The organism is Pseudonocardia sp. (genome assembly GCF_029263155.1).
Classification (GTDB): Bacteria; Actinomycetota; Actinomycetes; order Mycobacteriales; family Pseudonocardiaceae; genus Pseudonocardia.
In genome coordinates, this window is the sequence record NZ_JAJCYB010000012.1 from 1 (window position 1) to 51,067 (window position 51,067).

Consider the following 51,067-nt stretch of genomic DNA (forward strand, 5'->3'; position numbering starts at 1 on the left):
GCCCCCCACCGGGGCCCGACCGGAGAACCAGCAGTGGAAGAGCCGGACAGACCGGCAGCTCAACCACGACCTTCTCCCACCAACCCACCCAGAAGATCAACCAGCGCGTAACGCGAACTGCGGCGGTGGATCCAGGCTCAGCGCTCCGGCAGCCGCATGTTCTCCAGCCGCCGGATCCGCTCCTCCATCGGCGGGTGGGTGGCGAACAACCGCGCCATCTGCTCCCCCGCCCGGAACGGGTTGGCGATCATCAGGTGCGACTGCGCCGTGAGCTGCGGGTCCGGGGGCAGCGGGGCGAGCTGGGTGCCGGCGGCCAGCTTGCGCAGAGCCGACGCCAGTGCCAGCGGGTCGCCGGTCATCGCGGCACCCGAGGCGTCGGCCTGGAACTCCCGCGAGCGGCTCACCGCCATCTGCACGAGCCCGGCCGCGACCGGTCCGAGCAGCGCGATGAGGATCAGCGCGATCGGGTTGGGGCGCTCGTCGTCGCCCCCGCCGAACAGCCCGGCGAACATGGCCATGTTCGCCAGGAAGCTCACCATCGTGGCCAGCGCGCCGGCGACGGAGGAGATGAGGATGTCGCGGTTGTAGACGTGCGACAACTCGTGGCCGAGCACCGCCCGCAGCTCGCGCTCGTCGAGCAGTTCGAGCAGGCCGGTGGTGGCACAGACGGCGGCGTGCCGGGGGCTGCGACCGGTGGCGAACGCGTTCGGCGCGGCGGTGGGCGAGATGTAGAGGCGCGGCATCGGCTGGCGGGCGGCGCGGGAGAGCTCGCGCACGATCCGGTACATGGCCGGGTGCTCGGGCTCGGTGACAGGGCGCGCGTGCATGGCGCGCAGAGCGACCTTGTCGGAGTTGAAGTACGCGTAACCGTTGATCGCCAGCGCCGCGACGACCGCGACCACCAGGCCGATACGGCCGAAGAACGACCCGACGAGCAGCACGAGTCCGCTCATCCCACCGAGCAGCAGCGCGGTCTTGAGGCCGTTCATGCCGAGGTCCGTTCCTTCCCACTTCCCTTGCGACTTCAACGAGCCACGAGGGGGTGGTGTTCCGGAACCCCGTTGACGTTGACGCGGCGTCAACCCGCAGGCTCGCCTGCGTGATCACCCTGGACACGGACGGCTACCTGCTGCTGCCCGACCTCCTCGATGCCGCCGCCCTCGCCGGGGTCCGCGCGGCGATGCAGGACGTCCTGGACCGGGACGGGCCCCGCGGACCGGGCGGCACCCTGCACGTCGACGACCTGAGCGGCCCCGCCGTGGAGGCGGTGTGGACGGCGCCGGACCTGGTGGCGGCCGTCGAGCACGTCCTCGGGCCCGGCCCGGGACGGGGGGCGCTGCACGTCCGCGCCCCGCACCCGGGCTTCGGCGCGCAGGCGCTGCACGCCGACTTCGCCGGCCCGCCCCCGCCCGAACCGCAGGTGGCCGTGGCGATCGTGGCGCTCGTCGACGTGGCGGAGGACGGCGGCGCGACGCGCGTCGTCCCGGGCACCCACGTCTGGAACCGCTCCGCACCGGGCGACACCGTCGACCGCACCTGGCCGGGCGAGCGGCGCATCGCGTTGCGCGCGGGATCGGCGGTGGTCCTCAACGGGCACCTGTGGCACTCCGGTACGCGCAACCGGTCGACCGTGCGCCGCGACGCCCTGCAGGTCACCTGGCGGCGCGTGACCGCGCTTGCGAGGTCACCATCCAGCACAGCACCGCCGGACACGGCGGCGACGAGCGCGAGCGAGGAGATGGCGTGACCGAGCAGGAGGCCTTCGAGCTGCTGCTCGCGCGCGAGTTCGAGGACCCGGGGTACTTCGCCGTGCACCACCTCACGGTGGCCGCCTACCGGCTGGAACATCCCGGGGACAGCAGCGACCACGCACTGGCCGTGCTGCTCAGCGTGGTGCGCGCCGCGATCGACGGGGGGCTGGACGGGCCGGCGCTGCGCAAGCACAACACGTGGGCCTCCGGGCGGCTGCGCGAGCATCCTCCCGGTCGGATCCCGCGCCCCGTGGGCCGAGCGGCGACGCGCGTGACCGACGTGGCCCGGGCCCGGGACGCCGCCGAGCACTGCGCGCTGGTGCGGCGCTGGGCCGCGGAGGTGTGGGAGGTGTGGTGGCCCGTCGCCGACGCCGTGCTGCCGGGCTGACCCGGTCTCGCGCGCGCAATCGGGTCTCGCGCGCCCCCGGGGCCGCGCGAGACCCCGGAACGCGCGCGAACCGCCTCACCAGCCGCGCAGGTCGACCGACCAGGTGTCGAGCACGTGCTCGCCGCGGACGACGTGCATGCGCTCGTGCATCGCCACGGTCGGGTCGACGTGTGCGGGCAGCACCCGGATCCGGTCGCCGACGACCAACGGTTCCCCGGGCGCGAACGTGAGGTGCTCGTCGGAGCAGAACCAGACCTGCGCGCCCGGCACGGTGGGGTTGCCGTGGTCCATGCCCAGCGCCTTGAGGCCCACGTCGGCGACGGCCCAGCCGGGCATCTCGCCGGACGGCGCCGTCACCGACACGACGGTCGCCAGCACGCTCAGCGCCTGCCGGAACGGCAGCCCCGCGGCGGTGTAGGCGGTGTCCATGAGCGCGTACGAGCCCGCCTGGACCTCGGTGACCCAGGTGTTGAGCGCGTAGGTGCCGGTGCCGCCGCCGGACACGATGTCCCCGCCGACGTCGGCGTGCGCCGCGAGCAGCCGCGCCATGCACTCCTCGGTGAGCCGGGCGCGCTCGGCGACGTCGTCGAGCATCATCAGGTGGCCCTCGTAGCCCATGACGCCGCGGACGGTCAGCCCGGCGGCGCGGGCCCGGTCGGCGAGCGCTCCGGCGACGGAGGGGGCGATCCCGCAGCGCGGGAGCCCGACGTTGACGTCGACCAGCACCTCCCGCACCCCGCCGGCGACGGCGGCCGCGAGGGTCTGCGGCGAGTCGATCGCCACGGTGACGCGGGCGTCGAGGGCGCCGAGCCGGCGCGCGTCGAGCACCTCGTTGGCCAGCAGCAGGTCCTCGCCCAGCCCGGCCGCGGCCATCCCCTCGACCTCCCGGATCGTGGCGCAGGTGAACCCGGGGTGACTGGCCGCGGCCTGGCGGGCCGCGAGCGCGGTGCTCTTGTGCGCCTTGACATGCGGGCGCAGCCGTGGGCCGGGCAGGGCCGCGGCCATGTCGGCGATGTTGGCCTCCAGCGCGTCGGCGTCGACGAGCAGTGCGGGCGTGGTCAGATCGGTGGTGTTCATGTGGTCATCCGAGCACCCGGTCGAGGTAGGGGTTGGTGAAGCGGCGGTCGGGGTCGAGCCGGTCGCGCAGGGCCACGAACGCGTCGAAGCCCGGGTAGAGCGGGCGCAGGTCGGCCGCGGTGCGCGTGTGCAGCTTGCCCCAGTGCGGCCGACCGTCCAGCGCGGTCATGACGTCCTCGACGGCCCCGAAGTACGCCTCGTGCGGGTGCCCGCGCTGGACGTGCACGGCGAGGTAGGCACTGTCGCGGCCGGACGCGGTGGACAGCGGGATGTCGTCGGCGGCGGCGACACGCACCTCCACCGGGAAGGTGACGGCGCGGGCGTGCCGGGTGGCCGCGGCGCGCAGGCCGGCGAACGCCTCATGGACGGCCTCCCGCGGCACGGCGTACTCCATCTCCAGGAACCGCACGCGGCGCGGACTGGTGAAGACCCGGTAGGAGCGCGCGACGTGCTCGGGTGCCGCGAACTGTTCGGCCGCCAGCCGGTTGATCCGCGGGACGAGCCGGGGCAGCGCGGTCCCGAGCCGGCAGACGGCGCCGAACGCGGCGTTGCCGACGACCTCGTCGCCCACCCACCCCGCGACCCGTCCGCGCACCGGCCCCGCCGCCGCGGTGCGGTTGTTGCACTTGGTGATGGCCAGGTCGGTGTGCGGGAACCAGTAGAACTCGAAGTGGTCGTTGCCGGACGCGTACGCGTCGAGGTCGGCCAGCACCCGGTCCACCGGCGCCGTCGCCTCGACCGCGTGCAGCCGGAACGCGGGCACCGTCGCGAGCGTGACGTCCACCAGCACGCCGAGCGCGCCCAACCCGATCCGGGCGGCGGCGAACACCTCGGCGTGCTCGGCGGGCGAGCAGCGCCGCAGCGACCCGTCGGCGGTGACCAGGTCCAGCGCCCGCACCTGTGCGGCGATCCCGCGGTGCGCGGAGCCCGTGCCGTGGGTGCCGGTGGAGATCGCGCCCGCGACCGTCTGCGCGTCGATGTCACCGAGGTTGGGCAGGGCCCGGCCGCGGTCCCACAGCCACGCGTTGAGCGCGCGCAGCGACAGCCCGGCCGGCACCGTGACCATGTCGCCGTGCAGGCGCATCCGGTCCGGGTCGGCCGGTGCCACGAGCGCGACGTCGCGGGCCGCCGCGATCGCGGTGAACGAGTGTCCCGAGCCGACCGCGGTGACCCGCAGGCCGTCGCGCGCGGCGGCCCGCACGGCGTCGACGACGTCACCCGCGTCCCGGGCCCGCACCGTCCGCACCGGGTCGGCATGCTGGTTACCCGCCCAGTTCCGCCAGGTCACGGGCTCGATCCGCCCAGGAGGCCGCGGCGTGATCGGGACCGGCGGCCCGCACCCCGCGAGGTCACGAACCGCCGGCGAAGGGGCGGGGCGCGACGCCTGCCGCCTGCGCCGCGGCCACGTCCTCCGGCCGGCCGTGTCGCACGAAGTGGTCGGCGGGCACCACGACGAGCAGCCCCGACGCGGTGCCGGCCACCGGCCCGTCCACCGCGCCGAGATGCGCCGTGCCGCTCACCCGGACCTTGCGCCCGGCCCGGGAGTCGATGCGCGAGCGCACGAACAGCGCGGTGCCGATGGGCACCGGCGCCCGGAACTCGGTGGTCAGGCTGGCGGTGACGGCCGGTTCCTGCAGGAACGCCTGCAGCGCGCCGAGCGCCTCGTCGAACACCGCAGCCACGATCCCGCCGTGGGCGATCCCGGGGGCGCCCTGGTGCTCGGCGGCGAGCGTCACGACCGACTCCAGAGTGAGCGCGTCGACCACCCGGAACCGCATCCGCAGCCCGCCCGGCAGGCGACCGCACGCGAAACAGCCCGCGTAGTGCTCGGGCAACTCGGCGCCCAGGGGCGGGGCGTCGGGTGCGGGACGAGATCGGTGGACGGAGCGGCCATCCCCGGACGGTAGCCCGCGGACCCGGGGTGACGGACGTGACGGCGCGCACCCGGCCCCGGACCGGCAGGATGCGCGCCATGGCCGACATCGAAGTCCGCAGAGCGACCACCGACGGCGTCGCCGTGCTGACCCTGTCCTACCCCGCCCGCCGCAACGCGATGAACCTGGAGCTCTCGGGGCTGCTGAGCGCCGCCGTCGAGGCGGCCGTCGCCGACCCGTCCGTCGGCGCCGTCGTCGTGACCGGGGAGGATCCCGGCTTCTGCGCGGGCGGGGACCTCGGCGAGCTCGCCACGGCCGACCCGGCCACGCTCAAGGCCGTCTACGCCGGGTTCCTCGCCATCGCCGCCTGCCCGCTGCCGACGATCGCCGCCGTCAACGGGGCGGCCGTCGGCGCCGGGCTGAACCTGGCGCTGGCCGCCGACGTGCGCCTGGCCGGGCCGAGGGCGAGGTTCGACGCCCGCTTCCTGCCGCTGGGCATCCACCCGGGCGGCGGCTACACGTGGATGGCGCAGCGGGTACTCGGCCCGCAGGCCGCGGCGGCGCTGACGCTGTTCGGCGAGGTCGTCGACGCGCAGGAGGCGCAGCGCATCGGCCTGGTGCACCGGACCGTCGACGACGTGGTCGCCGCCGCGGTCGAGATGGGCGCCCGGGCCGCGGCCGTGCCGCGCGGGCTCACCGTGACCACCAAGGCGACGCTGCGCCTGACCTCGGCCATGGCCTCGCACGCCGACGCCGTGGAGGTGGAGGTGCGGGCCCAGGCCGAGTCGGCGCGCTCGGAGGACTTCCGCACCCGGCTGGCCGAACTGCAGCGGAAGATCAGCAGTTCCGCCTGAACGAACGGACAGGTGTGACATCGGCCGGGGTACGAGGACACTGACGTGAACAGGGAGTTAACCTCGACCGAGTCCACCCCCGCGCCCCCGGCCATGAGGACGAGCCCGCACCATGACTGTCAAGATCGATGACGGAGCCGTAGCCGGACCCGATGTGATCGAGCGGGACCGGGTCGTCATCCGGTTCGCGGGCGACTCGGGCGACGGCATGCAGCTCACCGGGGACCGGTTCACCTCCGAGACCGCCGCCTTCGGCAACGACCTGTCCACGCTGCCGAACTTCCCGGCCGAGATCCGGGCACCCGCAGGCACGCTGCCCGGGGTGTCGTCGTTCCAGCTGCACTTCGCGAACTACGACATCCTCACGCCGGGTGACCGCCCCGACGTGCTGGTCACGATGAACCCGGCCGCGCTCAAGGCCAACATCGCCGACCTGCCCGCGGGTGGCGTGCTCATCGTCAACACCGACGAGTTCACCAAGCGCAACCTGACCAAGGTCGGGTACGACGCGAACCCGCTCGAGGACGGCTCGCTGGAGCAGTACGCGGTGCACCCGGTCGCGATGGCCACCCTGACCAAGGGTGCGCTGGAGGAGACCGGGCTGAGCAAGAAGGACGCCGAGCGCGCGAAGAACATGTTCGCGCTCGGGCTGCTGTCGTGGATGTACCACCGGCCGCACGAGGGCACGGAGCGGTTCCTGCGGGAGAAGTTCGCGCGCCGCCCCGACCTGGCCGAGGCCAACATCCTGGCGTTCCGGGCCGGGCACGCCTACGGCGAGACCACCGAGGCGTTCGCCGTCACCTACGAGGTGAAGCCCGCGCCCCTGCCGCCCGGCACCTACCGGCAGATCACCGGCAACACCGCGCTCGCCTACGGGCTGGTCGCGGCCGGGCACACCACCGGGCTGCCGGTCTTCCTCGGCTCCTACCCGATCACCCCGGCGTCGGACATCCTGCACGAGCTGTCCAAGCACAAGTCGTTCGACGTGACCACGTTCCAGGCCGAGGACGAGATCTCGGGGGTCGGCGCGGCACTGGGTGCGTCGTTCGGCGGAGCGCTGGGGGTGACCACCACCAGCGGGCCCGGGGTGTCGCTGAAGTCGGAGACGGTGGGTCTCGCGGTGGCGCTGGAGCTGCCGCTGATCGTCGTCGACGTGCAGCGCGGCGGCCCATCCACCGGCCTGCCGACCAAGACCGAGCAGGCCGACCTGCTGCAGGCCATGTACGGCCGCAACGGTGAGTCACCGCTCCCGGTGATCGCCCCGCAGTCCCCCGGCGACTGCTTCCGGGCCGCGCTGGAGGCCGCGGAGATCGCGGTGCGCTACCGCACCCCGGTGATGCTGCTGTCCGACGGGTCGCTGGCCAACGGCTCCGAGCCGTGGCGGGTGCCGTCGGTCGAGGACCTCACGCCGGTCGACCCCCGGTTCGCCACCGCTCCGAACGCGCCGGACGGCACGGGAGAGTTCTGGCCCTACCTGCGCGACGACGAGACCCTGGCCCGCCCGTGGGCCATCCCGGGCACGCCCGGCCTGGAGCACCGCATCGGCGGGCTGGAGAAGGCCGACGGCCGCGGCTCGATCTCCTACGACCCCGCCAACCACGACCGCATGGTGCGGCTGCGCGCGGCGAAGGTCGAGGGCATCACGGTGCCCGACGTCGAGGTCGACGACCCGAACGGTGACGCCGAACTGCTCGTGCTGGGCTGGGGTTCGACCTACGGCCCGATCGGCGCGGGCTGCCGGCGCGTCCGCGCGATGGGCCACTCGGTGGCCCAGGCCCACCTGCGCAACCTCAACCCGATGCCGGCCAATCTCGGCGAGGTACTGGGCAACTACCGCACGGTGCTGATCCCCGAGATGAACCTCGGCCAGCTGGTGCTGCTGCTGCGCGCCCGCTACCTCGTCGACGCGAAGAGCTACACGAACGTCACCGGCCTGCCGTTCAAGGCCGAGGAACTGCAGGACCTGTTCCTGGACTACCTCAATGGGGTGCTCGCATGACCGCCGACGTACTTCTTCCCGCGGAGGCGAAGAGATGACCGCGCTCGATCTCGGACTGCCCTCGATCGGCGGCCTCGACGGCGTCCCGACCACCGAGGACAAGCAGACCGCCAAGGACTTCACCTCCGACCAGGAGGTGCGCTGGTGCCCGGGCTGCGGCGACTACGCCGTGCTGGCCGCGGTCCGCCAGTTCCTGCCCACGCTGGGGATCCGGCGCGAGAACACGGTGTTCGTGTCCGGGATCGGCTGCTCGTCGCGGTTCCCGTACTACCTCAACACCTACGGCCTGCACTCGATCCACGGCCGCGCCCCGACCATCGCCACCGGGCTCACGGTCACCCGTCCCGACCTGTCGGTGTGGGTCGTCACCGGCGACGGCGACGCGCTGTCGATCGGCGGCAACCACCTGATCCACGCGTTGCGCCGCAACGTCAACCTCAAGATCCTGCTGTTCAACAACCGGATCTACGGCCTGACGAAGGGCCAGTACTCGCCCACATCCGAGGTCGGGAAGGTCACCAAGTCCACCCCGATGGGCTCGGTCGACCACCCCTTCAACCCGATCTCGCTGGCGCTGGGCGCGGAGGCCACGTTCGTCGGCCGCGCCCTGGACTCCGACCGCAAGGGCCTCACCGCCGTGCTCGGGGCGGCCGCGGCCCACCGCGGCAGCGCGCTCGTCGAGATCTTCCAGGACTGCCCGATCTTCAACGACGGGGCCTTCGACATCCTGCGCAAGGGCGACGAGGCCGCCGAACGCCTGATCCCGGTCACCGACGGCGAGCCGATCCGCTTCGGGCCGGTCGGCGACGACGGTCTCGGCAGCTACGCGGTGGTGCAGCAGGGCTTCGGGCTGCGCGTGGCCAAGGCCGACGAGGTCGACGCGGAGCAGATCGTCACCCACGACGCCGGAGACCACGCCCTCGCGTTCGCGCTGTCGCGGCTGTCGGACCAGGACCTCATGCACACCGTCACCGGCATCTTCCGCAACGTCGACCGCACCACCTACGACGACGCCACCCGCGCCCAGGTCGACGCCGCCCGGCAGGGCGCCGCGACCGCGGGCGGACCCGACCTGCAGGCGCTGCTCAACGGGCGCGACACCTGGACCGTCGTCGGCTGACACCGCTGCCCGGGCCGGGGCCACTGATCGTCACCGTGGCCAAACCCCGCCTCCGGTACTACCGTGACGCCCGGCTCGGGGATCGGTCGCACGGTGGGGGTGCAGGCGTGGTTCGCGGACGATCGGGTGCCCGATGACCCGGACGATCACCCCCGGCACCCGGATCGGCGACTTCGTCGTCGACGCGCTCATCGGCACCGGCGGCATGGGACAGGTCTACCGCGCGCACCAGGCGGGCATCGACCGACCCGTCGCGCTCAAGGTGCTCACCCCCGCGCTGGCCGCCGACCCCGACTTCGTGGCCCGGTTCCGGCGCGAGGCCACGCTGATGCGCGACCTCGAGCACCCGTCGGTCCTCACCGTGTACGCGGCCGGTCAGGACGCGGGTGTCGTCTACCTCGCCACCCGGCTGGTCGTCGGCCCGACACTGCAGCAGGCCCTCGCCGCAGGACCGATGGCGACGGGCCCGGCGCTGCACATCCTGCGCGCGGTCGCCGACGCGCTCGACCACGCCCACAGCCACGGAGTGCTCCACCGCGACATCAAGCCGGCCAACATCCTGCTGGACCGCGACGGCCGTCCGTTCGTCGCCGACTTCGGCATCTCCAAGGAGATCGGCGACACCGGCGCGACCGTCACCGGCCAGTACCTCGGCACCCCGCGGTACATGGCGCCCGAGCAGGCCGGAGGGACCGGCGCCATCGGGCACCGGGCCGACCTGTACTCCCTGGCCTGCGTGGCGTTCGAGATGCTCACCGGCAGCGCGCCCTTCACCGAGGCCGACACCGTGCCGCTGCTCGTCGCGCACGCCACCCGTCCGGCCCCCCGCGCCACCGACGTCGCCCCGTCGCTGCCCGTCGCGGTCGACGCGGTGTTCGCCCGCGGGCTGGCCAAGTCGCCCACCGAGCGATATCCCTCGGCCACGATGTTCGTCGATGCGCTCGCCCAGGCGCTGGCGGGCCCGGCGCCCGCGGGTCCGGGCGTCGCGGCGCCACCGGCCCGGTCCGCGGGGCGGCGCGCGGCGCTCGTCGGGGCTGCGGTCGCCACGCTGATCGTCCTGGTCCTGGTGGTCGCGTTGCTGGTCCGACCGTCCCCCGCCGACGACGCGGCCGCCGCGGACGACGCGGCCGCGCCCACGTCGACCGTGACGTTCGCCCCGGCGCCGACGTTCACCCCGCCCACCTTCGGCCCGGCACCCGCCGCCCTGTCCGGCGTGGCGCGCGGGGAGGTCGTCTACGAGGCGGCGATGGACGGCACGCCGGGCGGGTTCACCGTCAAGCCCTCGACCGAGCCGGACTCGTCCCGCGAGGACATCCGGTACGTCCCCGGGGCGCTGGAGCTGGAGTCCCTCGCCCCCGGGGCCGACACCTACACCGAGCTCGACGTGGACGGCGTCACCGTCTATCTCGGGGAGATGGACCTGGCGGTCCGTCCGGGTTCGGCGGTCGAGCTGTGCTGGAGCCTGCGCTGGGCCGTCCCGGGCGAGCTGTCGAACTTCTGGTGCCTGGACACCGCCACCGAGTCGGCGGTGTTCAGCGTGTTCCGGCGGGGCGAGGGCAAGGAGCCGATCGGCGAGCCGGTCCGCATCGACGGGGTGCAGTCCGGGCGGGTCGTCCGCCTCGCCGTCCTCGTGCGGGAGGAGCAGCTGTCCATGTACATCGACGACCGGCTGGTCGCCGATGTCGTCAACGACGAGGTGCCGGTGTCGGGCACCATCCCCGGAATCGAGCTGGAGGCGCCCGACGGCGCCGGGCTGGTCCGCATCCAGGCGTTGCGGATCACCGCGCTGCGCTGAGTTCGGGCCGGTCGGGGGACGCCTGGTCGAACCGTCCGAGAGGCCGTGCGGCGGGGCGGTGACACCGACCGACCTCCGTCACGATCGACGAGCGCACCCCGCCGGCCCGACGGCCGTGCCGTGCAGTCACGCGCGGTCGTCGGGGCCGGGCTGGCGCGGGATGTCCGGCGGCTCGCGGCGGGCGACCCCCAGCAGGTCCAGCGCACCGCTGGCCCGCGTGCCCACCCGGGGTACCGGCGGCATCCCGAGGGTGGTGCCGTCCAGCGCGGACAGGGCCGGGTCGACCGCGGGCCCGGACGGCATCTCGGGCTGCGGCCGCCGCTGCGGGAGGTCCGGTCCGGGTCCGGGCTCGTGCGGTGGGACCGAACGTCCGGGGTACCCGGCCATCGGCCGTTGCCGGGGCCGCACGAACAGCAGCCACGTGACGCCTGCGCCGAGCAGGAACGCCACCGCGCACAGCACCCACACCTGGGCCAGCAACCAGGCCACGGAGTCCTCCTAGCGGATCTCGATGTCCACGCGGCGGCTCGCCGCGCGGGTGTCCAGTGGCTCCGCCGCGCCGCGGCCGACGGCGGTGATGCGCCCGCGTGGCACGCCCGCGGCCACCAGCGCGTCGGCGACGACGGCCGCCCGCCGCTCGGAGAGCTCCTGTGCCGCCTCGGGCCGCCCCGGCGTGTCGGCGACGTGCCCCTCGACGGTGACCGGGTCGTCGCCGGCCCGCAGCAGGGCCGCGATCCGGTCCACCGCCTCGGCGGGCGCGCCCTCCAGTTCCGCGCTGTCCGGGGCGAAGGTGACGGGGGTGGCCGCCAGTACCGCGGCGACCTCGACACCCGTCCCGGAGGCTCGGCCCGGTGCGACGTCGCCCGGCGCGGCCGGTTCGGGGTCCGCGGCGGCGGGCGTCGACACCACCGACGCGACCTCCGCCGCGCGCACGCCGTCGACCGCCGTGACCGCGGCGAGCGCCGCTCCTTCCGCCCCGGCGGGCACGTCGACCAGCCGGACGTCGCGACCGGCGACGAGCGTGCCCACCTCGGTGAGGCCCGCGGCGTCGAGAGCCGCCTCGGTACGCAGACTCAGGTCGTCGGCGAGCTGCGGGCCCGGCCACAGCACGGCGATCGCGGCCAGCGCGGCGGGTACGGTCACCAGCGCCACTGCCCACAGGGCCACACGGGTGCGGCGATCGGCCATCGGCCCTCCGGCCCTCCGGATGCGGTGACACCGAGCGCGGTGGGCGTCGGCGATGAGAGATCGTCTCAGTGCGAGACGCCGCGCGTCGACCCTCAGTTCTACGCTGACCGGTTGTGACCACCCCCACCGGAGCCGCCGGACTCGGTGCCGCGCCCGTCGTGGCGCGCTGGGGCACCGGCCATCCCTCGGCGCCGCTGGTGGTGACGCTGCACGGCGGCGGCGCGAGCGAGGCCTCGATGATCGAGCTCGCGCCCTGGCTGCCGCCCGGTCCGGTGGCCTACGCCGCGGTGCGTGGCCCGATCGAGGACGGCAGCGGCTTCAGATGGTTCGTCGACGGCGCCGGGCTCGCCACGACCATGCGGTGGTTCCTGGACTGGCTCGACACCGAGGGCGACCCCGCCCGCCCGGTGATCCTGCTGGGCTTCGCCGACGGCGCCGCGCTGGCCGGCGCGCTGCTGCTGGCCGAGCCGGAGCGCTGGGCGGGCGGCGTGCTGCTGCACGGCGAGCTGCCCGCCGACGTCCCGGCCGACCGGGCACGGCTCTCCGGCATCCCGGTGTTCCTGGCCCACGACGGTGACGGCCCCACGCACGACTACCTGGTGTCGCGCAGCGGCGCACCGGTGCGGGCCGAGAGCGTGCCCGGTGGGGACCGGCTCGACGGCCGGATCGTCGGCGAGGTCGGGACCTGGCTGACCGAACGCCTGGACTTCCTGCGCCGCCACGGCGAGAACCCGCTCGCCGACGGTGATGAGCCGGGCTGGCCGACCGTCCCCGGCGGCCGGCTCCCCGATCGCGGCACCGCCGACGGGGCGCCGCGGCGCGACGAGCTGCTGGCCCGGATCTCGTCGCTGGAGGGCCTGCGGCCCGGCACGCTGACCCTGGACCGGAGCACCACCTCCGGTCCCGACGAGGCGTTCCTCGACCCGGCCACGGGCGAGCTCGCCCGCGTCGACGACGTCCTGCACCTGGCCCTGCCCACCGCGCTCGCCTACGACGCGCTGGCCAAGGGCTGGGCCGTACCCGATCCCCTGGCCGGCGTGCGGGTGGCGGCCGGTCGGGTGCGGGTGTTCCTGCCGCGCGACGCGGCCGAGCTCGACGTCGTCACCGGCGTCGCCGCGGCCGCTCACGGCAACGCGTGCACGCCCGCCCCCTGACCGCGATCCCCTATTCCCCGGGCCGGCAGGCCGGGAAATCCCCCTGGTCCCCCGGCGCCGCGTCCCGGGCCCCCGGACGGCTCGGCGCAGAGACGGGGCTCACACCCGATCCCCGCCGCGGCACGGCGACCTACCGTTTCTCCACCGGGAGGAGATGAGTTCCCGGCCCCACCACACGTCGGATCGGGCAGCGGCAGCGCCCGGCACCGGACCGCAGGGAAAGGAGCGCACCATGACCACCACCGCCACGGACCCCGTCAGTCAACGGGACCGTTCCGTCCTCCGCGCCGTCCACGCCGGACGCTGCGAGGTCTCCGGGACCGGCACCGTCCTGCTCGTCGTCGACGGCGTCGGATGCTGCGACCAGTTCCTCGGATGGCGTCTCGTCCGCGCCGGGCTGATCGATTCGCCCGGGCCCGCACCCGCTCCCGCCCGGCTCACGGCCTCGGGCCGCGCCGCGCTCGCGGCGGCGTGACATGGACGCCCGACTCGCTGCAGCGCGGCCCCTCACCCGCGCCGACCGCTGCGACCGTTGCTCGGCCGCGGCCCGGATCCGGGCCACCGTGGCGGCCGGGGAGCTGCTGTTCTGCGGGCACCACGTCCGCGCCCACCTCGACCGCCTGCTGGCCGCCGGAGCCGAGCTGCACCCGCCCCCGGAACGAGGGCTGCTCGACTGGTGACCAGCGTCACCGGCGCGGGCGGGACCTCCGGGTGTTCTGATGGTCCGGTGGTGGCGACGGCGCTGGACGGGCGGGGGGTCGCGGCCGCCATCGGGGCCTACTCGATGTGGGGGCTCTTCCCCGCCTTCTGGCCGCTGCTCGCGCCCGCCGCGCCGATCGAGGTGCTGGCCCACCGCATCGCCTGGACCGCCGTGCTGATGGCCGCCGTGCTCTCACTGGCCCGCGGCTGGGGCGAGCTGCGCAGGCTGGCGCCCCGCGGCTGGGCCATGGTCACCGCCGCCGGCCTGCTGATCACCGTGAACTGGGGCCTCTACATCTACGCGGTGTTCACCGGCCAGGTGGTGGAGGCCGCGCTCGGGTACTTCATCAGCCCGCTGGTGAGCGTGCTGCTCGGCGTCCTCGTCCTGCGGGAGCGGCTGCGTCCCGCCCAGTGGACGGCGGTGGCCGTCGCGACCGTCGCCGTGGTGGTGATCGCCGTCGAGAGCGGACGTCCGCCGTGGCTGGCGCTCGTGCTCGCCGGGTCGTTCGGGCTCTACGGCCTGATCAAGAGCACCGTGCCGCTGACGGCCACCGCGAGCCTCACCGCCGAGGGCCTCGTGCTCGGCCCGCTCGCGCTGGGCGTCATCGGCGTGTTCGAGCTCACCGGGACCGGCACGATGAGCGGGTTCGGGATCGGGCACCTGTTGCTGCTGATCGCCGCCGGGCCGGTGACGGCCCTGCCCCTGCTGCTCTACGGCGCCGCGGCCCGCCGGGTGCCGCTGAGCACGATCGGGATCCTCATGTACCTCAACCCGACGCTGCAGTTCCTGTGGGGCGTGCTCGTCGTCGGCGAGGAGATGGCCCCGACCCGCTGGATCGGGTTCGTGCTGGTGTGGGTGGCGCTGGTGATCTTCACCGCCGACCTGGTCCGCGCGGCCCGCACCGCACGCCCGGTGCCGGTCCCCGTCGCGCCGTAGGCGGCCGCCCGGACCGCAGCGTGAGGTGTTCGGTCGTGCCGAGGACACGAAGCGCTCGCGCTCCCGTCCGGTTGGCGCCTGCGGTGTGGGCCGGGGCGGAGGCCGAGCTGGCCGCGAAGGCCTCGGTGCACACCCCCTCGGAGCTCGCGGCGTGGGGTGTCGCGCTGGTCGAGGCCCTGGACGCGGACGGGTGGTGCGGATCCGGCCGTCAGGCGGTGCGCTCGACCATGTAGTTCGTGAGGGTCGTCAGGGCGTCGGCGGCAGGGCAGGCCGGCAGCCGCTCCAGCTCGCGCTGGGCCTCCTTCGCCTGCGCCGCCAGCACCTCCCGCGCCCGGGCGATGCCGTCGCCGCGCCGCAGGAGCTCCAGCGCCTCCGCGACCTCGGCATCGTCGGTGATCGGATCGGCCAGCAGTACCCGCAGGCGGTCGGCGTCCGGACCGGTGCCCTGCAGCGCGAACAGCATCGGCAGCGTGTGGACCCCCTCGCGCAGGTCGGTGCCCGGCGTCTTGCCGGAGTCCTCCGACGCCGAGGCGATGTCGATGATGTCGTCGGAGATCTGGAAGGCCGCACCGACCACCGCGCCGAAGCGGTGCAACGCCTCCACCTGCTCCGGGGTACAGCCGCCGAACATGCCGCCGTAGCGACCGGACGTGGCGATCAGCGAGCCGGTCTTCTCCGCGATCACCGACAGGTAGTGGTCGACCGGGTCCTCGTCGGGCTGCGGGCCGCGGGTCTCGCGCATCTGGCCGGTGACGAGCTCGGCGAACGTCTCCGCGATGATCCGGACCGCGTCCGGCCCGAGATCGGCCACCAGACGCGAGGCGTGGGCGAACAGGAAGTCGCCCGTGAGGATGGCGACCGTGTTGTCCCAGCGGTGGTTGGCGCTCTCCGCGCCGCGGCGCATCGTGGCCGAGTCCATGACGTCGTCGTGGTAGAGGGTGGCGAGGTGGATCAGCTCGACGACGGCCGCCGCCGTGACGACCGCGTCGGACTGGGGTTGCGGCCCCATCTGCGCACCGAGCAGCGTGAACAGCGGTCGGAACCGCTTCCCGCCGGCCTCGATGAGGTGCAGCGAGGTCTCGGTGACGAACCGGTGGTCGCTGCGCACCTCGCGCCGCAGCAGCGCCTCGACCCGTTCCAGCCCGGCCGCCGTGGCCGTGGCCAGATCCGCGTCCCCCAGTTCGACGCCCGCCACCTCGTAGTTGCTCACACCCGCTAGCTTACGAACCCGCCACCGGCGGCCCACTCCAAGGCCAGCGTCGGCACGATCCCGAGCAGCAACGTGAGCAGGACGCCCAGGGTGATGGCCGCGGTGGTGAACGCGCCGGGAACGGTGACGGTCGGGCCGTCGGCGGCCGGTTCGCTGAAGAACATCAGCACGATCACGCGGGCGTAGAAGAACGCCGCGACCGCGCTGGCGATCAGCGCGATCACCACCAGCGGCACCATCCCGTCGGCGGAGGCGGCGGCGAACACCGCGAACTTCGCGGTGAAACCACTGGTCAACGGGATACCCGCGAGTCCGAGTAGCAGGAACGCCATCGTGTACGCCACGAGCGGCGACCGCTTCGCCAGCCCCGCCCACTGCGACAGGTGCGACGCCTCGCCGTCGGCGTCACGCACCAGGCTGATCACCCCGAAGACCGCGAGGGTGTTGAAGCCGTAGGCCAGCAGGTAGAACATCGTGCCCGAGAGGCCCTCCGGCGTGATCGCCATCGCACCGAGCAGCAGGAACCCGGCGTGCGCCACCGACGAGTACGCGATCATGCGCTTGACGTCGGTCTGCGTGAGACCGATCACCGCGCCGATCACCATGGACGCGATCGCGACGGCCCACAGCACGCCGCGCCACTCCCAGCGGGTGTCCCCGAACGCGACGAAGAACACGCGCAGGATCGCGCCGAACGCCGCGACCTTCGTGCACGCCGCCATGAACGCGGTGACCGGGGTGGGCGCGCCCTGGTAGACGTCCGGAGTCCAGGTGTGGAACGGGCCGACCGAGGCCTTGAACATCAGGCCGACGACCAGCAGCGCGAGCCCGCCGAACAGCAGCGCGTCCGAGCGGGCCGAGCCGACCGACGCCTCGGCGATCTCGGTGAAGCGCACCGACCCGGCGTAGCCGTAGATCAACGCCAGGCCGTAGAGGAAGAACGCCGAGGCGAACGCGCCGAGCAGGAAGTACTTGACCGCCGCCTCCTGCGACAGCAGCCTGCGCCGGCGCGCCAGCCCGCACATCAGGTACAGCGGCAGCGAGAGCACCTCGAGCGCGATGAACATCGTCAGCAGGTCGTTCGCCGAGACGAACGCCATCATGCCGCCGAGGGCGAAGAACGTGAACGGGAAGACCTCGGTCTGCATGGTCGGCGCCTGGTCCGGCGAGCCGTAGTCACGCTCCTCGGGGCCCGCCCCGGTACCGTCGCCACCACCGCCCGCCGCCGCCCGCGCGACCGCCGACGGGATGAACGCGCCGCCGGGTTCCACCGACCGGTCGGCGATGAGCAGGACGCTGCCCAGCCCGAGCGCGAGCAGCGTGCCCCACAGGAACAGGGTCGGCCGGTCGACCGCCAGCGCCCCGGCGAGCGTGGTGACGCCCTCCGGGCTCGCCGATCCGGCGTAGAGGCCCAGCGAGAGCCCGGCCGCCCCGAGACCGACGACCGACAGCGCCACCTGCGCGGGCCAGCGCTGGTGCCGCGGCAGGAACGCCTCGACCAGCACGCCCACGCAGGCGACACCCAGCACGATCAGCAGCGGCATGATCGCCACGTAGTCGATCGGCGGCACCTGGATGTCCTGCGCCAGGTTCACCTGGGCCAGATTGACCTGGGCGAGATTCATCGGACCAGCCCCTCCACCGGGTCGGCGAGACCGACCTCGGACAGCGTGTCGATCACCGACGGGGTGATGACGTCGAGCACCGGCCCGGGGAAGAACCCGAGCACGAGGATGAGCACGATCAGCGGCGTGAGCACGGCGATCTCGCGCTTGCCGAGATCCGGGAACCCGGACGGCTCGCGGGCGGCCTCGACGGCGGGATCGAGCATGGTGCCCGGGCCGCCCTTCGCTCCGACGGCGGCGAGCACCGCGGCGCCGCGCACCGGGCCCTGCATGACCTGCTGGTAGACCCACAGCACGTACAGCGCGGCGAAGATGATCCCGACCGTGGCCAGGATCGTGTACACCGGCTGGCGCGGGTAGGAGCCGACGAGCACGAGGAACTCGCTGATGAACGAGTTGGTGCCCGGCAGCGCCAGCGACGAGAGCCCGGCGATGAGCATCGAACCGGCCAGCAGCGGCGCGAGCTTGTGCACGCCGCCGTAGTCACCGATCAGCCGCGACCCGCCGCGCGCGATCAGCAGGCCGACCACGATGAAGAGCATCCCGGTCGAGATGCCGTGGTTGACCATGTACAGCGTGGCGCCCGCGAAGGCCTGGCTGGAGAACGAGAAGATCCCCAGTGCGATGAACCCGAAGTGCGCGATCGAGGTGTAGGCCACGAAGCGCTTCATGTCGGTCTGGCCGACGGCGAGCAGCGCGCCGTAGAGCACGCCGATCACGGCGAGCGTCAGCACCAGCGGGGCGAGACGCTGGCTGGCCAGCGGGAACAGCGGCAGGCAGTAGCGCAGGAAGCCGAACGTGCCCACCTTGTCCAGCACGCCGACGAGCAGCACGACCGCCCCGACCGGGGCCTCGGCGCCCGCGTCGGGCAGCCAGGTGTGGAACGGCACCAGCGGCGCCTTGATCGCGAAGGCGAGGAAGAAGCCGAGGAACAGCCAGACCTGCGTGGTCTCGTCGACGCCCGCCGCCATCCGCTGCAGCTCGACCCAGGTGAACGTCCCGGCGCCCAGCTCCTCGCCGGACACCACGAACAGCCCGATCACCGACGCGAGCATGATCAGCCCGCCGAGCAGCGAGTAGAGGAAGAACTTCACCGCGGCGTACTGGCGACGGGGACCGCCGAAGCGTCCGATCATGAAGTACATCGGGACCAGCATGGCCTCGAAGAACACGTAGAACAGGAAGACGTCGGTGGCCACGAACACGCCGACGAGCAGGCCCTGCGTGGCCAGCAGCAGCGCGAAGAACCCGGCCGCGGTGCGACCCTCGGGAAGGTGCTCCTCCCACGAGAACAGCATCACGATCGGCACGAGCACCGCGATCAGCGCGAGCATCACCAGCGCGATGCCGTCGATGCCCAGCGCGAACGACGTGCCGAACGCGGGGATCCACGGCACCGAGAACTCGAGGGCGAACCGGCTGTCCGTGTCGGCCCCGACGTAGGCGAACCAGGTGACGGCCGTGAGCACCAGCGACGCGATCGAGAAGCCGAACGCCACCAGCTTGGCGAGCCCCGGGTTCCCCCCGAGCGGTGCCACCGCCAGCGCCCCCACCAGCGGGAGCACCAGCAGGACCAGCAACAGGACGTTCATGATGCCGCCTCCGCGGGAAGAATAATGACGGCGGTCATACGAACCTCACCGCGAGAAGGGCCGCGATCACGAGCACGCCGCCGCCGAGCATGGACAGCGCGTAGGACCGGACGAAGCCGGTCTGCAGCCGTCTCAGCCGTCCGGAGCTGCCGCCGAGCAGCGCGGCCGTGCCGTTGACGACGCCGTCCACGCCCCGGTTGTCGAGGAAGACCAGTGCACGCGTGAGCCAGGTGCCGGGCCGCGCGATGACGGCCTCGTTGATGGCGTTGGCGTAGAGGTCGCGGCGGGCGGCGCGCACCGGCAGCGACACCCGCTCGGGCCGCTCCACCGGGGTACGGCGGTTGGTGGCCACCGCGATCAGCACGCCGATCAACGAGATGCCGACGACCAGGAACGGGGTGAGGCTGTGCGGCACCGCAGCCGCCTCGCGCTCGACGAGCTCGCCGACCGAGGGGGCCAGCCACTCGTCCAGGACGTGCCCGTTGTAGAGCAGGAAGCCGGAGAACACCGAGCCGAAGGCCAGCACGATCATCGGGACCGTCATGGACGCGGGCGACTCGTGGGGGTGGTACTCCTGCCCGTCCGCGGTCTTCAGGTCCTTCCAGCGCTTCTCGCCGAAGAACGTCATCAGCATCAGCCGGGTCATGTAGAAGGCGGTGAGCCCGGCCGCGAGCAGGGCCGCACCGCCGAACACCCAGCCCTGCCAGCCCGGCGAGTCGAACGCCGCGGCGATGATCTCGTCCTTGGAGAAGTAGCCGGCGAAGAACGGGAAGCCGATCAGCGCCAGGTACCCGAGCCCGAACGTGACGAACGTGATCGGCAGGTGCCGCGCCAGCCCGCCGTAGCGGCGCATGTCGACCTCGTCGTGCATCGCGTGCATCACCGAGCCCGCCCCGAGGAACAGCCCGGCCTTGAAGAAGCCGTGCGTGAGCAGGTGGAAGATGCCCAGCGCGTACCCGGCCGGGCCGAGCCCGACGGCCAGGATCATGTACCCGATCTGGCTGACGGTGGAGTAGGCGAGCACCTTCTTGATGTCGTCGTAGGCGCAGCCGATGATCGCGCCGATCAGCAGCGTGACCACACCGACGAGCGCGACGACCAGCCGTCCGGTCTCGGTCAGGTTGTAGATCGGGCTCGCCCGCGCGATCAGGTAGACCCCCGCGGTGACCATCGTGGCCGCGTGGATCAACGCGGAGACCGGGGTGGGGCCCTCCATCGCGTCCGGCAGCCAGGACTGCAGCGGGAACTGGCCGGACTTGCCGCACGCCCCGAGCAGCAGCAGCACCGTGATCGCGATGATCACGCCCTGGTCGAGCTGCCCGATGGTCGCGAAGACCTCCGTGTACTGCAGCGTGCCCAGCTGCGTCCAGAGGATGAAGATCGCGATGGCCAGCCCGACGTCACCGACTCGGTTCATCAGGAACGCCTTCTTGGCGGCCGTGGCCGCGGACGGGCGGTCCTGGTAGAAGCCGATCAGCAGGTACGACGCGAGACCGACGCCCTCCCAGCCCAGGTAGAGCATCACGAAGTTGTTGCCCAGCACCAGCAGCAGCATCGCCGCGACGAACAGGTTGAGCTGCGCGAAGAACCGGCGGCGGCCGGGATCGTGGCTCATGTAGCCGATCGAGTAGATGTGGATCAGCGATCCGACACCGGTGATGAGCAACACGAACGTCAGCGACAGCGGATCGAGCCGCAGCCCGAAGTCGATGTTCAGGCCGGCGACGGCGATCCAGTCGTACAGCGACAGCTCGCGGGTGCGCTCCGAGGCCGGCAGCGCCACCGTCTCCAGGAAGATCGCGAGACCGACACCGAACGACGCGAGCACGGTGAGCACGCCGAGCCAGTGGCCCCACGCGTTCGCCCGCCTGCCCGCGACGAACAGGATGAGCGCACCGGCGGCGGGCAGCACGAACAGCAGCCACGCCGCCGAAGCGACGCCGGTGACGGCTCCGACCTCGGGCAACTCCGTCATGGGGTCACCTCACGTGGGGGGACAGGGCTGGGCACGGGGAGCACTCCAGTGGTGGGCATCGCAGGTCCGGGGGAACTCAGTACTTGAGCAGGTTCGCGTCGTCGATCGACGAGCTCCGCCGGGAGCGGAAGATCGACATGATGATGGCGAGGCCGACGACGACCTCGCAGGCGGCGACGACCATCACGAACAGGGCCATGACCTGCCCGTCCAGGTCACCGTTGATCCGCGAGAACGTGACCAGGGTCAGGTTCACCGCGTTGAGCATCAGTTCGATGCACATGAACACGACGACGGCGTTGCGCCGCACGAGCACGCCGACCGCGCCGATCGAGAACAGCAGCGCGGAGAGCAGCAGGTAGTAGGTGGGGCTCACTGGTCGTCCCGCTTCCCGGCCTCGTCGTCGGCGTCGCCCGGGGAGCCGCCGGTCAGGGCGTGGGCGTCGGGGTCGTACTGCTCGATCTCCCGCAGGGGCGTGGACTCGATGATCTCGGCGAGCGACTCGGGTGCGATCGACCCGTCGGGCAGCAGCGCAGGCACGGCCACCGAGTTGGCCGTGGCGTAGACGCCGGGGCCCGGCAGCGGCGAGATCCGCGCGTGCTCGCCCCGCAGGCGGGCGACCACGGTGGCGCGCTGGCCCCGCTTGTCCTGCCCGCCCGACTGGGCCAGCGCGAACACCAGCGCGCCCAGGGCGGCGGTCATCAGCAGCGCCGCGGTCAGCTCGAACGCGAACACGTAGTCGGTGAAGATCAGATCGCCGAGGCCGGTGACGTTGCTGCCGCTACCCGCGCCACCCGCGGCCAGGCCGACCGGCTCGACCGAGTCGAACGCGCGGGCGAGCCCGCCCACCAGCAGCGCGGCGAGGGCGACGCCGAGCACCATGCCGGCCGTCCGCTGCCCGCGCAGCACCTCGACGACCGAGTCCGAGCTGTCGCGCCCGACCAGCATCAGCACGAACAGGAACAGCATCATCACCGCGCCGGTGTAGACGATGATCTGGGCGAACCCCAGGAACGGCGCCGACTGGACGATGTAGAACACCGCCAGGCAGGACATCGTGAGCACCAGCATCAGCGCCGAGTGCACCGCGTTGCGGGCGAAGATCACGCCGAGCGCCCCGGCCAGCGCGACCGGGGCCAGGATCCAGAAGACCACGGCCTCCCCGGTGGTGACCGCACCGGCCGCGGCCTGCGCGAGAGCGTTCATCGGACCTCCTCCCCGACCGGGTCGGTCTCCGGGTTCTGCCGCGCCAGCGTCGGGCCCTGCACGTAGTAGTCCTGCTCGTTCTCACCGAGACGCATGGGGTGCGGGGGCTGCTCCATGCCCGGCAGCAGCGGCGCCATGAGCTGCTCCTTGGTGTAGATCAGGTTCTGCCGGTCGTCGTCGGCCATCTCGTAGAAGTTGGTCATCGTGAGCGACCGCGTGGGGCAGGCCTCGATGCACAGGCCGCAGCCGATGCACCGCAGGTAGTTGATCTGGTAGATCGCTCCGTAGCGCTCACCCGGGGAGTAGCGCTCCTCCTCGGTGTTGTCCCCACCCTCGACGTAGATCGCGTCGGCCGGGCAGGCCCAGGCGCACAGCTCGCAGCCGACGCACTTCTCCAGCCCGTCCGGATGCCGGTTGAGCTGGTGTCGGCCGTGGTAGCGGGGGGCGGCGGGCGGGAAGTTCTCCGGGTACTCCTCGGTGACGACGCGTTTGAACATCGTCGAGAAGGTGACGCCGAAGCCCTTGAAGAACTCGAACATCTACTCGGCCTCCTTCGGGTCGGATCCGGTGAGGGCCGGTTCGGGCCGGTCATCGGCACGGGGCCGCAGCTTGTGTCTCGACGGCGTCGGCACGGCGAGGTCGAGCGGCGGCACCGGGTAGGTGGAGGCGAGCTCCACCACCTGGTCGGGTTCGGACCGCTCGGGAACCAGGAACGCGATGATCAGCACGACGGCGAGGACGATGCCCACGGTGACCAGGATGGCGCTGAGGTCGCCCTGGCTGTTGCGGAACACCCGGATCGCGAAGATCACGACGATCCACATCAGGCTGGCCGGGACCAGGACCTTCCAGCCCAGCTGCATGAACTGGTCGTACCGCAGCCGGGGCAGCGTGCCGCGCAGCCAGATGAACAGGAACAGGAACAGCGACATCTTGATCAGGAACGCGACGGCCATCAGCCAGCCGTTGCCGTTGAGGAACGACAGCGGCCACGGCCACATCCCACCGCCCAGGAACAGCGTGGTGGCCATCGCCGAGACCGTGACCATGTTGACGTACTCGGCGAGGAAGAACAGCGCGAACTTCAGCGACGAGTACTCGGTGTGGAACCCGCCGACCAGCTCGGACTCGGCCTCGGGCAGGTCGAACGGCGCCCGGTTGGTCTCCCCGACCATCGAGATCACGAACACCACGAAGCTGGGGATGAGCAGCCACGCGAACCAGCCGGTGGCCTGGGACGCCACGATGTCCGCGGTGGACAGCGACCCGGCGTAGAGGATGACCGCGACGATCGAGAGCCCGAGCGCGATCTCGTAGGAGATCACCTGGGCCGCCGAGCGCAGCGCGGCGAGCAGCGGGTACGGCGAGCCGGAGGCCCAGCCGCCCAGCACGATCCCGTACACCCCGATCGACGCACAGGCCAGCACGACCAGCACCCCGACCGGCAGGTCGACGAGCTGCAGGACCGTGGGCTCCCCGAAGATGACGACCTCGCCGCCGAACGGGATCACCGAGAACGCGACGAAGGCGGGGATCGTGGAGATGACCGGCGCGATGAAGTAGACCTTCTTGTCGGCCATCACCGGCATGATGTCTTCCTTGAACGCGAGCTTGAGCCCGTCGGCCAAGGACTGGAGCCATCCGCCCGGCCCGGTCCGGTTGGGACCGGGACGCTGCTGCATCCGGCCCACCACCTTGCGCTCGGCGTTGATCATGACGAGCGTCAGGACCACGCCGACCGCGAACAGTGCCACGACCTTGATCAGGATCAGCCACAGCGGGTCGTCGGCCAGCAGCTGCTGCGTGCGGGTCAGGCCCTCCACGGGCTCGGGCGCCTGCGCCAGCAGGGTCATCGCCGCCTCCGCGGGACTCGGTACGTCAGCGGGCGAGCTCACGCGGTCACCTCCACCAGGTCGCCGTGCCCGGCGCCGAGCAGCGCGCGGACGCGGGAGTCACCGGAGTTGCCCGGGAGCCACACGACGCCGTCGGGCAGGTCGGCGCACGCGACCGGCAACGTGATCGCGCCGCGGGGCGTGCGGACGGTGGCCTGCTCCCCCTCGACGAGGCCGAGCCGCTCCGCGGTCGCCGGGTTGACCCGCGCCAGCGCGGGCCGGGCGGTGCCCGCGAGTGCGGGCTCGTCGACGGCCAGGCTGGCGTGGTCGATCAGCTGGCGCCAGGTGGCCAGCACCGCCTGCCCCGGCGAGCTGGGCCGGCTCGGGGAGCCCGCCGCGACGGTGGGCGCGGCCGGGGCGGCGCCGGAACGCGGGCCGAGGCGCTCGAGCTCCCCCGCGGCGGCCGCGGGCGTCTGGGTGAACAGGTCGGCGTCCATCTCCACCGCGAGCGTGTCGAGCACGCGACAGTCCGGCAGCACCCCGGAGGCGTCCAGCGCCGGGCCGAACGCGCGGCGCCTGCCCTCCCAGTTGAGGTAGCTGCCCGCGCGCTGCGCGTCGGGCGCCACCGGGAGCACGACGTCGGCCAGCTCGGTGACCGCGGAGGTGTGCAGCTCCAGGCTGACCAGGAACCCGACCTCGCGCAGCGCCGTGATCGCGGCGGCCGGGTCGGCCAGGTCGTAGGGGTCCAGGCCGCCGACGACCAGCGCGGCGAGCTCCCCGTCGGCCGCGGCCGCGAGGATCTCGTCGGTGTCGCGACCCGGCGTCGACGGCAGGGTGCCCGCCGCGAGGCCCCACACACCCTCGACCTCGGCGCGCGCGGCGGCGTCGGTGACCGGGCGGCCGCCGGGCAGCAGGTTCGGCACGGCGCCCGCGTCGAGCGCACCGCGGTCGCCCGCCCGCCGCGGGACCCAGCCGACGGCGGACCCGGTGCGGGCGGCCAGCATCGACACCGCCGAGTACAGGCCCGGGACCTCGGCGGCGCGCTCGCCGACCAGGATCACCCCGCCCCCGGTGAGCGCCTCGACGACGGGCGCGGGCAGGTCGGCCAGCACCGCGGCCTCCGCGCCGGGGACGGCCGGGATGAGGTTGTCCTTCGCCGCCGGGGCGGCGGCCCCCGTCGACCGCGAGGTGCGCTCGACGGCGGGGGTGGTCCACTGCCCGAGGTGGAAGACCTGCTGGCCGTGCTTGCGGGCGGCCTTGCGCAGCCGGAGGAAGACGATCGGCGCCTCCTCCTCCGGCTCCAGCGCCACGCACAGCACCGCGGGCGCGGCCTCCAGGCGCGTGTAGCTCAGCGTCTCCGGGCCCTGGCCGACGACGTGGGCGGCCAGGAAGTCCAGCTCCTCGGCCGAGTGCGGGCGGGCGCGGAAGTCGACGTCGTTGGTGCCCGCGGCGACGCGGGCGAACTTGGCGTAGGAGTAGGCGTCCTCGACGGTCAGCCGGCCCCCGGCCAGCACGCCGATCCCGCCCGTCCGCGCGGCGGTGAGGCCCTGCGCGGCGACGGCGAGCGCCTCGGTCCAGGACGTCTCGGCGAGCACGCCGTCGGCGCCGCGGACCATGGGGCGGGTGATCCGCCCGGCCGAGGACAGGTAGCGGAACGCGAACCGGGCCCGGTCGTCGAGCCACTCCTCGTTGACCTCGGGATCGTTGCCGGCCAGCCGGCGCAGCACGGTGCCGCGGCGGGTGTCGACGCGGATCGCGGCACCACCGGAGTCGTGCTCGCTCACGCCGGGGGTGGACACCAGGTCGAACGGGCGCGACCGGAACCGGTAGGCCGCGCTGGTCAGCGCACCGACCGGGCAGATCTGGATCGTGTTGCCCGAGAAGTAGCTCTGGAACGGCTTGTCGTCGGCCACACCGACCTGCTGGTTGGATCCGCGCTCGAGCAGGTCGATGAACGGGTCGCCGCCGATCTCCTCGGAGAACCGGGTGCAGCGCTGGCACAGGATGCAGCGCTCGCGGTCGAGCAGCACCTGCGAGGAGATCGGGAGCGGCTTGGGGAAGGTCCGCTTGGACTCGACGAACCGGCTGTCGGTGCGCCCGTTGGTCATCGCCTGGTTCTGCAGCGGGCACTCGCCGCCCTTGTCGCAGATCGGGCAGTCCAGCGGGTGGTTGATCAGCAGCAGCTCCATGACGCCCTGCTGCGCCTTGTCCGCGACCGGGGAGGTGTGCTGGGTCCTGACGACCATGCCGTCGGCGACGGTCATCGTGCAGCTGGCCTGCGGCTTGGGCATCGGGCGCCCGCCCATCTCCACCTCGACCAGGCACTGGCGGCAGGCACCGGCCGGGTCGAGCAGCGGGTGGTCGCAGAAGCGGGGCACGATGATCCCGAGCCGCTCGCAGGTGCGGATGATCAGCTCGCCCTGTGGGGCGTCGATCACGCGGTCGTCGATGGTGAGCCGGACGTGCCCCTCGGGCACGGGTGTGGCCTCGGCGCCGGTGTCCTGGGTGAGCGTCACGCCCGGCCCCCCGTCATATCGATGGCTCGCACACAGGCTGCGGGGGTCGCACACAGGTTGCGCCCTGTGTGCCGACCCCGGGAGGTGTGTGCGAGCCGGGTGTTGTCGATCGTCATGCCATCGCTCCCGCGGGTTCCGCCGCCACCGGCTGGGCGGCGCAGAGATCGAGGAACTCCTGGCGGAAGTACTGGATGGCGCTGGTGATCGGGCTCGTGGCGCCGTCGCCCAGCGCGCAGAAGCTGCGGCCGAGGATGTTGTCGCAGATGTCGAGCATCGTGTCGACGTCCTCCGCCGTGCCCTCCCCGGCCACCATCCGCTCCAGGATCTGCACCAGCCAGTAGGTGCCCTCGCGGCACGGGGTGCACTTGCCGCAGGACTCGTGCTTGTAGAACTCGGTCCACTTCATGACCGCCCACGGCACCGAGACGGTCTCGTTGAAGACCTGCACCGCGGTGGTGCCCAGCATCGAGCCGGCCGCGGCGGCACCCTCGAAGTCCAGCGGGACGTCGAGGTGCTCGGCAGTGAACAACGGGGTGGACGAGCCCCCCGGTGTCCAGAACTTGAGCGGGACGCCGCCCTTCATCCCGCCGGCCAGCTCCAGGAGCTGGCGCAGCGTGATACCGAGCGGGGCTTCGTACTGGCCGGGCCGCTCGACGTGCCCGGACACCGAGTAGATCTTCGGGCCGGGGCTCTTCTCGGTGCCCATCGATCGGAACCACTCGGCCCCTCCCTGCACGATCGCGGGAACGCTGGCGATGGTCTCCACGTTGTTCACCACGGTGGGCGAGGCGTAGAGCCCGGACGTGGCCGGGAACGGGGGCTTGAGCCGCGGCTGGCCGCGGCGGCCCTCCAGCGAGTCCAGCAGGGCCGTCTCCTCGCCGCAGATGTAGGCCCCGGCGCCGGCGTGCACGACGATGTCGAGGTCGAAGCCCGAACCGATGACGTCGCGGCCGAGGTAGCCCTTCGCGTAGGCCTCGTCCACGGCCTTGCGCACGCGGCGGATGCAGTGCAGGGCCTCGCCGCGGATGTAGATCGCGCAGAAGTTCGCCCGGATCGCGAAGCTGGTGATGATGCAGCCCTCGATGAGCGAGTGCGGGTCGGCCATCATCGTCGGGATGTCCTTGCAGGTGCCCGGCTCGCCCTCGTCGGCGTTGATCACCAGGTACTTGGGCAGCGCCCCCGGGCCGGTGGGGCCCTGCGGGATGAAGCCCCACTTCATGCCCGTCGGGAAGCCCGCTCCGCCGCGCCCCCGCAGGCCGGAGTCCTTGACCAGCTGGACCAGCTGGTCGGGCTGGGCGGTCAGCGCGGTGCGCAGGGCCTGGTAGCCCTCCAGCCGCTCGTAGGTCTCGATGGACCAGGAGCGCGGGGACTGCCAGCGCCTGGTCAGCACCGGCGTCAGCAGATCGGTCATTTCTTCTCCGGCAGGCTCGGGAAGGGGGGCGGGGTGTCGGGCATCGGCGGGGCCACCCAGCCGCGGTCCGACGCCAGCGCCGCGCCGCGCATGGTCTCCACCGCGCCGGAGGCGCCCTCGACGGTGGCGTCGAGGTCGGTGAAGATCCCGGCCAGCTCCAGCGACACGGTCCGCAGGTCCGTGAGCGGCGCGCCCCGGGTGGGGTGCGGCTTCTCGCCGCGCTGCAGCGCGTCCACCAGTTTCTCGGCGGACTCCACGCTCTGGTTGTCGTAGAACTCGTAGTTCACCTGCAGCACCGGCGCGAGGTCGCACGCCGCGAGGCACTCCGCATGCTCGAGCGTGATCGAGCCGGGCGTGCCGGGCTCGCCCGCGGTGCCCTCGTGACCGACCCCGAGCTTGGTCCTGAGGCGGTCGTAGATGTCGTCGCCGCCGAGGACCGCGCAGAGCGTGTTGGTGCAGACGCTGACCAGGTGCTCGCCGCACGGGGTGCGCTTGTACATCGTGTAGAAGGTGGCCACCGCGGAGACCTCGGCGGTGGTCAGCTCCAGCGCCTCGGCGCAGTAGCGGATGCCGTCCTGGCTGACGTGGCCCTCCACGGACTGCACGAGGTGCAGCAGCGGCAGCAGCGCCGACCGCGACTGCGGGTACTTCGCGACGATCTCCTTCGTCCGCTGCCGGGTGAGCTCGTCGAACACCGGGGACACCGGCGACTGCACCTCCGGGCTCTCCCAGACGCGCTCCTCGGGGGCGGCCATCGGCCCGTTCATCTCCGGGTTGGGGATGCTCATCGGTCCACACCTCCCATGACGGGGTCGATCGACGCGACGGCCGCGATGACGTCGGCGACCATGCCGCCCTCGCTCATCGCGGGCATCGTCTGCAGGTTGACGAAGCTGGGGTCGCGCACGTGCACGCGCAGCGGGCGCGTGCCGCCGTCGGAGACCAGGTGGTAGCCCAGCTCGCCGCGCGGCGACTCGACCGCCGTGTACACCTGACCCGGTGGCACGTGGAAGCCCTCGGTGACCAGCTTGAAGTGGTGGATCAGCGACTCCATCGACTGGCCCATGATCTTGCGGACGTGCTCCAGGGTGTTGCCCATGCCGTCGGAGCCGAGGGAGAGCTGCGCGGGCCAGGCGACCTTGCGATCGGACACCATCACCGGGCCCGGCTCCGCCTTCGCCACCGCCTGCTCGACGATCCTGAGCGACTCGTGCATCTCCGCGACGCGCAGCCGGTAGCGCGCGTAGCTGTCGGCCTCGGTGGCCACCGGTACCTCGAAGTCGTACTCCTCGTAGCCGCAGTACGGCTCGACCTTGCGCAGGTCCCACGGCAGACCGGCGGCCCGCAGGATCGGTCCGGTGGCCCCGAGGGCGAGGCAACCGTCGAGCGGGAGGTAGCCGACGTTCTCCAGGCGCTGGCGCCAGATCGGCTGGCCGGTCAGCAACTTGTCGTAGTCGGGCAGCCGGGTGCGCATGAGGGCCACGAACTCGGTGACCTTGGCCTCCCACCCCTCGGGGAAGTCCTGGGCCAGGCCGCCGGGGCGGACGTAGGCGTGGTTCATCCGCAGCCCGGTCAGGAACTCCAGGAGGTGCAGCACCTCCTCGCGTTCGCGGAACCCGGCCGTCATGCCGGTGAGCGCGCCCAGCTCCATGCCGCCGGTGGCCAGCGCGACCAGATGCGAGCCGATCCGGTTGAGCTCCATCAGCAGCACGCGCCCGACGGTGGCGCGGCGCGGGACCTCGATGTCGAGCAGCTTCTCCACGGCCAGGCAGTAGCCGACCTCGTTGAAGATCGGCGCCAGGTAGTCCATGCGCGTCACGAACGTGACGCCCTGGGTCCAGGTGCGGTACTCGCAGTTCTTCTCGATGCCGGTGTGCAGGTAGCCGATCACCGAGCGGGCCTGGGTGACGGTCTCGCCCTCCAGTTCCAGCACCAGGCGCAGCACGCCGTGCGTGGAGGGGTGCTGCGGCCCCATGTTGATGACGATGCGGTCGTCGTGCTGCTCGTCGAGGAGGGTGTCCCAGTCGCCACCGGTGACGGTGTAGATCGGGCCCTCGGTCGTGATCCGCTCTTCGGCCGGAGTGGGGATGGTCATGTGTAGGACCTCCGCTCATCGATTCTCAGCAGGGATCTCCGCGCCAGGAAGCTGCTCACGAGTACGACCGCCGCTCATCGGGCGGAGGGATCTCCGCGCCCTTGTACTCCACCGGGATCCCGCCGAGCGGGTAGTCCTTGCGCTGGGGGTGGCCCTCCCAGTCGTCGGGCATGAGGATCCGGGTCAGCGCGGGGTGCCCGTCGAAGATCACGCCGAACATGTCCCAGCACTCGCGCTCGTGCCAGTCGGCCGTGGGGTAGACCTCGACGACGCTGGCGACGTGCGGGTGGTCCACGTCGAGCGCGACCTCCAGCCGGATCCGGCGGCGGTAGGTCATCGACGTCAGGTGGTAGACCACGTGCAGCCGCTGCTCGACCCCCTCGCCGTAGTCCACGCCGGAGACCGAGCTGCACAGCTCGAAACGCAGGCCCTCGTCGTCGCGCAGGGTCCGGCACAGGTCCAGGACCCGCTCGGGCTGCACGTACACCGTGATCTCGCCGCGGTCGATCGTGATCTGCTGCACGGCGCCGCGCGGGACGTCACGCTCGGCCAGTGCCTCGGCGAAGTCGTCGACGAACTCGTCGAACCAGCCGCCGAAGGGGCGCTCGGCCGGGGCCGGGGCGTAGCCGGGCAGGCGCAGGCCGCCGAAGCCCGAGGTGTCGCCGGTGCCGGAGACGCCGAACATGCCCTCGCGGGCACGCGCGGGAGGCGCCTGCCGAGTGCCGCCCTCGGGGGTCGCCCCGGTGCGGTCGATGTCGGCGCCCTCGGCGTCGTGGCGGGCCTGCTCGGGCTCGCCTCCGGCGGGGGCGGTGCCGCCCCCGGCGCGCTGCGCATCGCGGTCGGCGCCGCTCTGCTCGGCGGAGGACTGCGTGCCGCCCGTCGGCTCGGCACTCTCCTTGGAGGTGCCGGCGGTGTCGTCGGCCATCGTCACTCGCCTCCGGCGGTCAGGGTCGGGGCGGTCTTCGGGGCCGACTTCTTCGCCTTCGACGCGTACTTCTCCGACGACGGGATCATCGGCGTCCGGTGGCCGCTCTCGGCCAGCTCCGTGGCGCGCTTGGCGCCCAGCGGCTCGTCCATGATCTTGGCGTGGATCTTGAGGATCGCGTCCATCAGCATCTCCGGGCGCGGCGGGCAGCCCGGGAGGTACATGTCGACCGGCACGACGTGGTCGACGCCCTGCACGATCGCGTAGTTGTTGAACATGCCGCCGGAGCTGGCGCACACGCCCATCGCGAGCACCCAGCGGGGCTCGGGCATCTGGTCGTAGATCTGGCGCAGGACCGGGGCCATCTTGTTGCTCACCCGGCCCGCGACGATCATCAGGTCGGCCTGACGTGGAGAGGCCCGGAAGACCTCCATGCCGAAGCGCGCGAGGTCGTAGCGCGGGGCGCCGGTCGTCATCATCTCGATCGCGCAGCAGGCCAACCCGAAGGTGGCGGGCCACAGCGAGGACTTGCGGGTCCAGTTGACCAGCTTCTCGACGCTGGTCAGCAGGACGCCGCTGGGCAGGTTCTCTTCGAGTCCCATGTCAGTTCCACTCCAGTCCGCCGCGGCGCCATTCGTAGACGTAGGCGAACGCGATGGTGGCGATGTAGAGGACGATCGCGACCAGGCCGAACAGGCCGAGCTGGTCGGACACGACCGCGTAGGGGTAGAGGAACACCAGCTCGATGTCGAACAGGATGAACAGCATCGCGGTGAGGTAGTAGGCCACCGGCATCCGGCCGCCGCCCACCACCGGCTGCGGCGACGGCTCGATGCCGCACTCGTAGGCGTCGAGCTTGGCCCGGTTGTAGCGACGTGGGCCGATGTAGGGCGCGGAGACCACCGAGAACAGCGCGAACGCGCCGGCCAGGGCGAACATCAGCACCAGCGGCAGATACGGATCGAGCATCCCTCTTCGCACCCTCGCGTCGTCGGTGGATCAGCCTGCTGAATCGTGCCGGGCAGCCGCGACACTAGGTCGTGACCGACCTCCCGGCCGAAGCCAGGCCAGCCTTACCCAGACCACGCCGCCCAGGTCATCGCCGTGGCCGCCGGTTCCGACGCCCGCTGCGAGTGGTGGGTCCGCTGCGGTCCTGCGACTCCTTGTGAAGGATTTCACGAAGTCGAGGAGAGTGTAGGGCCACGGGCCCGCGGACGCGCGACGGCCACCCGCGGCCGTCGGCGGCCACGGGCGTCCTCGCCCGCCGTCCGCGCGACGGCAGGCCCCTCGCGCACCAGCCCGTGGCCCGCGCACCGACCCGTGGCCCGCGCACCGACCCGTGGCTCGCGCGCCGGCCCGTGGCTCGCGCGCTGTCGGCAGCGCGCAAGACGCAGCCGGGCGCGCGAAACCGCGGTCGCGGTCGCGGTCGCGGGTCAGGTGTAGGCGCGGCGGGCGCGGTGCAGGGCGACCGCGCCGAACGTGAGGTCGCGCCATCCGACCTGGCTCCAGCCCGCCTCACCGATGCGGCGGGCCAGCTCGGGCTGCGGGGACCAGTCGCGGATCGACTCCCCGAGGTAGCGGTAGGCCTCCGCATTGCTGGACACGCGCGCCGCGACCGCGGGCAGCACGTGCTCCAGACCCAGGTAGTAGGCCGTCCGGAACGGGGCCCAGGTGGGGCGGCCGAACTCGCAGACCACCATCCGGCCGCCCGGGCGCGTGACCCGCGCCAGCTCGCGGAGTGCCCGGTCGGTGTCGGCCACGTTGCGCAGGCCGAACGAGATCGTCACCGCGTCGAAGGCGGCGTCGCGGAACGGGAGGTGCAGCGCGTCGGCGGCGACCTTCGGCACGCCCCGGCCCTCCCCGGCCCGGAGCATGCCCAGGGAGAAGTCCGCGGCCACGCACCAGGCACCGGAACGCTCCAGCTCCACCGTGGACACCGCGGTCCCGGCCGCGAGGTCGAGCACCCGTTCGCCCGGCCGCAGGTCCAGCGCCTCGCGTGTGAGGCGGCGCCAGCGCCGGTCCTGGCCCCCGGTGAGCACGGTGTTCGTCACGTCGTAGCGCCGGGCCACGCCGTCGAACATCGCGGCGACGTCACGGGGGTCCTTGTCGAGGTCGGCGCGGCTCACGGGCCCGACGCTACCCGGCCGTCCCGGCCGCCGCGCCCGCGTGCGGGGTCGTGCTCGGCGGGCGCCGCCCACCCCGGTGCCCGGCACGACGGAGATCACCGGCTCGGAGCGGGCAGGGGTGCGCAGCAGCGTCGATCGGCGGCCGGGCACCCGGAGCGGCACGGACCGCGCCTACCGGCGCCCAACCGACGCTCATGACCCCCCGGGCCGGCACGGCCGAGCGCATGCGGGCCGCTACCCGGTCAGGGTGGCCAGCATCGAGTCCACCGAGGCGGGCCAGCCGAACTGCTCGGCACGGGTCCGGGCGGCCACCCGGCGCGCACCCTCGTCCGAGGCGAGCAGGGTGGTGACACCGGACGCGAACGCGGCGGGCGAGTCGGCGGCTGCGGCGCCGCAGGCCGGGGCCACGATCTCGGGCAGCGCCGACGACGCCGACACCACCACCGGGGTGCCGCTGGCCAGCGCCTCCAGCGCGGAGAGCCCGAACGTCTCGTGCGGGCCGGGGGCCAGCGACACGTCCGCCGACGCCAGCAGCCGGGCCAGCCGCGACCGGTCGGGCACGAAGCCCAGGAACGTCACCGGCAGCCCGGCGGCTCGCCGTTGCAGCATCGGGCGGCGCGGCCCGTCACCGGCCACGACCAGCCGCACCCGGTGACCGGCGGCGGCCAGCGCGGCCACCGTGTCGATGCTGCGTTCGGGGTGCTTCTCCGGGGAGAGGCGGCCGCAGTGCACGAGGAGCGCGTCGGCGTCGCCCGCGAGGCGGGTGCGCAGGTCGGGGTCGCGGTGGCGCGGCGAGAACGTGGCCAGGTCGACACCGAGGGGTACCTGCGCCACGTTGCCGGCGCCGATCCGCTCGAACTCGGCGCGGGCGAACGAGGTGGTGCAGACGACGGTGTCGTAGGCGGCGGCCATCCGCGCGTTCGCGGCGTCGGCGACTCGGCGGGCCGCGGCGTCGGGCAGCAGGAACTGCGACAGCAGGCGGTCGAGGCGCTCGTGGGAGATGACGACGGCGGGCACGCCGCGCCGGGCCGCCCACGCGCCCAGCCCGCGCAGCGTGAGCCGGTCCGACACCTCGATCGCGTCCGGCTCCAGGCCGCCCAGGAGCCGCTGCACCCGCCACGGGTCGACGGCGCGGTAGCCCCCGGTCCCGGGCAGTTCCGGGGCCGCGATCGTGACCCGGCGGATGCCGGTGTCGAGCAGCTCGTCGGCGGGGCGGCGGCCCGGTACCACGAGCACGACGTCGTGGCCGCGGGCGACGTACCCGGCGCCGAGGTGGTGCAGCGCGGTGCGCAGCCCGCCCGAGCGCGGGCCGTAGAAGTTCGCGAGCTGGACGATCCGCACGTCAGGCCGCGGCGCGCGGCGCCGGTTCGGTGATCGGCCCGGCGGGCGCGCCGATCACCTCGGCGTAGTGCGCGAGCAGCTCGTCGCCCACCGTGCTCCAGGTGCGGCGCAGCACCGACTTGCGGGCGGCCGCCCCGAAGTGTCGGCGCAGGTCGGGGTCGGTGAGGGCGGCCACGGCGGCGCGCAGCTGGTCGTCGGCCGAGACCGCGGAGGGGTGGCCCGCCTCGACGCCGTCGGGCCGCGGCGGCACGAGGTAACCGGTGCGGCCGGGGAGCACCAGGTCGCGGGGGCCGCCGGCGTCGGGCGCCACCACCGGCAGGCCGGACGCGAGGGCCTCCTGCACGGCCTGGCAGAACGTCTCCGACGGGCCGGTGTGCACGAACACGTCGAGCGAGGCGTAGATGCGGGCGAGCTCGTCGCCGCCGCGGAAGCCGAGGAACGCCGCGTCCGGCAGCGCCGCCCGCAGCCGCTCCTCGCTGGGCCCCGCCCCCACGAGCACCAGGCGGGTGCCGGGCAGGCCGTCCAACGCGGCCAGGCGCTCCACCTGCTTCTCCGGGGCGAGCCTGCCGACGAACCCGATCAGCAGCTCACCGTTGGGCGCGAGCTCGGCGCGCATCCCGGTGTCGCGCTTGGACGGGGTGAACCGGCAGGTGTCGACGCCGCGCGCCCACTGGTGCACCCGCGGCACCCCGCGTGCCCGCAGCGCCTCGGTGGCCCAGCTCGACGGCGCGAGCGTCCGGTCGGCCTGGCCGTGCAGCCGGCAGGTCCAGCGCCACGCCGCGCGTGCGGTGAGTCCGAGGCCGTAGGAGGAGGCGAAGCCCGCGACGTCGGTCTGGTAGATCGCGACGGTGGGCACGCCGAGGCGGCGTGCGGCGTGCAGGCCGCGGTAACCCATGACGAACGGTGCGGCCAGGTGCACGACGTCGGGGCGGAACCCGCGCAGCGCGGTGAGGATCCGGCGGCTCGGCACGCCGACCGGCATGGAGTTGACGACGGGCAGGTCCAGCGACGGCACCCGCACGACCGGTGCGCCTCGGTACTCCGCGGGACCGTCCGCGCCGGGGGCGATCACCAGGACGTCGTGCGCCGCCGCGGTGAGGTGCTCCACCACCCGCAGCACGGAGTTGGTGACGCCGTTGACGACGGGCAGGAAGCACTCGGACACGATCGCGACTCGCACGGGACCGAACCTCCACCACCCGCGGTCCGGGCTGCCGTCGTCGGTCTGTCGCCCGGCCGAACTCATGAACAACTCCCCGTGCCGGGTGCACAGTTGGCCCGGTGATGGGCGACACGTCACCCGGCGGTCGCGTCCCCGACACCGGGTACCCCGACTCTCGGTGCACATGACCGCCGACGTGCTCCTTCCCGCGGAGGCGCCGACATGACCGCCGACGTGCGCACCACCGCGCCGATCGTGGAGCCGGGGTTGCTCTCGCGCGCGCTCGAGGTGGCCGGACGGCTCGCCAACGACGCCGCCGAGGTGATCACGGCCACCGCGGGACGCGACCGGCAGGTTCCCCCGGGCGCCGGGCCCAAGGCCAACCCGTTCGACTGGGTGACCGACACCGACCGCACGCTGGAGCGGCACACCCGCCGCGTCCTGGCGGCGGAGTTCCCCTCGGTGCCGGTGCTCGGCGAGGAGTACGGCGCGGACGACGGTGTCACGCGGGCGCCGCTGCGCTGGGTCGTCGACCCGGTGGACGGCACCGCGAACTACGTGGCGGGGTTCCCGTGGTGCGCCTACAGCCTGGCGCTGGTGGACGCCCACGGCCCGGTCGTCGGCGTGATCGCCGACCCCAGCCGGGCGCAGATCTACGCCGCCGCCCGGGGGCGCGGGGTGCGCGCCAACGGCGTGCCGGTCCGGATCGCCCCGCGCCCGGTGGTCGGCGGGCTGGTGTGCAGCGAGCTGTCCCTGGAGCGCGCACCGGGCTTCACGCGGCAGGCCGTCGGCGCACACACCGGGGTGCGGGTGCTCGGTTCCGCGGCGCTCGCGATCACTCAGGTGGCGCTCGGGCACGCGGTCGCCGCGGTGCTCGACCACTACCGCGAGTGGGACGTCGCGGGGGCGCTGTGTCTGGCCACCGAGGCCGGTGCGGTGGTCGTCGGCGGCGACGGGCGACCCGATCCGCTGCCCGTCGGCGGGATGGTCGTCGCCGTCCCGGGGGCCCTCGACACCGTCCTCGGGTGGTGGCGCGGCGCCTGAGGCGCCTACTGTCGGGCGATCACCACCACCTCGGGGACCCGCGACGGCGCGGCGCTGGCCGTGCGGGCCACGCCGGTGCTGTTCGTGCTCATCTGGGCCACCGGGTTCGTCGTCGCCAAGTACGCCGCGCCGTACGCCGAGCCGCTGAGCTTCCTGTTGCTGCGCTACGCGGGCGTGGTGGTGCTGATGCTGGTGCTCGCGCTGCTCGCCGGGGCGCGGTGGCCGCGCGGGCGCGCCGTGCTGCACATCGCCGTCGCGGGGATCGGCATCCAGGCCGGCTATCTCGGCGGGGTGTGGACCGCCGTGTCCGCGGGGATGCCGGCCGGGGTGGCGGCGCTGGTCGTCAACCTCCAGCCCGTGCTCACGGCCGCGATCGGCGGCCTGCTCGGCGTGCGGCTCGGGCGGGTGCAGGTGCTCGGCCTGCTGCTCGGGTTCGCCGGGGTGGTGCTGGTCGTGTCGAGCAACCTCACGACCGACGGCATCACACCCGTCACGCTCGGGCTGACCACGACGGCCCTGCTGACGATCACCGCGGGCACGCTCTACCAGAAGCGGTTCTGCCCGCAGTTCGACCTGCGCACCGGGCAGGTCGTGCAGTTCGGCGCGTCGATACTGGTGACGCTGCCGTTCGCGCTGGTGTTCGAGTCGTTCCGGTTCGACTGGACGCCCCAGCTCGTCGGGGCGCTGGCCTGGTCGGTGCTGGTGCTCACCGGCGGCGGCATCTCGCTGCTGTTCCTCATGCTGCGCCGGGGCGCGGCCGCGCAGGTGACGAGCTACTTCTACCTCGTCCCCGGCATCACGGCGCTGCTCGCACTGGTGATGTTCGGCGAGACGCTGGGGCCGTTCGCGGTCGTGGGGATGGTGGTGGCGGTGCTCGGGGTGGCGCTCGCGACCCGTGCGGTCGCTCCGGACGCCCCGGGGACCGGGTCAACCGCAGGGGCCGAGGACCCCCGCGAGGGCCAGCAGCGCACGGTCCGCCCCGTGCCGGGCCACGACCTGCACGCCGACGGGCGCGCCGTCCGCGGTGAATCCCGCCGGGATGCTGAGGGCCGGATGCCCTGACAGGTTGAAGGACCAGGTCAGGGCGACGCTCATGTGGTCGCCGGGACCGTCGTGGCCGTGCGGTCCGCCGGGGGTGGTCGGGGTGAGCAGCAGGTCCGTCGTGGCGAACAGGGCTGCGAGGCTCCGGTCGTTGGCCGCCCGCAGCGCGGCGGCACCGGCCAGGTCCGCGGCCGGGGCGTGGGGGTCCCGCAGCGCGGTCCACGCCGGGGCGGGATCGGCGAGTCGCAGCCGTGCGGGCTGCACTCCGGGCATCAGGACCTCGGCCGCGTGCCGTGCGATCCCGACCACCTCCGGGTCGAGCTGATCGCCCGCGAAGCCGAGGTCGGGTGACCACGTCGCCGTGCGTGGCGGCGGGCAGGCCGGCAAGGGCCCGAGGACCACGCCTGCCCAACCCGCCAGGTCGCGGGCGTCCGCGACGAGCGGCCCGGCGCAGGCCAGGCCCGACGGGTCCCGGCCCGGACCGAGTCCGGCGGTCGGCTTGTAGCCGAGGATCCCGCACCATGCGGCCGGGATCCGGGTGGAGCCCGCGCCGTCGCTGCCGGTGGCCACCGGCACGATGCCCGCGGCCACCGCGGCCGCGGACCCCGCGGACGAACCGCCGGGCGAGAGGTCCGGCCGGTGCGGGTTGCGGGTCGGACCGCGGTCGGTGTGGCCCCAGGTCTGCGGTCCGGGGCCACGGGGCACTGCGGTGCGCCCGATCGGGATCGCCCCGGCCGCGCGGAGCCTCCGCAGCTCGACGGCGTCGCCGCGGCCCTTGACCGCGATCGGCACCCCGGCCCACACAGGGGCCGGGTGACCGCACGCCAGCCGCGCGTCGAGCGTGCGCGCCGCCGCGAGCGCGTCGTCGGTGCTCACCTCGACGAACGCGCGCAGCGAGCCGTCCGCCTCGTGGAGGCGCCGCAGCGCGTCGACGACGACCTGCTCGGCGCTCGTCCGGCCGTCCGCCACGGCCCGACCGATGTCGCAGGCGCTCAGCGGCGGCGACGCAGCCACAGCGCCAGCGGGCCGAGCAGCACCCAGGTGCAGGCGACGCCGACCAGCAGCGGCGCCGCCCCGCCGACGGTGCTGCGGCCCGCCACCCGGACCAGCTCGGGATCGGAGGCGCTGTACTCGACCTGCACCAGCTGCCCGGGGTCGACGCCGCGCGGGTGGAACACGCCGTTCTCGGGCACCACGGTCTGACCGTTGTCCATGGTGAAACGCACGAGCGTGCGGAAGAACGTGGACCCGTCGAGCACCTCGGCCCGGGCGGTGGCCAGGTCGTCGTCGATGGCGGCGTCGTCGATGGCCGAGCCCGCCAGCGCCAGCCCCGCGAGCACCGTGACCAGCACCGCGAGACCGAGGACGAGCTCCGGGAGCCGCCTGCGCAGCACCGCGGCGGCGGGCCGGACCGCGGCGGCGACCTCGTCGAACGCGCGCGTCCCGGTGCTCACGGACGCCGAGTCTAGACCGGATGTGGTCAGCACCTCCCGGGGCGGACGAGCACTGCGGGCCCGCGCCTCTTACGCTCGATGTGTGACGATCGCCCCGCTACCGACCGGTGTGCGCGTCCGTACCAGGCCCGTGGCCGACCCGGGAGACCTGCTGGAGCTGCTGCCCGACGACCGTCCCATCTCGTGGGTGCGCGGCGACGACGGGCTCGTCGGCTGGGGCGAGGTGGCGCGCTGGACCGGCAGCGGCCCGGACCGCTTCGCCGACGCCGACGAGTGGTGGCGCACGTTCGTCGCGGGCGTCGCCGTGCGGGACGAGGTCGGGGCCCCCGGCACGGGCCCGGTGGCGTTCGCCAGCTTCACCTTCAGCGACGACTCGGCCGGTTCCGTGCTGGTCGTGCCGCGCGTGGTGGTGGGCCGTCGCGGCGGGCGGGCCTGGATCACCGAGTTCTCCCATGGCGACGGCCCGTCGGTGGTGCACGCGGTGAGCCCGGTGCGGCCCAGCGGCACCCTGCGCTACTCCGACGGGCTGCTGCCGGTGGCCCGCTACCGCACCGCGGTGGCCGAGGCGGTACGCCGGATGCGCGCCGGCGAGCTGGACAAGGCCGCGTTGGCCCACGACCTGCTGGCCGCGGGCGACGAGCGGCTGGACCCGCGCTACCTGCTGGGCGGGCTGGCCGAGCGCTACCCGACGTGCTGGTCGTTCGCGGTGGAGGGGCTGGTCGGCGCCACCCCGGAGCTGCTGGTGCGCCGCACCGGCGACGTCGTCGAGTCCCGCGTGCTGGCCGGCACGATGTGGGCGCGCGACGACGCCGACCACGGGGTCCCCGACCGGCTCATGGGCTCGGTCAAGGACCGTCACGAGCACGCGCTCGCCGTCGAGTCCCTCAGCTCGGCGCTGGAGCCGATGTGCGCCTCGCTCGACGTCCCCGCCGTCCCCGAGGTGCTGGCCCTGCACAACGTCTCCCACCTGGCCAGCGACGTGCGGGGCCACCTGGACCCGATCACGCCCGCCTCGCTGCTGGCCCTCGCCGAGGCGGTGCACCCGACGGCGGCCGTGGGCGGCACCCCGCGCAAGGTGGCCGTCGACCTCATCACCGAGCTGGAGGCGATGGACCGCGGTCGCTACGCGGGCCCCGTCGGCTGGGTCGACGCCGAGGGCGACGGGGAGCTGGGCATCGCGCTGCGCTGCGCCCAGCTCGACGGCCGGGTGGCCCGCCTGTTCGCGGGGTGCGGGATCGTGGCCGACTCCGATCCCGACGTCGAGGTCCGCGAGGCCGCGGCCAAGCTCATCCCGGTCCGGGACGCGCTGGAGGGCGACTGACGTCGGCGAGACCTCCATGAAACGGAAGTTGCTAGTGCGCAAGTTTCACCACGTCCGACCAGATCGCCGTCGTCCGGGGACGTAGGTACGTCGGCAAGACCGCGCCGGCGCTGCACCTCGGGTTGCTGTCGCGCTTCCGCGCGGAGATCGAGCGCGGCCTGGGCTCGTCCGTCCTTCCGGTGCTCATGGCGGGCCTGGACGACTTCATGGGCTCCCGCTGGGACGGTCCGGCGCGACGCCGGATCGATCGGTTCGGCCGACTCCGTCGGAATGTCAGGTTCGGAATGTCAGGCGGACGGCTTCCCGGTCGGCTGCGTGTCGCCGACCTGCGCCTCGGCCCCCTGAGTTCCGCTCACCTGGGCCTCGGTCGTCGGCTCGGCCCGCCCGCCCTGCGCACCGGTGCCCGACGCCCCGGACTCCGTCGTGGTCGTCGGCACGGGGTCCTCCGTCGACGGCTCGACCTCGGGCTGCGAGGTGGGCGGGGTCGTCGCCACCGGGGGTTCGGTCGTGGTCGGCGACGGCGTGGCGGTCGCCGTCGGGGCGGGGTCGCAGCCGGGGCCCGTCGCCCGGCCGTCGGGCCCACCGTCGCAGACCGCCCGGTCCGTGCCGCCGTCGAAGGTGTCCTTCCCGTCCCCGCCCAGCAGCACGTCCTTCCCGGCCCCGCCGAGCAGCACGTCGTCCCCGTCGCCCCCGGTGAGGCGGTCGGCACCGTCGCCACCGACGATGCAGTCCGCGCCCGAGGTGCCGGTGATGTCGTCGTCGCCGTCGGTCCCGAAGATCAGCAGCGGGTCGCTGGTGACGCCCCGCGCGGCGTCCGCGGCCCAGGGCCGGGTGTCGTCGGGCGTGAGCTGGACGACCTGGTCGGGGCGGAACGGTGTCGACCGGCACTGCTCGGGCACGAGCGCCGGGTCGAGCTCCTCGTCGGGTGGACCGGTCCGGAGCACGGTGGCGAGCCCCGGGGGCGCCGCGGAGGTCTCCTCCACGGCCCGGACCTGCTCCGGGGTGGGCGGCGGCGCCGGCTGGACCGGGGCGCTCAGCGTCCCGGCGGCCCGGTCGGTGAACCCGCCACTGGCCTGGATCACCAGCGCGTCGACGGCGGTGACCACCACGTCGCCCGGCAGCGTGTTCTCGGTGAGAACCAGCTCGATCGGCGTCGTGAACGGGCCGGAATCGGGCGCCACGGCAGGGCGCAGGGGCAGGGGCTCGGCGTCGAGCAACGAGCAGTAGCCGACCGGACCGTTCTCACCGACCGTCACCACCAGCGCCAGGCCGGGCCGGTTGTGCCAGCCGTCGGGTCCGTGCTCGCAGAACTCGGTGGCCGGTCCGGGTTCGAGGCCGAGGGTGACGTCGGCGGCGACCGTGCCCCGGTAGTCGACGGTCAGCATCCCGACCGCCGGGACGTCCACCTGCAGCGGCGGGTAGACCAGCTCGAGGTCACCGGAGGCACCGGGGCCCAGCGCCACCGACGCGGCGGCGACGCTGTTGCCGGTGGCGGTGTCGAAGTCCGAGTAGAGCGCGTAGGTCCCCGCGGTGACGGTGACCGCCAGCGCGACGAGGACGCCGCCCGCGGCGGTCAGCAGGGCCCGGTTGCCGTTCACGGCGTCGCTCCCGCTGCGCGGTGCCGCACGGCCAGCAGCGTCGCCCCGCAGCCCAGCAGGACACCGGCGATCACCAGCGGCACGCCGAGCGGCATCCCGTCGGCAGCCGGGCCGAGGTCGACCACCGCGCCGTCCACGACGCTCGCGGGACGGATCGTCACGGTCGACGTCGCGCCGGGCGCGGCCGCCGCGACGGGCATCGCGTCCAGGTCCATCCGCAGGTCGAACCGCGCCGAGTCGGACTGCGTGACGTCGTCGCCGGGGCGCTCGGCGTGCCGGAGGTCGACGACCACGCAGAGCACCCCGCCCGCGTCCGGGAGCCCGACGACCACCGGGTCGGTGGAGAGGCCACGCAGCGTCGACTCCGCCGAGGTGCCGGTGGTCGCGCAGCCGTCCCCGTCCACGCGGCCCGCCGTGACCGCGAGCTCGACGAGACCGGACAGCTCGCCCTGGTCGGCACCGTCGCCGCACGAGGTGTCGCCCGCGCGGGTCTCGGGGCGCCCGCACCCGTTCTCCCGGTCGGCGAGGCCCGACACGGACAGCTGCATCCGCCGGGCGTCGGCCGTCGACTCCCCGTCGAGGAACAGCACGACCTGCCGCTCGGCCGTCGGGTAGAGCTGGGAGATCCGGATGGCGCGCGACTGCGTCCCGTCGTCGTGGTGGACCACTACGCCGACCGGGGGGTGGTCGGCGTCGGCGGCGGCCGGGCCGGCGATCGCGACCAGCGCCAGCGCGGCCAGACCGAGCGCCGCGGCGAGGCGCCTCACGAGCGGTGTCCGACGCGCGGGAGCACCATGGTGGCCTCGGGGTCGTCGGGGTCCGCAGCCTGGCCGGGGCCCGCGGCCTCGTCGGGGTCACTGCGGAAGATCCGCTTCAGCACGGTGCCCAGCAGGACCAGGCCGGCCAGCACCGCCATCGTCGCGATCCCGGCCCGGCCGGTCACGAACTGCTGGGCGGTCCCCACGTACGGCACGTCGATCCACACCTTGCCGCGCACCGCCCCGACCGGGACCGGGTCGAGGTCCTCACCGGCGTTGTTGTCGCCCTTGGTGACGAAGCTCGGCGGATCGGTCCCGGGCTGGATCGTGATGATCCGGTGGGTGATGTACTCGTCGACGTCCGGCGCCACCTGGTAGGTGATCACGTCCCCGACCTGCAGCGTCGCCGGGTCGACCGGCTCGATCAGCACCACTGCGCCGGTCGCGATCGTGGGCTCCATGGAGCCGGTGTAGACGGTCAGCGGGATCGTTCCCGTGGCCCGCGGGACGATCACCAGCAACGCCACCAGGCCGAGCCCGATGACGAGCACGGCCGTGGTGAGCAGTGTGGTGGCGATGCGGAGCACCTTCACCGGTTCCCCCTGGTGTGGATGGTGGAGCGGGCGGGGCCGGCGTCATGACGCCGACCCCGCCTTCGGGAAAGGGCGAATCAGGTGACGGTCTGGGCGATGTCGAATCGGGCGCCGAAGGTGGCGGAGTCGCCCTGGCTCGCGTCCGTGGCCCCGGCCGGCAGGCTGACCGTGAACTTGACACACGCTTCGTCACCCGGCGCGAGGTCCAGGCCGGTGTCCACGCTGAAGTTCTCGTAGTTCTCCAACGCGCTCGCAGGGTTCACCACCGCGAACACACCGCTGCCGCCGCACGGACCCGCCTTGGCCGACATCACGCCGACGGCTTCCGCCGAGAGGTCACCGGGACCACCCTCCTCGCAGTCGTCGACCGCGGCCTCCGAGTTCGTGCTGCTGCACGTGTCGGGGTCGTCCACGAGACCTGTCAGCGTGACGGTGAGGCGGCCGGACACGTCGGAGTCGTCGGCATTCGTGGCGACGGCGAAGCTGTTGTCGACCCCGCCGCCAGGCACGAGCTTGCCGACCTCGACACCCGACACGCCTGCGCCCTCTGCGGTGAGTGTGAGGGTCCCCGCGCCGACCTCGCCGCCGGTGACGGTGTCGAAGTCGGACCACAGGGCGAAGGTGCCGCCGCCGATGAGGGCCAGGGCCGCGACGCCGGCGACGGCGCCCGCGACGAGCTTCTTCTTCTGCTTGTCGATGATCATGTTTCGTCCTTCGGGGAGCCGGCCGGGGCCGGGTGTGCGGGGGAAGCGCGCCGAGCGGGCTGGGGAAGCGGTTCGGCGTGACGGGAGGAACTCTGACAGTTCCCCGGAGCCCGGCCATCTCCAAGATTGGGTATTCCGGGGTCCGCCCGACGCGGACCGGTACCCAATTTCAGGTATGACCGTGGACGGTCGACATCGCACTATGGACCAGGACCGGAGCCGATGGTCGGAAGGAACGGGTATGGGTGCGACGCAACCTGACCGGCGGCACCGGCTGATCACGGCCGCGAGACTGCTGCCGGCCGTGGCAGCCGGAGGGATCGCCGCCCTGCTGGCGACCGCGCTACTCCTTGCGGGTGTAGTTCCGGCCCTCGCCGGTGGCCGTCCGGTCACCGTCGACACCGCGGGCGAACGGTCCGACCTGGCCGCCGGGGCGCTCGTCGTCGTACGACCGGGCACCCCGGTCGTCGGTGACGTGGTCGCGGTGGCGCCCGGCCGGAGCGGGGTGCGCAGCCTGGGCGTCGTCGAGGCGTTCGACGCGACCGGCGCACCTGTCGTGAGCAGCGCGAACGGGGCCGCCGACGCGATCAGGTGGCAGTCCGTCGAGGGTGTCTACCTGTACGGCGTGCCGTGGCTCGGGGCGATCTGGTCGGCGGTGAGCACCCCCTCGGGCATGTTCTTCCTGGCCGCGCTGCTCCTGCTGCTCGTGGCCGCCCACCACCTCCGGGACGGTCGCCGCCGCGACCCCCGTCGCGAGGACTGCGCAGGTGTGTCCGCTCTGTAACACCCCGCGCGACGCCACCGAAGGCGCAGATGACGGCGTACTCGTTCCCCAGGCCCACCGTCGCCCCCCCGACAACCACACCGAACCGAGATCGCTCCCCGCATCTCCTCGCTCGCCTTCCATTCGGCGCCCGCATTTTCGCGCCGGTACGAGGGAGTATTTTCGCCTTGTCCGACAACGCATCTCCCGAGTCGGTCTCCCAGCGCCGGTGGACCGAGAACTGGCTGATCCGTGATTCGGCGCTGCTCACCCCGATCGTGCTCGCCGTCGTGCTCGGTGGGATCGTGCTCGCCGCGATGCCTGCGATGCTCCAGGCGCAGGTGCAGCAGGTCCTCACGCTGCTCGCGGTCGCCGGGTCGGTCGGGGCGGCGCTCACCGTCTCCTTCGCGGGACGGCTCGACGGCGACCCCGCGGCCCTGCGGATCGGTTCCGGCCTGCTCGTCTACGGCGGGCTCGTCCTGCCGATCGCGGCGGCGGGCTTCGCCACCTCGATCGGACCGGTCGGGCAGCTGCTGGACCTGCTCGCGCTGGCCAGCGCGACGGTGCTGTTCGGCCTCGGGCTGTCCCGCCGCGGCGAGCCGACGCTGTCGTGGCCCGCGGCGGCCGTGGCCGTGGCCGGCAGCCTCGCGGTCGTCGCCAGCACGGCGCTCGCGCCCGGGCTGGTCCCCGGTGAGACGGCCCTCGCCCTCGCGATCGGCGCCGTCGCCACCGTCCTGCTGGGCGTCGGCGTCGCGTCGACCGTGTCCGGGCTGCGCCTGCGCAGCGTGCTGCTGCGCAGGGTCGGACTCGGCATGATGCTGCTGGCCGTCGCGCACGGGGCACGCGGGCTGGTGCCCATGGGGATCGTCCTCCCGTGGCCTGCGCTCACCGGGCTGCGACCGATCGCGGTGGCCGTGATACTGGCCGGGGTGCTCCCCCACCTGCGGGCCGCACTGCGCAGGCAGCGCGACCGCGACCTCGCCGCGGCGTCGGCGGTGCGGGCCGCGGAGGACGCCGGGGACGCCGCCGAACGCGATGCGCACGACCGCGATCACGAGATGCGCAACCTCGTGCTCGGGCTCAGCGGCGCGGCCGCGCTGCTCGCGGGCAAGGACGACGACCGGACCGAACTGGGCGACGCGGTGACCGCCGAACTGGAGCGGCTGACCCGCATGCTGGACAGCCGCACCGCCCCAACGGTCGAACCGGGGACCGTCGACGTGCACCGGGCACTGGCCACCGCGGTGGCCGTGCAGCGGGCGAGCGGCGCCACCATCGATCTCGACGTGCCGGCCGGGCTGCGGACGATCGGGTCGGCGGAGACACTCGTACAGGTGGTGACGAACCTGCTGATCAACTGCGCCCGGCACGCGGCGGGGTCCGCGGTGCGGGTCAGCGCGTCGGCCGTCGACGGCGGCGTGCAGGTGCTCGTCCGGGATCACGGGCCGGGCATCGCCCCGGGTGAGGAGCGGGCCGCGCTGCGCCGGGGTCGGCGCAGCCCGGTCACCGGCGGTAGCGGGCTGGGGCTCGGCATCAGCCGCGACCTGATGCGGGCCCACGGCGGCGACCTGCACGTCGGCCCCGCCGCCGACGGCCCCGGTTGCCTCGCCGTGCTGGAGATGCCGGCCGCGCCGGCACGCCCGCTGCGGGAGCTGGCGAGCTGATGACGGGGGTCGCGCCGATCCTGATCGTCGACGACCACCCGCTCGTCGCGGTGGCCCTCACGACGGCCCTGCGGGAGCAGGGGCTCGACGTCGAGCGCATCGACCCCGCCGCCGACGGGAGCCTGGACGCCGGGTTGGCGCGGGCTCGGTCGGGGCTGGTCGTCCTCGACCTGGACCTCGGCAGGGACGCGACGGGCGCCGGCATCGACGGGGCCGAGCTGGTGGCCGCGATCCGGTCGCGGGGCTGGACGGTACTGCTGCTCACCGGCAGCGTGGACCGGCAGCGTGTCGCCGGCGCCGTCGCCGCCGGCGCGCTGGGGTGGCTGCCGAAGAACCTACCCTTCGAGGAGATCGTGGACACCGTCTCCGGGGCCGCGCACGGGCGGCAGGTGTTCGACGCGCAGCGGCGCGACGCGCTCGTCGCCGAGCACCACGCCGCACGCAGCGCGCGCAGCGACCTCGACCGTCGCTGGGCGCGGCTGACCCCGCGGGAGCGTGAGGTGCTCGACTGCCTCGTCGAGGGCAAGCGGGTGGCCGACGTGGCACGGCAGTTCGTGGTGGCCGAGGGCACCGTCCGCACCCAGGTCCGGTCGATCCTCGCCAAGCTGGAGGTCCGCTCGCAGCTCGAGGCCGTGGCCCTCGCGCGCCTCGTCCGCTGACCCGCGCGTTCAGGGCTCCCGGAGCGCGTCGCGCACCGCGGCGCGCAGCGCGGCGTGGCCCTCGCGCAGCCCGGCCCGCGTGGCCCGGACCTCCACGACGGTGATCCCGCGCGGCCGCGGGAGGGTGAGGCCGTCGACGGCGGACACGCGGTGCGTCGCCCCGAGCCCGGCGCAGAGGACCGCGACGTCGACGGCGTGCGGGGTGCCGAAGACCCGCTCGAAGGCGTGCGAGTGCTCCGCCGATCCCTGTTCCAGCAGGCCGAAGATTCCTCCGCCGCCGTCGTTGAGGACGACGATCGTCAGGTCGGGGCGCGGTTCGTCCGGGCCGATGACCAGGCCGGTGGTGTCGTGCAGCAACGTCAGGTCGCCCATCAGCGCGTACGCGGGGCCCCCGTGGGCCAGTGCGGCACCGATGGCCGTCGACACCGTGCCGTCGATGCCGGCCACCCCGCGGTTGGCCAGGACGGTCAGACCGGGGCGGGGGGCGGCGGCCAGCGCGACGTCACGCACCGGGTTCGATGAGCCGAGCACCAGCGCCGCCCCGTCGGGCAGTCCGGCCACCAGCGCGCGGGACAGGCGCAGGCCGGCGGGCGCGGCGGGGTCGTCGAGGGCCTTGTCCAGGGCCGCGGACGCGGACTCGTCGGCGGCGTGCCAGCGGTCGAGCCAGCCGGCGGGCGGGGTGAGGGCGGGCAGCGAGCCGACGGCACGGACGGTGCCGGGAACGTCGGTCCAGGCGCTGCCGTACTCGTCGGCCACCGCGTACACGGCGACGTCGGGGTCGGCGAGCAGGCGCTGGACCGGCCGGTGCAGGGTCGGGCGGCCGACGACCACGACCTGCGCGGGGCGGATGGTGTCGAGCAGCCACGGTCCGGCCCGCAGCGCCCCGGGCCACACCGCCGACGACGGCTCGGCCACCACGGGAGCCGCCACCTCGAGCTCCGGCGCGCCCGAGCCGGCGATCACCAGCGTCGGGGCCGACGGGTCGAGCGGCAGCGGGGGCGCGCTCCGTACGGCCCGCGGCACCGACGTCCACGGCCGGTCGCCGTCCCGGCCGGGCGGGAACGCCGGGTCCGGGCCGGGGACGAGCGGTTCACCGAAGGGCATGTTCACGTGCACCGGGCCCGGCGGTGCACCCATGGCGGCGGCGAGCGCGCGCCCCACCAGCGACCGCCAGTGCGCGTTGCCCCCGGCGGTGACGCTCGTGGTTGCGAGCCGGACGGCGCCCCCGAAGATGCCGTCCTGCACGATCGTCTGGCTGGCCCCGGTCCCGATCAGCTGCGGCGGACGGTCGGCGGTGAGCACGACCAGCGGCACCCCGGCGTGCGACGCCTCCAGCACGGCCGGGTGCAGGTTCGCCACCGCGGTGCCGGACGTGGTGCACACCGGCACCGGCCGGCCGGACCGCAGCGCGAGGCCGAGCGCGAGGAACCCGGCCGTGCGCTCGTCGATGCGCACGTGCAGCCGCAGCCGTCCCGCCGCGTCGGCGGCGTGCAGCGCGAAGGCGAGCGGGGCGTTGCGGGAGCCGGGGCAGAACACGGCGTCGGTGACGCCGCAGCGCACCAGCTCGTCGACGGTGACGCGGGCGTGCGCCGTCGAGTCGTCCACGACCCGAGCCTAGTGCGGCCACCGGGGCGCGGCGTTCCACAGCACCCGGCCCACCGGCCGACGGCAGTGATCAGCGCATCGGAACGCGCCACCGCCTCCGCGACGCCTGCGGGTTCCCATCCATCGATCACGCCGGGCCGTGACCCCCGCGGACGACCGATCGGCCGGCACCGCACCGCTCGTCACATCGCGATCAGCTCGAACGCCGTGGCCAGCCGCGCGCCCGGCAGCCGCGCGCCGTCGGCCTCGGCCATCGGCCGGAGGAACGCCTCCGGGTCGGCCATGTCCCCGCCGAGCGCGGCGAGGTAGGCGGCGTGCGCAGCCAGCGAGGCGACGCCGCGGTCGAAGTGCGCGCCGACGTCGACGGCGTGCGAGTTGCGCGGCGACGCGGCCACCGCCACCCACCGCACCCCGCCCCACGGCTCGCCCGCGTCCGGGAAGAGCCAGCGGTTGCCCGCGTCCCGCACCGCGTCGACCGCCGCCCGCCCCACGGCCACGTGATCGGCCATGTTGTAGCCGACGTCGCCCGGCCAGTTCTCCCGGAAGTTCCCGGTGACCACCAGCTCGGGCCGGTGCCGCCGGATCGCGGCCGCGATGTCGCGCCGCAGCGGGACGCCGTAGGTGATCAGCCCGTCGGGGTGGTCGAGGAACTCGACGACCCCGACGCCCACCTCCGCGGCGGCCGCGCGCTGCTCGGCCTCGCGCAGCGGCCCGCACTCCGCGGGCGGCAGCGAGTCGATCCCCGCCTCCCCGCGGGTGACCAGCAGGTAGGCGACGTCCTTCCCCTCGGACGTCCAGCGGGCGATCGCCGCGGCACCGCCGTACTCCAGGTCGTCGGGATGGGCGACGACGGCGAGCGCGCGCTGCCAGTCGTCGGGCATGGGGGCGTAGGGCTCGGGCATGGCCCTGATCCTGTCGAGTCCGGGCGTCCGGGGGAATCTTCCGGGGATTGGAGTCGCTGTGGACCGGTTCGAGAGCAGGTGACTCAGGCCGTGGCCGACAGCCGCGCCTGGAAGCACGCGCGCTCGCCGGCCAGGCGGACATGACAGGTCGCCGAGCAGGCCTTGCCTGGGCGCGGAGGGTGCCCTGATCATCGGCGAGGATTGCGGGTCGCCATGCCGATCTTTGTTCAACACGACACAGCCCCGAGCAGGGTGCGAGACCTCACCAGAGCGGCCGATCTCAGTGCTCTGAGCTGCTCAAACACCTTGTTGTCGAACTTCAGTTCGAGTACGATGGAGAGGTGTCGGACAGCCCGCTCACCCTCGCGCACCGCCTCCTCACCGAGGCGGTCGACGCGCTGGCCGCCGCGGCCGGACCAGGCGCGGGAGACGCCGAACTGATCTCCGCGCTCACCCTCGCCGAGGGCGCCGCGCGCCGGCTCGACCGCGTCGTCGTCGGCGCGCTGGCCCACCTGGAACGCCGCGGCACGTTCGCCGAGCGCGGCTACCGCTCCACCGCCGGCGCCCTCGGTGACCTGTTGGGCTGGGAACGCACCGACGCGAAGCGCCGACTCACCGCGGCCGAGCAGATCCGGCCGCGCACCGGCCTCGACGGCACCGCTCTGCCGCCCCGCCTGCCCGCCACCGCCCAGGTGTTCGACGCGGGCGCGGCGAGCCTGCGTCACGTCGAGGTCATCGCCCGCGTCCTGGGCAGCGACGCCGCCCGGCGCCTCACCCCACAGGTGTGGGCCGGCGCCGAGACCCAGCTCGCCGCCTGGCTCCCCGACTGCACACCGGGCGAGCTGCAGGTCCGTGGCGCCCGGCTCGTCGACGCCCTCGACGCCGACGGCCCCGAACCCGACGACCGACCCCGCCCGGCGGTCAACGAGCTGCGCCTGCACCGCAACCCCGGCGGCACCGGCGGCACCCTCGCCGGCCGCTACGACGACGCCGCGATGTTCGACGCCATCGCCACCCTGATCGACGCAGGCGCCAGGCCGCGCACCGCCGACGACGACCGCACCCCCGCCACCCGCCAGGCCGAAGCCCTCGCCGACGCCTGCGGGTTC

General features: G+C 73.7%; 49 protein-coding genes and 1 pseudogene. 18 read left to right on the forward strand and 32 right to left on the reverse strand.

Features of this window, described 5'->3' with window-relative positions; all coding sequences use genetic code 11:
• Positions 1 to 137: 137 nt before the first annotated feature.
• Positions 138 to 989 carry a zinc metalloprotease HtpX gene (htpX, locus tag Q1K26_RS01625; protein WP_300007297.1) on the reverse strand — a complete coding sequence of 284 codons (852 nt, stop codon included), beginning with the start codon at positions 987 to 989 and terminating at the stop codon, positions 138 to 140.
• 110 nt (positions 990 to 1,099) lie between these two features.
• Here htpX and Q1K26_RS01630 point away from each other — a divergent pair, with 110 nt between their 5' ends.
• Both Q1K26_RS01630 and Q1K26_RS01635 read left to right on the forward strand, forming a co-directional pair.
• On the forward strand, positions 1,100 to 1,747 hold the full coding sequence (locus Q1K26_RS01630) for a phytanoyl-CoA dioxygenase family protein (protein ID WP_300007299.1): 648 nt from the start codon (positions 1,100 to 1,102) through the stop codon (positions 1,745 to 1,747).
• Positions 1,744 to 2,139, forward strand: coding sequence for a DUF5946 family protein (locus Q1K26_RS01635; RefSeq protein ID WP_300007302.1), 396 nt, complete (start codon positions 1,744 to 1,746; stop codon positions 2,137 to 2,139). Before Q1K26_RS01630 ends, Q1K26_RS01635 begins: the two co-directional genes overlap by 4 nt.
• Positions 2,140 to 2,214: 75 nt before the next feature.
• Here the strand turns inward: Q1K26_RS01635 and Q1K26_RS01640 are convergent, their stop codons facing one another.
• From Q1K26_RS01640 to Q1K26_RS01650, 3 genes are all read right to left on the reverse strand, one after another.
• Positions 2,215 to 3,216, reverse strand: coding sequence for an alanine racemase (locus Q1K26_RS01640; RefSeq protein ID WP_300007305.1), 1,002 nt, complete (start codon positions 3,214 to 3,216; stop codon positions 2,215 to 2,217).
• Positions 3,217 to 3,220: 4 nt separating this feature from the next.
• Positions 3,221 to 4,504, reverse strand: a complete 1,284-nt coding sequence (locus Q1K26_RS01645) for a D-arabinono-1,4-lactone oxidase (protein WP_300007307.1) — start codon at positions 4,502 to 4,504, stop codon at positions 3,221 to 3,223.
• Positions 4,505 to 4,565: 61 nt separating this feature from the next.
• Positions 4,566 to 5,051 (reverse strand): PaaI family thioesterase, encoded by a 486-nt coding sequence (locus Q1K26_RS01650; RefSeq protein ID WP_300007309.1) that lies wholly within the window; start codon positions 5,049 to 5,051, stop codon positions 4,566 to 4,568.
• 137 nt (positions 5,052 to 5,188) lie between these two features.
• Between Q1K26_RS01650 and Q1K26_RS01655 the strand changes: the two genes are divergently transcribed.
• The 4 genes from Q1K26_RS01655 (at position 5,189) to Q1K26_RS01670 (ending at position 10,858) form a co-directional block, all read left to right on the forward strand.
• The gene (locus Q1K26_RS01655) at positions 5,189 to 5,944 is read left to right on the forward strand and encodes an enoyl-CoA hydratase (RefSeq protein WP_300007311.1); all 756 of its coding nucleotides are present in this window, start codon (positions 5,189 to 5,191) and stop codon (positions 5,942 to 5,944) included.
• 112 nt (positions 5,945 to 6,056) lie between these two features.
• Complete coding sequence (locus tag Q1K26_RS01660) at positions 6,057 to 7,943, forward strand: 2-oxoacid:acceptor oxidoreductase subunit alpha (protein WP_300007312.1); 1,887 nt, start codon at positions 6,057 to 6,059, stop codon at positions 7,941 to 7,943.
• Between the two features lie 34 nt (positions 7,944 to 7,977).
• Positions 7,978 to 9,063 (forward strand): 2-oxoacid:ferredoxin oxidoreductase subunit beta, encoded by a 1,086-nt coding sequence (locus tag Q1K26_RS01665; RefSeq protein ID WP_300007314.1) that lies wholly within the window; start codon positions 7,978 to 7,980, stop codon positions 9,061 to 9,063.
• A gap of 133 nt (positions 9,064 to 9,196) precedes the next feature.
• Positions 9,197 to 10,858, forward strand: coding sequence for a serine/threonine-protein kinase (locus Q1K26_RS01670; protein WP_300007316.1), 1,662 nt, complete (start codon positions 9,197 to 9,199; stop codon positions 10,856 to 10,858).
• Positions 10,859 to 10,984: 126 nt separating this feature from the next.
• Here the strand turns inward: Q1K26_RS01670 and Q1K26_RS01675 are convergent, their stop codons facing one another.
• Both Q1K26_RS01675 and Q1K26_RS01680 read right to left on the reverse strand, forming a co-directional pair.
• Positions 10,985 to 11,347 (reverse strand): hypothetical protein, encoded by a 363-nt coding sequence (locus Q1K26_RS01675; RefSeq protein ID WP_300007318.1) that lies wholly within the window; start codon positions 11,345 to 11,347, stop codon positions 10,985 to 10,987.
• A gap of 9 nt (positions 11,348 to 11,356) precedes the next feature.
• Positions 11,357 to 12,046, reverse strand: a complete 690-nt coding sequence (locus Q1K26_RS01680; protein ID WP_300007320.1) for an OmpA family protein — start codon at positions 12,044 to 12,046, stop codon at positions 11,357 to 11,359.
• A 113-nt stretch (positions 12,047 to 12,159) separates the two neighbouring features.
• Between Q1K26_RS01680 and Q1K26_RS01685 the strand changes: the two genes are divergently transcribed.
• The 5 genes from Q1K26_RS01685 to Q1K26_RS01705 all read left to right on the forward strand — a co-directional run bounded on the left by Q1K26_RS01685 (position 12,160) and on the right by Q1K26_RS01705 (position 15,069).
• Entirely contained in the window at positions 12,160 to 13,200 is a 1,041-nt protein-coding gene (locus Q1K26_RS01685) for a phospholipase (protein ID WP_300007322.1), read from the forward strand.
• Between the two features lie 232 nt (positions 13,201 to 13,432).
• A complete protein-coding gene (locus Q1K26_RS01690; protein ID WP_300007324.1) occupies positions 13,433 to 13,675 on the forward strand; it encodes a hypothetical protein in 243 nt (80 codons plus the stop codon).
• 1 nt (position 13,676) lies between these two features.
• Complete coding sequence (locus Q1K26_RS01695) at positions 13,677 to 13,880, forward strand: hypothetical protein (RefSeq protein ID WP_300007327.1); 204 nt, start codon at positions 13,677 to 13,679, stop codon at positions 13,878 to 13,880.
• 50 nt (positions 13,881 to 13,930) lie between these two features.
• Positions 13,931 to 14,836, forward strand: coding sequence for an EamA family transporter RarD (rarD, locus tag Q1K26_RS01700; RefSeq protein WP_300007329.1), 906 nt, complete (start codon positions 13,931 to 13,933; stop codon positions 14,834 to 14,836).
• 35 nt (positions 14,837 to 14,871) lie between these two features.
• Entirely contained in the window at positions 14,872 to 15,069 is a 198-nt protein-coding gene (locus Q1K26_RS01705) for a hypothetical protein (RefSeq protein WP_300007331.1), read from the forward strand.
• Here the strand turns inward: Q1K26_RS01705 and Q1K26_RS01710 are convergent.
• From Q1K26_RS01710 to Q1K26_RS01795, 18 genes are all read right to left on the reverse strand, one after another.
• Positions 15,045 to 16,046, reverse strand: a complete 1,002-nt coding sequence (locus Q1K26_RS01710) for a polyprenyl synthetase family protein (RefSeq protein WP_300007332.1) — start codon at positions 16,044 to 16,046, stop codon at positions 15,045 to 15,047. The genes Q1K26_RS01705 and Q1K26_RS01710 overlap by 25 nt on opposite strands.
• Before the next feature lie 5 nt (positions 16,047 to 16,051).
• Positions 16,052 to 17,671, reverse strand: coding sequence for an NADH-quinone oxidoreductase subunit NuoN (nuoN, locus tag Q1K26_RS01715; RefSeq protein WP_300007334.1), 1,620 nt, complete (start codon positions 17,669 to 17,671; stop codon positions 16,052 to 16,054).
• Positions 17,668 to 19,263, reverse strand: a complete 1,596-nt coding sequence (locus Q1K26_RS01720; RefSeq protein WP_300007336.1) for an NADH-quinone oxidoreductase subunit M — start codon at positions 19,261 to 19,263, stop codon at positions 17,668 to 17,670. The genes nuoN and Q1K26_RS01720 overlap by 4 nt, the downstream gene beginning before the upstream one ends.
• 34 nt (positions 19,264 to 19,297) lie before the next feature.
• Positions 19,298 to 21,238, reverse strand: a complete 1,941-nt coding sequence (nuoL, locus tag Q1K26_RS01725; RefSeq protein ID WP_300007338.1) for an NADH-quinone oxidoreductase subunit L — start codon at positions 21,236 to 21,238, stop codon at positions 19,298 to 19,300.
• A 76-nt stretch (positions 21,239 to 21,314) separates the two neighbouring features.
• A complete protein-coding gene (gene nuoK, locus Q1K26_RS01730; protein WP_300007340.1) occupies positions 21,315 to 21,614 on the reverse strand; it encodes an NADH-quinone oxidoreductase subunit NuoK in 300 nt (99 codons plus the stop codon).
• Positions 21,611 to 22,444 (reverse strand): NADH-quinone oxidoreductase subunit J, encoded by an 834-nt coding sequence (locus tag Q1K26_RS01735; RefSeq protein ID WP_300007341.1) that lies wholly within the window; start codon positions 22,442 to 22,444, stop codon positions 21,611 to 21,613. Before Q1K26_RS01735 ends, nuoK begins: the two co-directional genes overlap by 4 nt.
• Entirely contained in the window at positions 22,441 to 22,983 is a 543-nt protein-coding gene (gene nuoI, locus Q1K26_RS01740) for an NADH-quinone oxidoreductase subunit NuoI (RefSeq protein ID WP_300007342.1), read from the reverse strand. The genes Q1K26_RS01735 and nuoI overlap by 4 nt, the downstream gene beginning before the upstream one ends.
• Positions 22,984 to 24,258 carry an NADH-quinone oxidoreductase subunit NuoH gene (nuoH, locus tag Q1K26_RS01745; RefSeq protein WP_300007367.1) on the reverse strand — a complete coding sequence of 425 codons (1,275 nt, stop codon included), beginning with the start codon at positions 24,256 to 24,258 and terminating at the stop codon, positions 22,984 to 22,986.
• A 77-nt stretch (positions 24,259 to 24,335) separates the two neighbouring features.
• A complete protein-coding gene (locus tag Q1K26_RS01750) occupies positions 24,336 to 26,792 on the reverse strand; it encodes an NADH-quinone oxidoreductase subunit G (RefSeq protein WP_300007343.1) in 2,457 nt (818 codons plus the stop codon).
• Positions 26,793 to 26,904: 112 nt separating this feature from the next.
• Positions 26,905 to 28,203 (reverse strand): NADH-quinone oxidoreductase subunit NuoF, encoded by a 1,299-nt coding sequence (gene nuoF, locus Q1K26_RS01755; RefSeq protein ID WP_300007344.1) that lies wholly within the window; start codon positions 28,201 to 28,203, stop codon positions 26,905 to 26,907.
• On the reverse strand, positions 28,200 to 28,991 hold the full coding sequence (gene nuoE / locus Q1K26_RS01760) for an NADH-quinone oxidoreductase subunit NuoE (protein ID WP_300007345.1): 792 nt from the start codon (positions 28,989 to 28,991) through the stop codon (positions 28,200 to 28,202). The genes nuoF and nuoE overlap by 4 nt, the downstream gene beginning before the upstream one ends.
• Positions 28,988 to 30,298, reverse strand: coding sequence for an NADH-quinone oxidoreductase subunit D (locus tag Q1K26_RS01765; protein WP_300007346.1), 1,311 nt, complete (start codon positions 30,296 to 30,298; stop codon positions 28,988 to 28,990). The genes nuoE and Q1K26_RS01765 overlap by 4 nt, the downstream gene beginning before the upstream one ends.
• Before the next feature lie 55 nt (positions 30,299 to 30,353).
• Complete coding sequence (locus tag Q1K26_RS01770) at positions 30,354 to 31,223, reverse strand: NADH-quinone oxidoreductase subunit C (RefSeq protein WP_300007347.1); 870 nt, start codon at positions 31,221 to 31,223, stop codon at positions 30,354 to 30,356.
• Between the two features lie 2 nt (positions 31,224 to 31,225).
• The gene (locus Q1K26_RS01775) at positions 31,226 to 31,825 is read right to left on the reverse strand and encodes an NADH-quinone oxidoreductase subunit B (RefSeq protein WP_300007348.1); all 600 of its coding nucleotides are present in this window, start codon (positions 31,823 to 31,825) and stop codon (positions 31,226 to 31,228) included.
• A 1-nt stretch (position 31,826) separates the two neighbouring features.
• Positions 31,827 to 32,192: an NADH-quinone oxidoreductase subunit A gene (locus Q1K26_RS01780; protein WP_300007349.1), complete on the reverse strand. Its 366-nt coding sequence runs from the start codon at positions 32,190 to 32,192 to the stop codon at positions 31,827 to 31,829.
• Positions 32,193 to 32,656: 464 nt separating this feature from the next.
• On the reverse strand, positions 32,657 to 33,349 hold the full coding sequence (locus Q1K26_RS01785) for a demethylmenaquinone methyltransferase (protein ID WP_300007350.1): 693 nt from the start codon (positions 33,347 to 33,349) through the stop codon (positions 32,657 to 32,659).
• A 234-nt stretch (positions 33,350 to 33,583) separates the two neighbouring features.
• Positions 33,584 to 34,690: a glycosyltransferase gene (locus Q1K26_RS01790; RefSeq protein ID WP_300007351.1), complete on the reverse strand. Its 1,107-nt coding sequence runs from the start codon at positions 34,688 to 34,690 to the stop codon at positions 33,584 to 33,586.
• Between the two features lies 1 nt (position 34,691).
• Positions 34,692 to 35,870: a glycosyltransferase family 1 protein gene (locus tag Q1K26_RS01795; protein WP_300007352.1), complete on the reverse strand. Its 1,179-nt coding sequence runs from the start codon at positions 35,868 to 35,870 to the stop codon at positions 34,692 to 34,694.
• A gap of 204 nt (positions 35,871 to 36,074) precedes the next feature.
• Here Q1K26_RS01795 and Q1K26_RS01800 point away from each other — a divergent pair, with 204 nt between their 5' ends.
• Both Q1K26_RS01800 and Q1K26_RS01805 read left to right on the forward strand, forming a co-directional pair.
• Positions 36,075 to 36,896 carry an inositol monophosphatase gene (locus tag Q1K26_RS01800; RefSeq protein ID WP_300007353.1) on the forward strand — a complete coding sequence of 274 codons (822 nt, stop codon included), beginning with the start codon at positions 36,075 to 36,077 and terminating at the stop codon, positions 36,894 to 36,896.
• A gap of 84 nt (positions 36,897 to 36,980) precedes the next feature.
• Positions 36,981 to 37,778: pseudogene (locus tag Q1K26_RS01805) on the forward strand (DMT family transporter); the annotation flags it as partial.
• Positions 37,779 to 37,823: 45 nt separating this feature from the next.
• Here the strand turns inward: Q1K26_RS01805 and Q1K26_RS01810 are convergent.
• Together Q1K26_RS01810 and Q1K26_RS01815 are read right to left on the reverse strand one after the other, a co-directional pair.
• Complete coding sequence (locus Q1K26_RS01810; protein ID WP_300007354.1) at positions 37,824 to 38,951, reverse strand: amidase family protein; 1,128 nt, start codon at positions 38,949 to 38,951, stop codon at positions 37,824 to 37,826.
• The gene (locus tag Q1K26_RS01815; RefSeq protein WP_300007355.1) at positions 38,930 to 39,391 is read right to left on the reverse strand and encodes a DUF3592 domain-containing protein; all 462 of its coding nucleotides are present in this window, start codon (positions 39,389 to 39,391) and stop codon (positions 38,930 to 38,932) included. Before Q1K26_RS01815 ends, Q1K26_RS01810 begins: the two co-directional genes overlap by 22 nt.
• A gap of 82 nt (positions 39,392 to 39,473) precedes the next feature.
• Here Q1K26_RS01815 and Q1K26_RS01820 point away from each other — a divergent pair, with 82 nt between their 5' ends.
• Complete coding sequence (locus Q1K26_RS01820) at positions 39,474 to 40,712, forward strand: isochorismate synthase (protein WP_300007356.1); 1,239 nt, start codon at positions 39,474 to 39,476, stop codon at positions 40,710 to 40,712.
• Positions 40,713 to 40,999: 287 nt separating this feature from the next.
• Here Q1K26_RS01820 and Q1K26_RS01825 read toward each other — a convergent pair whose 3' ends face one another.
• The 4 genes from Q1K26_RS01825 to Q1K26_RS01840 form a co-directional block, all read right to left on the reverse strand.
• The gene (locus Q1K26_RS01825; protein WP_300007357.1) at positions 41,000 to 42,310 is read right to left on the reverse strand and encodes a calcium-binding protein; all 1,311 of its coding nucleotides are present in this window, start codon (positions 42,308 to 42,310) and stop codon (positions 41,000 to 41,002) included.
• A complete protein-coding gene (locus Q1K26_RS01830; RefSeq protein ID WP_300007358.1) occupies positions 42,307 to 43,077 on the reverse strand; it encodes a hypothetical protein in 771 nt (256 codons plus the stop codon). Before Q1K26_RS01830 ends, Q1K26_RS01825 begins: the two co-directional genes overlap by 4 nt.
• Positions 43,074 to 43,661 (reverse strand): signal peptidase I, encoded by a 588-nt coding sequence (locus Q1K26_RS01835; protein WP_300007359.1) that lies wholly within the window; start codon positions 43,659 to 43,661, stop codon positions 43,074 to 43,076. The genes Q1K26_RS01830 and Q1K26_RS01835 overlap by 4 nt, the downstream gene beginning before the upstream one ends.
• A 77-nt stretch (positions 43,662 to 43,738) precedes the next feature.
• Positions 43,739 to 44,365, reverse strand: a complete 627-nt coding sequence (locus Q1K26_RS01840) for a TasA family protein (protein WP_300007360.1) — start codon at positions 44,363 to 44,365, stop codon at positions 43,739 to 43,741.
• A 241-nt stretch (positions 44,366 to 44,606) separates the two neighbouring features.
• Here Q1K26_RS01840 and Q1K26_RS01845 point away from each other — a divergent pair, with 241 nt between their 5' ends.
• The 3 genes from Q1K26_RS01845 to Q1K26_RS01855 all read left to right on the forward strand — a co-directional run bounded on the left by Q1K26_RS01845 (position 44,607) and on the right by Q1K26_RS01855 (position 47,451).
• On the forward strand, positions 44,607 to 45,149 hold the full coding sequence (locus tag Q1K26_RS01845) for a hypothetical protein (protein ID WP_300007361.1): 543 nt from the start codon (positions 44,607 to 44,609) through the stop codon (positions 45,147 to 45,149).
• Between the two features lie 167 nt (positions 45,150 to 45,316).
• Entirely contained in the window at positions 45,317 to 46,792 is a 1,476-nt protein-coding gene (locus tag Q1K26_RS01850) for a HAMP domain-containing sensor histidine kinase (protein WP_300007362.1), read from the forward strand.
• On the forward strand, positions 46,792 to 47,451 hold the full coding sequence (locus tag Q1K26_RS01855; protein WP_300007363.1) for a response regulator transcription factor: 660 nt from the start codon (positions 46,792 to 46,794) through the stop codon (positions 47,449 to 47,451). Before Q1K26_RS01850 ends, Q1K26_RS01855 begins: the two co-directional genes overlap by 1 nt.
• Before the next feature lie 9 nt (positions 47,452 to 47,460).
• On the opposite strand, the gene menD is transcribed toward Q1K26_RS01855, so the two are convergent.
• A complete protein-coding gene (gene menD / locus Q1K26_RS01860) occupies positions 47,461 to 49,056 on the reverse strand; it encodes a 2-succinyl-5-enolpyruvyl-6-hydroxy-3-cyclohexene-1-carboxylic-acid synthase (protein ID WP_300007364.1) in 1,596 nt (531 codons plus the stop codon).
• A gap of 182 nt (positions 49,057 to 49,238) precedes the next feature.
• A complete protein-coding gene (locus Q1K26_RS01865) occupies positions 49,239 to 49,958 on the reverse strand; it encodes a PIG-L family deacetylase (RefSeq protein ID WP_300007365.1) in 720 nt (239 codons plus the stop codon).
• 341 nt (positions 49,959 to 50,299) lie between these two features.
• Here Q1K26_RS01865 and Q1K26_RS01870 point away from each other — a divergent pair.
• Positions 50,300 to 51,067, forward strand: a 768-nt coding sequence (locus tag Q1K26_RS01870) for a DUF222 domain-containing protein (RefSeq protein WP_300007366.1), incomplete at its 3' end; no start/stop codon positions are given.

Bases quoted from the DNA above. Each gene is read 5' to 3' on its own strand.
- Q1K26_RS01640 (WP_300007305.1), bottom strand. From the start codon at position 3,216: ATGAACACCACCGATCTGACCACGCCCGCACTGCTCGTCGACGCCGAC.
- nuoF (WP_300007344.1), bottom strand. From the start codon at position 28,203: ATGACCGATCTGCTGACGCCGGTGCTGACCAGGCGCTGGCAGTCCCCG.
- nuoN (WP_300007334.1), bottom strand. From the start codon at position 17,671: ATGAATCTCGCCCAGGTCAATCTGGCCCAGGTGAACCTGGCGCAGGAC.
- Q1K26_RS01670 (WP_300007316.1), top strand. From the start codon at position 9,197: ATGACCCGGACGATCACCCCCGGCACCCGGATCGGCGACTTCGTCGTC.
- Q1K26_RS01865 (WP_300007365.1), bottom strand. From the start codon at position 49,958: ATGCCCGAGCCCTACGCCCCCATGCCCGACGACTGGCAGCGCGCGCTC.
- Q1K26_RS01660 (WP_300007312.1), top strand. From the start codon at position 6,057: ATGACTGTCAAGATCGATGACGGAGCCGTAGCCGGACCCGATGTGATC.
- htpX (WP_300007297.1), bottom strand. From the start codon at position 989: ATGAACGGCCTCAAGACCGCGCTGCTGCTCGGTGGGATGAGCGGACTC.
- Q1K26_RS01695 (WP_300007327.1), top strand. From the start codon at position 13,677: ATGGACGCCCGACTCGCTGCAGCGCGGCCCCTCACCCGCGCCGACCGC.
- Q1K26_RS01655 (WP_300007311.1), top strand. From the start codon at position 5,189: ATGGCCGACATCGAAGTCCGCAGAGCGACCACCGACGGCGTCGCCGTG.
- nuoL (WP_300007338.1), bottom strand. From the start codon at position 21,238: ATGACGGAGTTGCCCGAGGTCGGAGCCGTCACCGGCGTCGCTTCGGCG.
- Q1K26_RS01665 (WP_300007314.1), top strand. From the start codon at position 7,978: ATGACCGCGCTCGATCTCGGACTGCCCTCGATCGGCGGCCTCGACGGC.
- Q1K26_RS01800 (WP_300007353.1), top strand. From the start codon at position 36,075: ATGACCGCCGACGTGCGCACCACCGCGCCGATCGTGGAGCCGGGGTTG.
- Q1K26_RS01775 (WP_300007348.1), bottom strand. From the start codon at position 31,825: ATGGGACTCGAAGAGAACCTGCCCAGCGGCGTCCTGCTGACCAGCGTC.
- Q1K26_RS01765 (WP_300007346.1), bottom strand. From the start codon at position 30,298: ATGACCATCCCCACTCCGGCCGAAGAGCGGATCACGACCGAGGGCCCG.
- Q1K26_RS01780 (WP_300007349.1), bottom strand. From the start codon at position 32,192: ATGCTCGATCCGTATCTGCCGCTGGTGCTGATGTTCGCCCTGGCCGGC.
- Q1K26_RS01690 (WP_300007324.1), top strand. From the start codon at position 13,433: ATGACCACCACCGCCACGGACCCCGTCAGTCAACGGGACCGTTCCGTC.
- Q1K26_RS01855 (WP_300007363.1), top strand. From the start codon at position 46,792: ATGACGGGGGTCGCGCCGATCCTGATCGTCGACGACCACCCGCTCGTC.
- Q1K26_RS01770 (WP_300007347.1), bottom strand. From the start codon at position 31,223: ATGGCCGACGACACCGCCGGCACCTCCAAGGAGAGTGCCGAGCCGACG.
- nuoI (WP_300007342.1), bottom strand. From the start codon at position 22,983: ATGTTCGAGTTCTTCAAGGGCTTCGGCGTCACCTTCTCGACGATGTTC.
- Q1K26_RS01735 (WP_300007341.1), bottom strand. From the start codon at position 22,444: ATGAACGCTCTCGCGCAGGCCGCGGCCGGTGCGGTCACCACCGGGGAG.
- Q1K26_RS01845 (WP_300007361.1), top strand. From the start codon at position 44,607: ATGGGTGCGACGCAACCTGACCGGCGGCACCGGCTGATCACGGCCGCG.
- Q1K26_RS01680 (WP_300007320.1), bottom strand. From the start codon at position 12,046: ATGGCCGATCGCCGCACCCGTGTGGCCCTGTGGGCAGTGGCGCTGGTG.
- nuoE (WP_300007345.1), bottom strand. From the start codon at position 28,991: ATGAGCATCCCCAACCCGGAGATGAACGGGCCGATGGCCGCCCCCGAG.
- Q1K26_RS01840 (WP_300007360.1), bottom strand. From the start codon at position 44,365: ATGATCATCGACAAGCAGAAGAAGAAGCTCGTCGCGGGCGCCGTCGCC.
- Q1K26_RS01720 (WP_300007336.1), bottom strand. From the start codon at position 19,263: ATGAACGTCCTGTTGCTGGTCCTGCTGGTGCTCCCGCTGGTGGGGGCG.